The organism is Kiloniellales bacterium (assembly GCA_030066685.1).
Lineage (GTDB): Bacteria > Pseudomonadota > Alphaproteobacteria > Kiloniellales > JAKSBE01 > JAKSBE01.
The window spans coordinates 1-54,537 of record JASJBF010000028.1 but is presented as its reverse complement, the minus strand read 5'-3'; the positions used below and the strand labels follow the sequence as shown (position 1 = coordinate 54,537).

The 54,537-nt window shown below is 69.0% G+C and carries 57 protein-coding genes and 1 tRNA gene (1 of these 58 only partly in view); 25 read left to right on the top strand and 33 right to left on the bottom strand.

Features of this window, described 5'->3' with window-relative positions; genetic code table 11:
- Positions 1-311, top strand: partial view of a hypothetical protein gene (locus QNJ30_16285; protein ID MDJ0945027.1) — the end only. The gene continues 496 nt to the left of window position 1, outside the view; the window shows 311 of its 807 coding nt (coding positions 497-807); its start codon lies beyond the left edge, outside the window; the stop codon is at positions 309-311.
- Between the two features lie 112 nt (positions 312-423).
- Here the strand turns inward: QNJ30_16285 and QNJ30_16280 are convergent, their stop codons facing one another.
- A complete protein-coding gene (locus tag QNJ30_16280; protein ID MDJ0945026.1) occupies positions 424-1,893 on the bottom strand; it encodes a M48 family metalloprotease in 1,470 nt (489 codons plus the stop codon).
- Positions 1,894-2,007: 114 nt separating this feature from the next.
- Positions 2,008-2,802 carry a thermonuclease family protein gene (locus QNJ30_16275; protein MDJ0945025.1) on the bottom strand — a complete coding sequence of 265 codons (795 nt, stop codon included), beginning with the start codon at positions 2,800-2,802 and terminating at the stop codon, positions 2,008-2,010.
- Between the two features lie 94 nt (positions 2,803-2,896).
- On the opposite strand from QNJ30_16275, the gene pip reads away from it, so the two are divergent.
- The 4 genes from pip (at position 2,897) to clpS (ending at position 5,506) form a co-directional block, all read left to right on the top strand.
- A complete protein-coding gene (gene pip / locus QNJ30_16270; protein MDJ0945024.1) occupies positions 2,897-3,859 on the top strand; it encodes a prolyl aminopeptidase in 963 nt (320 codons plus the stop codon).
- A 16-nt stretch (positions 3,860-3,875) separates the two neighbouring features.
- Positions 3,876-4,427 carry a glutathione peroxidase gene (locus QNJ30_16265; protein ID MDJ0945023.1) on the top strand — a complete coding sequence of 184 codons (552 nt, stop codon included), beginning with the start codon at positions 3,876-3,878 and terminating at the stop codon, positions 4,425-4,427.
- A 158-nt stretch (positions 4,428-4,585) separates the two neighbouring features.
- On the top strand, positions 4,586-5,089 hold the full coding sequence (locus QNJ30_16260; protein ID MDJ0945022.1) for a hypothetical protein: 504 nt from the start codon (positions 4,586-4,588) through the stop codon (positions 5,087-5,089).
- A gap of 111 nt (positions 5,090-5,200) precedes the next feature.
- Positions 5,201-5,506 carry an ATP-dependent Clp protease adapter ClpS gene (gene clpS, locus QNJ30_16255; protein MDJ0945021.1) on the top strand — a complete coding sequence of 102 codons (306 nt, stop codon included), beginning with the start codon at positions 5,201-5,203 and terminating at the stop codon, positions 5,504-5,506.
- A 63-nt stretch (positions 5,507-5,569) separates the two neighbouring features.
- Here clpS and QNJ30_16250 read toward each other — a convergent pair whose 3' ends face one another.
- Positions 5,570-7,468, bottom strand: a complete 1,899-nt coding sequence (locus tag QNJ30_16250; GenBank protein ID MDJ0945020.1) for a lysyl oxidase family protein — start codon at positions 7,466-7,468, stop codon at positions 5,570-5,572.
- Positions 7,469-7,628: 160 nt separating this feature from the next.
- The gene (locus QNJ30_16245; protein ID MDJ0945019.1) at positions 7,629-8,672 is read right to left on the bottom strand and encodes an ATP-grasp fold amidoligase family protein; all 1,044 of its coding nucleotides are present in this window, start codon (positions 8,670-8,672) and stop codon (positions 7,629-7,631) included.
- 279 nt (positions 8,673-8,951) lie between these two features.
- On the opposite strand from QNJ30_16245, the gene QNJ30_16240 reads away from it, so the two are divergent.
- From QNJ30_16240 to QNJ30_16230, 3 genes are all read left to right on the top strand, one after another.
- Entirely contained in the window at positions 8,952-9,383 is a 432-nt protein-coding gene (locus QNJ30_16240) for a hypothetical protein (protein ID MDJ0945018.1), read from the top strand.
- A 79-nt stretch (positions 9,384-9,462) separates the two neighbouring features.
- A tRNA-Arg gene (locus QNJ30_16235) sits at positions 9,463-9,539 on the top strand.
- Positions 9,540-9,878: 339 nt separating this feature from the next.
- Positions 9,879-10,775, top strand: coding sequence for a DMT family transporter (locus QNJ30_16230; GenBank protein MDJ0945017.1), 897 nt, complete (start codon positions 9,879-9,881; stop codon positions 10,773-10,775).
- On the opposite strand, the gene QNJ30_16225 is transcribed toward QNJ30_16230, so the two are convergent.
- Positions 10,776-11,780 (bottom strand): arginase family protein, encoded by a 1,005-nt coding sequence (locus tag QNJ30_16225; protein MDJ0945016.1) that lies wholly within the window; start codon positions 11,778-11,780, stop codon positions 10,776-10,778.
- Between the two features lie 85 nt (positions 11,781-11,865).
- Positions 11,866-12,807: a fatty acid desaturase gene (locus QNJ30_16220; protein ID MDJ0945015.1), complete on the bottom strand. Its 942-nt coding sequence runs from the start codon at positions 12,805-12,807 to the stop codon at positions 11,866-11,868.
- Between the two features lie 253 nt (positions 12,808-13,060).
- Here QNJ30_16220 and QNJ30_16215 point away from each other — a divergent pair, with 253 nt between their 5' ends.
- The 4 genes from QNJ30_16215 (at position 13,061) to QNJ30_16200 (ending at position 15,535) form a co-directional block, all read left to right on the top strand.
- Entirely contained in the window at positions 13,061-13,837 is a 777-nt protein-coding gene (locus QNJ30_16215; protein ID MDJ0945014.1) for an SDR family oxidoreductase, read from the top strand.
- 15 nt (positions 13,838-13,852) lie between these two features.
- A complete protein-coding gene (locus QNJ30_16210) occupies positions 13,853-14,275 on the top strand; it encodes a CBS domain-containing protein (GenBank protein MDJ0945013.1) in 423 nt (140 codons plus the stop codon).
- 148 nt (positions 14,276-14,423) lie between these two features.
- Positions 14,424-14,549: a hypothetical protein gene (locus QNJ30_16205; GenBank protein MDJ0945012.1), complete on the top strand. Its 126-nt coding sequence runs from the start codon at positions 14,424-14,426 to the stop codon at positions 14,547-14,549.
- A 290-nt stretch (positions 14,550-14,839) separates the two neighbouring features.
- The gene (locus QNJ30_16200; protein MDJ0945011.1) at positions 14,840-15,535 is read left to right on the top strand and encodes a glutathione S-transferase family protein; all 696 of its coding nucleotides are present in this window, start codon (positions 14,840-14,842) and stop codon (positions 15,533-15,535) included.
- Positions 15,536-15,660: 125 nt separating this feature from the next.
- Here QNJ30_16200 and QNJ30_16195 read toward each other — a convergent pair whose 3' ends face one another.
- Entirely contained in the window at positions 15,661-15,984 is a 324-nt protein-coding gene (locus tag QNJ30_16195) for a hypothetical protein (protein MDJ0945010.1), read from the bottom strand.
- A gap of 257 nt (positions 15,985-16,241) precedes the next feature.
- On the opposite strand from QNJ30_16195, the gene QNJ30_16190 reads away from it, so the two are divergent.
- A complete protein-coding gene (locus QNJ30_16190; protein MDJ0945009.1) occupies positions 16,242-16,946 on the top strand; it encodes a glutathione S-transferase N-terminal domain-containing protein in 705 nt (234 codons plus the stop codon).
- 36 nt (positions 16,947-16,982) lie between these two features.
- Here QNJ30_16190 and QNJ30_16185 read toward each other — a convergent pair whose 3' ends face one another.
- The 9 genes from QNJ30_16185 to QNJ30_16145 all read right to left on the bottom strand — a co-directional run bounded on the left by QNJ30_16185 (position 16,983) and on the right by QNJ30_16145 (position 26,782).
- Complete coding sequence (locus tag QNJ30_16185) at positions 16,983-18,620, bottom strand: ABC transporter ATP-binding protein (GenBank protein ID MDJ0945008.1); 1,638 nt, start codon at positions 18,618-18,620, stop codon at positions 16,983-16,985.
- A 13-nt stretch (positions 18,621-18,633) separates the two neighbouring features.
- Positions 18,634-19,482 (bottom strand): ABC transporter permease, encoded by an 849-nt coding sequence (locus QNJ30_16180; protein ID MDJ0945007.1) that lies wholly within the window; start codon positions 19,480-19,482, stop codon positions 18,634-18,636.
- A gap of 3 nt (positions 19,483-19,485) precedes the next feature.
- A complete protein-coding gene (locus QNJ30_16175) occupies positions 19,486-20,472 on the bottom strand; it encodes an ABC transporter permease (GenBank protein MDJ0945006.1) in 987 nt (328 codons plus the stop codon).
- Between the two features lie 63 nt (positions 20,473-20,535).
- Complete coding sequence (locus QNJ30_16170; protein ID MDJ0945005.1) at positions 20,536-22,125, bottom strand: ABC transporter substrate-binding protein; 1,590 nt, start codon at positions 22,123-22,125, stop codon at positions 20,536-20,538.
- A 214-nt stretch (positions 22,126-22,339) separates the two neighbouring features.
- On the bottom strand, positions 22,340-23,875 hold the full coding sequence (locus QNJ30_16165) for a cryptochrome/photolyase family protein (GenBank protein ID MDJ0945004.1): 1,536 nt from the start codon (positions 23,873-23,875) through the stop codon (positions 22,340-22,342).
- Positions 23,872-24,330: a DUF3429 domain-containing protein gene (locus tag QNJ30_16160; GenBank protein ID MDJ0945003.1), complete on the bottom strand. Its 459-nt coding sequence runs from the start codon at positions 24,328-24,330 to the stop codon at positions 23,872-23,874. The genes QNJ30_16165 and QNJ30_16160 overlap by 4 nt, the downstream gene beginning before the upstream one ends.
- 118 nt (positions 24,331-24,448) lie before the next feature.
- Entirely contained in the window at positions 24,449-25,081 is a 633-nt protein-coding gene (locus QNJ30_16155; GenBank protein ID MDJ0945002.1) for a hypothetical protein, read from the bottom strand.
- Between the two features lie 3 nt (positions 25,082-25,084).
- Positions 25,085-25,252, bottom strand: coding sequence for a hypothetical protein (locus QNJ30_16150; protein ID MDJ0945001.1), 168 nt, complete (start codon positions 25,250-25,252; stop codon positions 25,085-25,087).
- 141 nt (positions 25,253-25,393) lie between these two features.
- Entirely contained in the window at positions 25,394-26,782 is a 1,389-nt protein-coding gene (locus tag QNJ30_16145; protein MDJ0945000.1) for a methyl-accepting chemotaxis protein, read from the bottom strand.
- A gap of 312 nt (positions 26,783-27,094) precedes the next feature.
- On the opposite strand from QNJ30_16145, the gene QNJ30_16140 reads away from it, so the two are divergent.
- The 4 genes from QNJ30_16140 to QNJ30_16125 all read left to right on the top strand — a co-directional run bounded on the left by QNJ30_16140 (position 27,095) and on the right by QNJ30_16125 (position 31,105).
- Positions 27,095-28,147 (top strand): cobalamin-independent methionine synthase II family protein, encoded by a 1,053-nt coding sequence (locus QNJ30_16140; GenBank protein ID MDJ0944999.1) that lies wholly within the window; start codon positions 27,095-27,097, stop codon positions 28,145-28,147.
- A gap of 28 nt (positions 28,148-28,175) precedes the next feature.
- Positions 28,176-29,381 carry a hypothetical protein gene (locus QNJ30_16135; GenBank protein ID MDJ0944998.1) on the top strand — a complete coding sequence of 402 codons (1,206 nt, stop codon included), beginning with the start codon at positions 28,176-28,178 and terminating at the stop codon, positions 29,379-29,381.
- Entirely contained in the window at positions 29,368-29,928 is a 561-nt protein-coding gene (locus QNJ30_16130; protein MDJ0944997.1) for a hypothetical protein, read from the top strand. The genes QNJ30_16135 and QNJ30_16130 overlap by 14 nt, the downstream gene beginning before the upstream one ends.
- Positions 29,929-30,142: 214 nt before the next feature.
- Entirely contained in the window at positions 30,143-31,105 is a 963-nt protein-coding gene (locus tag QNJ30_16125) for an endonuclease/exonuclease/phosphatase family protein (protein ID MDJ0944996.1), read from the top strand.
- Positions 31,106-31,240: 135 nt separating this feature from the next.
- Here the strand turns inward: QNJ30_16125 and QNJ30_16120 are convergent, their stop codons facing one another.
- The 3 genes from QNJ30_16120 to QNJ30_16110 form a co-directional block, all read right to left on the bottom strand.
- Complete coding sequence (locus tag QNJ30_16120; protein ID MDJ0944995.1) at positions 31,241-31,717, bottom strand: polymer-forming cytoskeletal protein; 477 nt, start codon at positions 31,715-31,717, stop codon at positions 31,241-31,243.
- Between the two features lies 1 nt (position 31,718).
- A complete protein-coding gene (locus tag QNJ30_16115) occupies positions 31,719-32,147 on the bottom strand; it encodes a polymer-forming cytoskeletal protein (GenBank protein ID MDJ0944994.1) in 429 nt (142 codons plus the stop codon).
- Positions 32,148-32,586: 439 nt separating this feature from the next.
- Positions 32,587-33,399 (bottom strand): hypothetical protein, encoded by an 813-nt coding sequence (locus tag QNJ30_16110; protein ID MDJ0944993.1) that lies wholly within the window; start codon positions 33,397-33,399, stop codon positions 32,587-32,589.
- A 196-nt stretch (positions 33,400-33,595) separates the two neighbouring features.
- Between QNJ30_16110 and QNJ30_16105 the strand changes: the two genes are divergently transcribed.
- The 4 genes from QNJ30_16105 (at position 33,596) to QNJ30_16090 (ending at position 35,591) form a co-directional block, all read left to right on the top strand.
- A complete protein-coding gene (locus QNJ30_16105; GenBank protein MDJ0944992.1) occupies positions 33,596-33,934 on the top strand; it encodes a nitrile hydratase subunit beta in 339 nt (112 codons plus the stop codon).
- Positions 33,935-33,939: 5 nt separating this feature from the next.
- Positions 33,940-34,242: a nitrile hydratase subunit beta gene (locus QNJ30_16100; protein MDJ0944991.1), complete on the top strand. Its 303-nt coding sequence runs from the start codon at positions 33,940-33,942 to the stop codon at positions 34,240-34,242.
- A complete protein-coding gene (gene nthA / locus QNJ30_16095; protein ID MDJ0944990.1) occupies positions 34,239-34,856 on the top strand; it encodes a nitrile hydratase subunit alpha in 618 nt (205 codons plus the stop codon). The genes QNJ30_16100 and nthA overlap by 4 nt, the downstream gene beginning before the upstream one ends.
- 120 nt (positions 34,857-34,976) lie before the next feature.
- Positions 34,977-35,591: a GYF domain-containing protein gene (locus QNJ30_16090; GenBank protein MDJ0944989.1), complete on the top strand. Its 615-nt coding sequence runs from the start codon at positions 34,977-34,979 to the stop codon at positions 35,589-35,591.
- A gap of 71 nt (positions 35,592-35,662) precedes the next feature.
- Here the strand turns inward: QNJ30_16090 and QNJ30_16085 are convergent, their stop codons facing one another.
- The 8 genes from QNJ30_16085 to QNJ30_16050 all read right to left on the bottom strand — a co-directional run bounded on the left by QNJ30_16085 (position 35,663) and on the right by QNJ30_16050 (position 42,677).
- Positions 35,663-36,382 (bottom strand): ABC-type transport auxiliary lipoprotein family protein, encoded by a 720-nt coding sequence (locus QNJ30_16085; GenBank protein ID MDJ0944988.1) that lies wholly within the window; start codon positions 36,380-36,382, stop codon positions 35,663-35,665.
- The gene (locus QNJ30_16080; GenBank protein ID MDJ0944987.1) at positions 36,354-37,379 is read right to left on the bottom strand and encodes an MlaD family protein; all 1,026 of its coding nucleotides are present in this window, start codon (positions 37,377-37,379) and stop codon (positions 36,354-36,356) included. Before QNJ30_16080 ends, QNJ30_16085 begins: the two co-directional genes overlap by 29 nt.
- Before the next feature lie 3 nt (positions 37,380-37,382).
- Positions 37,383-38,171 carry an ABC transporter ATP-binding protein gene (locus tag QNJ30_16075; GenBank protein ID MDJ0944986.1) on the bottom strand — a complete coding sequence of 263 codons (789 nt, stop codon included), beginning with the start codon at positions 38,169-38,171 and terminating at the stop codon, positions 37,383-37,385.
- A 2-nt stretch (positions 38,172-38,173) separates the two neighbouring features.
- Entirely contained in the window at positions 38,174-39,346 is a 1,173-nt protein-coding gene (locus tag QNJ30_16070; GenBank protein ID MDJ0944985.1) for an MlaE family lipid ABC transporter permease subunit, read from the bottom strand.
- A gap of 119 nt (positions 39,347-39,465) precedes the next feature.
- On the bottom strand, positions 39,466-40,278 hold the full coding sequence (locus QNJ30_16065; GenBank protein ID MDJ0944984.1) for a DUF4132 domain-containing protein: 813 nt from the start codon (positions 40,276-40,278) through the stop codon (positions 39,466-39,468).
- A 233-nt stretch (positions 40,279-40,511) separates the two neighbouring features.
- Positions 40,512-40,820: a cupin domain-containing protein gene (locus QNJ30_16060; protein MDJ0944983.1), complete on the bottom strand. Its 309-nt coding sequence runs from the start codon at positions 40,818-40,820 to the stop codon at positions 40,512-40,514.
- 6 nt (positions 40,821-40,826) lie between these two features.
- Positions 40,827-41,210: a cyclophilin-like fold protein gene (locus tag QNJ30_16055; GenBank protein MDJ0944982.1), complete on the bottom strand. Its 384-nt coding sequence runs from the start codon at positions 41,208-41,210 to the stop codon at positions 40,827-40,829.
- 30 nt (positions 41,211-41,240) lie between these two features.
- Positions 41,241-42,677: an MATE family efflux transporter gene (locus tag QNJ30_16050; protein MDJ0944981.1), complete on the bottom strand. Its 1,437-nt coding sequence runs from the start codon at positions 42,675-42,677 to the stop codon at positions 41,241-41,243.
- A 370-nt stretch (positions 42,678-43,047) separates the two neighbouring features.
- Between QNJ30_16050 and torT the strand changes: the two genes are divergently transcribed.
- From torT to QNJ30_16030, 4 genes are all read left to right on the top strand, one after another.
- Positions 43,048-44,250 carry a TMAO reductase system periplasmic protein TorT gene (gene torT, locus QNJ30_16045; protein ID MDJ0944980.1) on the top strand — a complete coding sequence of 401 codons (1,203 nt, stop codon included), beginning with the start codon at positions 43,048-43,050 and terminating at the stop codon, positions 44,248-44,250.
- Between the two features lie 106 nt (positions 44,251-44,356).
- Entirely contained in the window at positions 44,357-48,001 is a 3,645-nt protein-coding gene (locus QNJ30_16040; protein MDJ0944979.1) for a PAS domain S-box protein, read from the top strand.
- A complete protein-coding gene (locus QNJ30_16035; protein MDJ0944978.1) occupies positions 47,998-48,390 on the top strand; it encodes a response regulator in 393 nt (130 codons plus the stop codon). Before QNJ30_16040 ends, QNJ30_16035 begins: the two co-directional genes overlap by 4 nt.
- Before the next feature lie 3 nt (positions 48,391-48,393).
- On the top strand, positions 48,394-49,488 hold the full coding sequence (locus QNJ30_16030) for an adenylate/guanylate cyclase domain-containing protein (GenBank protein ID MDJ0944977.1): 1,095 nt from the start codon (positions 48,394-48,396) through the stop codon (positions 49,486-49,488).
- A 92-nt stretch (positions 49,489-49,580) separates the two neighbouring features.
- On the opposite strand, the gene QNJ30_16025 is transcribed toward QNJ30_16030, so the two are convergent.
- The 6 genes from QNJ30_16025 to QNJ30_16000 form a co-directional block, all read right to left on the bottom strand.
- Positions 49,581-50,582 (bottom strand): FAD:protein FMN transferase, encoded by a 1,002-nt coding sequence (locus tag QNJ30_16025; GenBank protein ID MDJ0944976.1) that lies wholly within the window; start codon positions 50,580-50,582, stop codon positions 49,581-49,583.
- The gene (locus QNJ30_16020; protein MDJ0944975.1) at positions 50,579-51,217 is read right to left on the bottom strand and encodes a nitrous oxide reductase accessory protein NosL; all 639 of its coding nucleotides are present in this window, start codon (positions 51,215-51,217) and stop codon (positions 50,579-50,581) included. The genes QNJ30_16025 and QNJ30_16020 overlap by 4 nt, the downstream gene beginning before the upstream one ends.
- A gap of 2 nt (positions 51,218-51,219) precedes the next feature.
- Positions 51,220-52,053, bottom strand: a complete 834-nt coding sequence (locus QNJ30_16015; protein MDJ0944974.1) for an ABC transporter permease subunit — start codon at positions 52,051-52,053, stop codon at positions 51,220-51,222.
- Complete coding sequence (locus QNJ30_16010; protein MDJ0944973.1) at positions 52,050-52,976, bottom strand: ABC transporter ATP-binding protein; 927 nt, start codon at positions 52,974-52,976, stop codon at positions 52,050-52,052. Before QNJ30_16010 ends, QNJ30_16015 begins: the two co-directional genes overlap by 4 nt.
- 5 nt (positions 52,977-52,981) lie before the next feature.
- Positions 52,982-54,280, bottom strand: a complete 1,299-nt coding sequence (locus tag QNJ30_16005) for a nitrous oxide reductase family maturation protein NosD (GenBank protein ID MDJ0944972.1) — start codon at positions 54,278-54,280, stop codon at positions 52,982-52,984.
- Positions 54,280-54,537: cupredoxin domain-containing protein (locus tag QNJ30_16000; protein ID MDJ0944971.1), on the bottom strand; the 258-nt coding region annotated here is incomplete at its 5' end. The genes QNJ30_16000 and QNJ30_16005, both read right to left, overlap by 1 nt.

Genomic DNA, 54,537 nt, shown 5'->3' with positions numbered 1-54,537 from the left:
TCCTGACCAGCCTGCGCCGCGCCGCCTTCACCGACGACCGCAGCCTGCTCTTCGTCAACGCCGGCCTCGATCCCAGCCGGCCGCTGGAGGCGCAGAAGGACAGCTTCTGGTGGAGCAACCAGGGCTTCGCCGAGATGAGCGAGCCCTACTATGGCTTCCGCCGGGTGGTGCGCGGGTTCGACCGCCAGCACCCCGGGCTTAAGCTGTCGGATCACAGCGCCACCCTGGACGGCGGCTCGGGCTTCGGCGGACCGCTGATGGCGGCCTGCCTGCGGCCGGACGGCGAGGTCGACGACTTGCTCGAGGCCTGACCGGAGGCGCCGGCCGAGCAGTCCTCGACCCTGCGCGTCGAGGTCGACCGCCTGCTGGAAGAGGTCCGCGCGGGCCGAGCGAGCTTCGCGGTCGCCCGGCGCCGAACCGGCGCTATTGAACGACCAGCTTGACCTTCTCTCCGGCCTTGAGTCCGGCCCCGGGCGCCAGGCCGTTCAGGGTCAGGAAGCGCTTCTCGGGCAGGTCGTCGAAGGGCGTCCGCGCGGCCAGGGCCGAGACCGAGTCGCCGCGCTTGACGGTATGGATGCGCAGGCGATTGGGCTTGATATCCGCCGCCTCTTCGGCGCTGAGCTTGCGGAAGCTGTAGGTCGTGCGCCGCAGGTCGACCGAGAGGCTCTGGGTCGCCCTGGGCGGCGTCGCGAAGAGGAAGCGGTAGATCGTGTCCCTGTTGTAGCCGATCGCGACCAGGCGGACGTCGAGCCGCCCGCTGCGGGAGTTCACCTGTGAGGTCGAGGTCGCGGCCGGCATGCCGTTGATCTCCAGCTCCTCGACCCTGGAGATCTTGGCGTTGGCCGCCCAGACCTCGCGCATATAGCGGGCCGGGGTCAGCAGTCTCTCGTTCGTATCCCCGTCGAAGATGATCCGGGAGTCCTGCGGCCCGAGGGCCAGCACCGCGGCCGCGCTGTTGATCATGCGGAAGCTCTCGGGCACCTCGAAGGCCAGGCGCAGGTCGGGATGGCTGAAGCTGTTGTTGCGGATGATCCCCTGCGACGGGTTGTCGCCGTAGAGGAGGCCGTCGATCTTCGAGAGATAGATGTCGCGCCCGACGATGGGATTGGCGACCGGCTTGGCGCCGGCCGCCTGGGCCGCCTTCTGGATCCGGTCCGCGGTGCGCGGGTGGGTCTGCATGATGTCGAACTTGTCGGCCTCCCCGGGCTTGCCGCGCAGCTCCGCCTCCAGCCGGCTGTGCGCCTGAAGCTTCTCGAGGAAGCTCGACATGCCACCGGGGTCGTAGCCGGCCCGCGAGAGGTAGCGGACCCCGAGCATGTCGGCCTCGAACTCCTGGTCCCGGGAGTAGCTCTGCAGGGCCAGCCCCGCGGCCCCGCCGGCGGCCTGCGCCGCCGGGCCGCCGACCAGCACGCTCAGCAGGGTGGTCGCGACCCCCGCGGCCACGGTGTTGCCGTAGCGCTCTGCGGAGTGGCGCGCGGTCACATGCCCGATCTCGTGCGCCAGAACGCCGGCGACCTCGGCCTCGTTCTCGGCCAGGGCCAGCAGGCCGCGGGTGATGTAGATGTAACCCCCGGGCAGCGCGAAGGCATTGACGATCGGGGTGTCCAGGACGGTGAAGGTAAACTGGAGGTTGGGCAGCTCCGAAGTCTTGGCCAGCAGGTTGCCGATGCTGGTGACGTAGGCCGTGAGCTCGGGGTCCTCCCGGTAGTCGCCGCCGAACTCCTGCAGGATCTTGGGGTGCTCCTGGAGTCCGAGCCGCTGCTCGTCCTCGGGCCCCATGCCGGCGGTGAAGATTTGCCGTCCGGTCGCCGGCGCCGTTTCGCAGGCGGCCAGCAGCGGCAGCACCAGGACCGCCGTGCCGAAAAGAAAAAGCTTCCCTATGCCTCGAAGCATCGTCTTCGCTGCCCCTCTTTCCCTTCTACGTGCCCAGGATATAGACGCCTCCCCGCCGCCGCGCCGCATTTTAACCGTGACATCCGCCCCTGGCGACCCGCGGATAGAGAGGGCCTACTCAGCGAGGACCTCGATCTGCTCGGGATGGGTGGCGGCGATCATCGGGCCGTTCAGCGCCTTGAGCCAGCCGCGCACCCTCAGGCGCCGTCCGCGGTAGTCTTCCGGCGCGATGCCCTCGGCCGCGAAGAGCTTCCAGGCCGCAGGCGCGATCGAGATCGTGAAGTCGGTCTTCCAGTCGGCCCCGAAGTTCAGGTAGACCCGGCCCCGGACCTTGGCCGCCTCGACCACCCGGCCCTCGACCAGCTGGAAGCTGCCGACGTCGGCGGCGGCCGACCCGGCCGACCGCAGGGCGTAGAAGGGATGGGCCCAGATCCCCAGGCCGGCGGCCCGCGCGGCGCGCTCCCGGGCCAGCATCTCGGCGACCAGGGCGCGGTTGTCGGCGAAGCTGTAGACCCGAGCCAGGCCGCGGTCCAGGAGCATGCCCTGGACCCAGAGCCCGTCCGCGCGCTCGAGGTGGGCGAGCCAGCGACCGTGACGGTCCTCGCGCCGGCCGGTGAAGGCGAGGCCCAGCCTTCGGCCGAGCGCGATCTCCTCCAGCGCCGCCTTGGCCTCATCGGCCAGGGGCCAGGCCCGGAAGCCGCGCCGGCCGAGCGGCAGCTTGGGCGCCTGCAGGCCGACCAGGCGCACCTCGCGGCCGCCCTCCAGGACCAGGGTGTCGCCGTCGACGACCGCGGTGACCTCATGCCAGGACTCGGGCCTGAGGGCCTCCGGCGCGGCCGCCGCGGACCCGGCCAGCAGGACCAGGAAACACAAGGAAATCAGGGCGAGAGGGCGCAGGGACGGGGACAAAGGGCCGGTTCCTTGAAGGGTTCTAAAGAAGGCGTGCACGGCCGCGCGCTTTGGTTATAGTGTCGCCGCGTTTTCCCGGGTCGCGAAAGTCGAAATGTTCGGAACCACCACCCTGCGCAGCGATCTCTACCCGCCGATCGAGCCGAGCGAGACCGGCCGGCTGGAGCTGACCAGCGGCCACGCCATGTACTGGGAGGTCCTGGGCAATCCGAGCGGGCCGGCCGTGGTCTTCCTGCACGGCGGGCCGGGCGCCGGCGCGGCCCCGGACCACCGCCGCTTCTTCGACCCGGCGCACTACCGCATCGTGGTATACGACCAGCGCGGCGCCGGGCGCTCGACCCCTCTGGGCGAGGTCCGGGACAACACCACCCCGGACCTGATCGCCGACCTGGAGCGGCTCCGCGAACGCCTGGGGATCGAGGGCTGGCTGGTCTTCGGCGGCTCCTGGGGCAGCACCCTGGCCCTGGCGTACGCCCAGGCCCATCCGGAGCGAATCAAGGCCCTGATCCTGCGCGGCATCTTCCTCTGCCGGCCGCAGGAAATCGACTGGTTCATCCGCGGCATGGGGACCTTCTTCCCCGAGCACTGGCGCCGCTTCGCCGAGTTCCTGCCCGAGGCCGAGCGCGGCGACCTCCTGGCCGCCTACCACCGCCGCCTGATGGACCCGGACCCGGCGGTCCACCTGCCGGCGGCCCGGGCCTGGAGCACCTACGAGGGCGCCTGCTCGACCCTGCTGCCCAGCCCCGAGACCGTCGCCGCCTTCGGCGAGGACCGCCTGGCCCTGGGCCTGGCGCGGATCGAGGCGCACTACTTCGTCAACCGGATCTTCCTGCCCGAGAACGCGCTGCTCGACAACATCGAGCGGATCCGCCGGATCCCCGCGGTGATCATCCAGGGTCGCTACGACGTGGTCTGCCCGATCGCCACCGCCGAGGACCTGCACCGGGCCTGGCCCGAGGCGGACTACGTCGTGGTCCCCGACGCCGGGCATTCGGCCATGGAGCCGGGAATCCGCAGGGCCCTTGTCGCGGCCACGGAAAAGTACAAGACTCTCTAGTCGGGAAAGCGGGATCATGGACACGCCGATCATCGCCGAGGAGGCGACGGAGGAGACGCAGGACGCGCAGTCGGAGGACGGCGGCGCGCATGCTTTCGGCTTCACCTCGATCGACGGCAAGCCCCTGCCGCTCGCCCGCTACGCCGGCAAGGCGGTGCTTGTGGTCAACACCGCGTCGCGCTGCGGCTTCACCGGGCAGTACCGCGGCCTGCAGGCACTCTGGGAGGCCTACCGCGACCGCGGCCTGGTCGTGCTCGGCGTGCCCTCCAACGACTTCGGCGGACAGGAGCCGGGCACGGAGGCCGAGATCCGGGCCTTCTGCAGCGAGGACTTCGGCGTCGACTTCCCCCTTACCGCCAAGACCGCGGTGCGCGGCCCCGAGGCCCATCCCTTCTACCGCTGGGCCCGCGCCGAGGCCGGCGGCCTGGCGGCGCCCAAGTGGAACTTCCACAAGTACCTCATTGCGCCGGACGGCCGCCTGGCCGCCTGGTTCTACTCCTGGACCACGCCGAGCGCCGAGCGGCTGCGCCGGGCCGTGGAAGCAGCCCTCGAGGAGGCCGAGGCTTGAAGGCCCCGGCCCAGGCGCTGCCCGCTTGACAGCGGCGGGCGCCCTCCGCGCATACTGACGGCTGGTAACCCTGGCGTGTCCGGCGGCAACACGCCGCCCGAAGCCCGCCGTCCCGAAACCCCGGGACGCCTGGGCCCCCAGCGACGACAGGGGACGAGATGAAGATCCAGATCGACGAAAGCGACTTCAAGCAGCTGTCACCGGCGGTCCAGCGCGAGCTCCTGGAGCGCTTCGCCGGCGACGGCGGCGTCTACGGCCGCAACCGGCGGCGCAGCAAGCCGGCCAAGCTGGACTGGCGGCGGCCCCTCGACCTTTCGGTCGAGCAGGCCCAGCGCCTGGTCCACGGGCTCTCCGAGGACCACCGCCGACGCTTGGCGCTCTTCGCCCGCAAGAACGGCCGGGTTCGGATGAAGGAGATCCTGGCCCTGACCGGCGAGACCGACCTGCGCGCGACCACCGCCTTCCAGCGCGTGGTGACCCGGCGGCTGCGCCGCCTGATCGAGGACCCGGAGCGCAAGGCCCAGCTCATCGCCTGGGACTTCGACGCCACCAAGTGGGACGACGACCGCATCACTATCGTCGACGGCGTCTACTACGTCAGCGAGCCCACCGCCGCGGCCCTGCGCGCCTGCCTGAAGCGCAAAGGCGGCAAGGCCAACTAGGGCCTGGCCGGGAAAGCGCCCGGCACCTCGGGCGACCGACCTCCGGCGGCGTCAGAGGTCTCGGGAGGATGCTTCGACGGTCGAGGGCGCGCCGGGGAGGCGCAGGCGCCGATGGAGGACACCGCTACCAAGCCCCGCGGAAAGGCCCGGCCGAAGGCCGAGCGGCCGCGCCTACACAAGGTCGTGCTGGTCAACGACGACTACACGCCGCGGGAGTTCGTGGTGAAGGTCCTGAAGGCGGTCTTCGGCATGGGCGAAGACAGGGCCTACGTGGTGATGATGACCGCCCACCAGCGCGGCGCCTGCGTGGTCGCCGTCTTCACCAGGGAGGTCGCGGAGACCAAGGCCGACCAGGGCACCCAGGCGGGGCGCGCCGCCGGCTATCCCCTCCTCTTCACCACCGAGCCGGAGCAGTAGGGCGCAGCGGCGCCGGACGTATTGGCCGGCCCGGTGATGCTCGGCGGGCGAGGCGAGGCGATCCTATTGGCAGGTGACACCCTGGTGGCCGTCGTCCGGGAACACGGCACCGGCATAGAGCGAATAGGCGCCGCCCGGCTCTTCGGTCCCGGCCCTGCGCGCGGCGGGGCAGGTGAAGCTGACCTCGGTCGGCGCGCTCGTGACCACGGCGGTCGCGAGCGTATAGGGCTGGTCGCTGACGCCCGGCGAGAGCGGGACCCAGGTGTCCTCGTAGCGGCAGGGTATGGCCGTGCCCAGGGCGTGGCTGTACTCGCAGACGCGCACCACCTGCGGCTCGGCCTGGGGGGCGACGCTGCAGAACAAGGTGACCGAAGCCCCCGGCTCGCAGGTATTGCGTGCCTGCTCCAGACGGAAGCCGCAGTTCCGGAGCCCGCCGATCTGGCCGCGGGAACAGTCAGTGGTGATCAGGCCCTGGCCGTGCGGCGGTATGGTCTCCTCCACCTCGAAGGTGTTGTTGGCGTTCCAGTCCGGGGCGAGCGCGCAGAGCGGGGCCTCCACGGCCTCGCCGTTCGCGGCGGTCCGTCCGGTGTCCGCCCAGACCACGGGTTCGCCGTCCGAGATCGGCTGCCCCTTCGCGTCCACGAAGGTGCCCTCGCAGAGATAGCCTTGGGGATTGGACTGGAAGCCGCGCAGGCCGGGTCCCGGCGCCAGATCCGTGATGTCGAGCCACTGGCAGGGGAGGCCGGCCTTGTACTGGTCGACCCAGCCGGCGGCGACGCCCTGCCGGTCGCAGCCCGCGAAGTCGTTGTGCAGCGGACTGGTCTCGCGGTTGGCGACCCGCGCCGTGCTCTGCAGGCAGAAGCCGTGCTTCCTCGTGAAGCTCTGGTCGCCCTCCCAGCGGAAGGTCCCGTAGTACTGGAAGTGGAAGTGGTTGTGGCAGGCGCTGTGCTCGAAGAGGTTGTGCTCGTCGAGTTCCGCACCCTCGCCGCTGACGAAGTAGTCGACGCTGCCGATCGAAAGCGGCTTCTCGCCGACGTTCTCGTCGGAGGTCGCGAACTGCAGGAGGCGCCGCCAGCCGGTGCCGCCGACACACTGCTCGTCGACCTCGCAGCCGTCGGCGTGGATGTAGCGGTAGGTGATCCGGCTCGGGCGGAAGTCGGGCTGGTAGACCTTGAGGTCCGGCTGCTCGCCGGTCACCGGCCCCACGCGCACCCTGTCGGCATGGGCCTTGTCCCAGGCCAGCCGCCGGTAGGTCATCTCGAGGTCGACCCGCCCGACCTGCGCCTCGATCGCCTTCACGCAGGATTGGGTGGCCTGTCGCGTGTAGTGGCACTGCCCCTCGTTGCCGAGCTCGTCCTCGACCTCGCAGTCGCGGTCGTAGAAGGAATCGACCTCTTCGCTGTCCAGGCTGTTGAAGGGGAAGCTGTCCTCGTCCATGCAGGCGACGCCGGTCCGCTGGAGCAGCATCTCGGGATCGAGCGGGAGGATGAAGGGCTCCACGTGGGACCCGCCGACTTCCTGCAGCCGTTTCTCCGAGACGCCCGGCGAATCGACGTCGGTCAGCAGCGTGCTGCTGAAGGCGTAGTCGACCTTGACCACGTCATGGCCGCCGTAGTCCTTGTCCCGTTGCGGCGCGCCGAGCGGCACGATCTGCCAGACCTGCTCGGGCGGCAAGGGGAGCTGTTTCTGGCCCTCGTCGTGGTAGAACTCCCGGTAGACGAGCCGGTAGGACGTCAGCCGCAGCTGCGCCGCCGCCCGTTGCGCCCAGAACGCCGGCGGCTTGGCCGCGATCCTCTTCGCCACGCGGTCGCGCATCGGCAGGGGAATCTCGTCGAGCAGGACGCCGACCGTCCCCCGGGTCGTCGTCTCGACGAGCGCGCCCTGGTCCGCCGACAGCGCCTCGACGCCGAGACAGCTGGTCAGCGCGAAGACCGCGGCGGTGAGTCCAAGCCTGTTCGTCATGACGCCACCTTCGGGTCGCCTGCGCACGCCGCCGCACCGGGGTTTCGCGGGCCTACGAGGCGAGACGACCTCCTCTTCCGGAAATGAAGCCCTTCCAGGCTACCCGAAGGCGGCGGCGCCCCGCAGTGGCGAATGCCACCCTGCCCGCGGGTCGTCCGCCCTATCCGGTGGGGCCGGCGCCGGCGGCCGCCAGCGCCTTCAGGACGTCGCGGCCGCGCGCCGCATAGACCGGCGCCCGGGCGAGGTCCATGTAGCCGCCGACCACCTCGTTCATGGCCTCGGGGACCAGCGGCACGAAGCCGCCGAGGTTGTAGAAGGTCAGCTCGGAGAAGTAGATATCGCCGTCGGCGACGATGAAGTCGACGCGGACGTGGAGGAAGTCCTCCGCGAGCTTTTCCGCCATGGCCTTCAGCCGGGCGAACTCCGGCGGCGCCGGCAGGGTCGCCGGATCCAGCTTCAGGCCCTCGGAACCGTAGTCCGCCTTGCGCCAGTCCATCTCGTAGATCCCGCGCACCGGTTCGCCCCTGATCCGCGAGGAGATGACCGAGACGAACTTCGGCGCCCCGTGGAAGCAGAAGAACTTGTATTCGATGAAGGACTCCAGGTGCTCGATCAAGGGCTCCACGACGATCCGCGGCGGGATGCCGCGGTAGTTGGTCTCGCCCCGGCGCAGGGAATAGTCCTCGGCCAGCCAGCGGGCGAAGCGGCGCCGGGCCGCCGCCACATCGAAGCTCTGCCGGTCGCGGCAGAAGAGGACCCAGCCCGACCCGTGGCTCGCCTTGGCCACGAAGCGCGCCGGCAGGTCGTCGGCCCGGAAGTCCGCCGCCCGCTCGTAGGCGGCGAGGAGCGGCACGAGGGTCTCGGCCAGGCCCTTCCAGGCGACGTAGCGGCGCACGGAGACCTTGTCGGTGCAGAAGGCCATCAGGGGGTTGTCGTGGAAGAGCTTGAGGTGGCTCATCTTGTCGCAGTAGGTCCGCGGCGCCTCGAGGTTGACCGGCGCGCCCGTGCGCAGCAGGTGGTTGATCTCCACCAGCCTGCGGTCGTTGCCGTAGCGCCAGCGGTAGCGCAGCGCACCGCGTTTCCTGGGGGGCAGGGCCAGGGCCAGCAGATCGGACGCCAGGGCCCGCAGGACGAAGGCCTGCAGCCGCGGCGACCGCAGGATCCGTGGAACGCGCCTCAGGCGCGCCCGGTTCAGGCCCGGCATCCGCGCTTCCGCCCCCCCGCGGAAAGCGCCCATTCTCGGCGACGGCGGCGGCCTCGGCAAGGTCGCCGGCTGATCGCCGAGCTTGCGGCGGGCGTAGACAGAGCCGTGGGGCATTTTTTTTCGCCCCACGTTCCCAAGCCGTTGAAGACTCGCGCCCAGGTAGGGCGCCTTTTGGCTGAGGGGCGCTCCGCCCGTCGCCGGTGGGCGGCCGGCCTTTCGCCGCTGCGGCCACCGTGCTACAGCCTCTGCCTCGCCGCGATGCTGCCGGCGGAGGCAGGCATGTTCGAGTTCTGGAAGGACCTGTTCCGGCCGATCCGGATCGAGGATCCCCGCTTCGGGCCCCTGTGCTATCTGCGCGACGCCCGGATGTGGGAGGGCAAGCTGCGCTTTGCGCCGCTCGACCGGGAGGTGGAGGTGGTCATCTTCGGCGAAGCGAGCGGCCCGACGGAGCGGCAGCGCGCCTTCTTCGACGAGGTCGAGGCGCGCTACGACGGCCTCTGGCCCGATATCCGCAAAAGGCTCGAATCGGCCGCTCGGGACTACGGCCTCGACGGGGAGCAGGAGTTCCGCCTCGACGGGCTGTCGATCCCTGAACGGCCCGAAGAGGCGGCGGACTGGGACCTTTCCTACGAGACCGAACCGCCGTCGCGCTACTACTTCAACGTCCTCTTCAAGGGCTGGACGCCGATGATGGTGGTCGTCGACACCTAGCGGAACCCCCGGCCGGGCGCGCCGGGCGGGGCCGGAGCTTGCGCCCGCGCGCCCTTCACAGTAGCTTCCCGCTCGACGCGGCCCCGTAGCTCAGCTGGATAGAGCGGCAGATTCCTAATCTGTAGGTCGCAGGTTCGAATCCTGCCGGGGTCGCCAATCCAGTCTCGGCGCCACAGCCTCAAGGCTCAGCCAAGTAAGAAGACGGGCGCAAGCTCTACGTCGCGCTCCGGCCGGCGCCGCGTCCTTGCGCCCCGAGGGCCTTCACAGTAGCCTCGCGGGCAGCCCCCGAAGCCCGGATACAGGGCGCCGAAGTGCGCCGGCGCGCGCACCGCGGTCGCGAAGCGTGCCCGGGGGCGCCCGATTTGGCAGCGACGCACTCGGCGTCGACGGCAAGGCGTCCGACCGAGGCCGGTTCCATGGGTCGCGGGCGGACGCGGCGGGCTTGCTGCCGGCTCGGGCGCCGGGCGGCGGGGAAGGCGAGAGGGACGAAGCGGCATGGCGACCGAAGCCACGGTCCAGGCGGCGACGGAGGAGCGGATCCCCCTGGGGATCGCCTACGCCTGCCTGGGCATGTTCTGCGTGTCCGGGCTCGACGCGCTCGCCAAGCTGCTGGGCGAGGGCTACAGCGTCATCCAGATCATGTTCTTCCGGAACTTCTTCGGCCTCTTTCTCATCGCCGCCCTGGTCTGGCGCGACGGCGGGATCGCGACCCTGCACACGGCCCGCTTCCGGCTGCACGGCATCCGGGCGGCCTGCGGCCTGGCCGCCGGATTCATGTTCTTCACCGGGCTGCAGTTCATGCCCCTCGCCGAGGCCTTCGCCATCACCTTCGCCGGGCCGGTCTTCATCGCCGCCCTCTCGGTGCCGCTGCTGGGCGAGACGGTCGGGCTGCGGCGCTGGGCCGCGATCCTGGTCGGCTTCGTCGCGGTGATGGCGATCCTGCGACCCGGCAGCGCGGCCTTCCAGCCGGCGGCCCTGCTGCCCCTGGGCGCCGCCTTCGCCTACGCCCTGGTGATGATCCTGTCGCGCCGGCTGTCGCGCGCGGAGACCTCGGCGGCGATCCTGTTCTGGACCGCGGTCATCGGCGCGCTCGCCACGGCGGCCCTGCTGCCCTTCGGCTGGACCTTGCCGACGCCGCGCGACTGGCTGCTCTTCGTCGGGCTGGGGGTGGCCGGCAGCCTGGGCATGCTGTTCATGGTCCAGGCCTATCGCCACGCGCCGGCGGCGGCGGTCGCGCCCTTCGACTACACCGTATTGATCTGGGGCCTGATCCTCGGCTGGCTGATCTGGCGGGAGCTGCCCGACGCCGGGATCTGGCCGGGTGTCGGCCTGCTGGTCGCCTGCGGCCTCTACATCATCCACCGCGAGGCGCGGCGCGGCCGCGCCGCCTGATCACGCCCCGGCCCGGAAGCGGTCGGCGATCAGGCTGACGATCTCGAAGAGCACCGCGGTCGCGACGTGCGCCGTGATCTTGTTCGGATGGTCCTTGGTCGGCATCAGGCAGGCCACGTCGCCGCCGATCACGTTCTTGCCGCGCACCGACTGCAGCAGCTCCATGACCTCGTCGATCCGGAAGCCCTCGACCCCGGCCTCCAGGTTGGCGACGCCGGGGGCGACCGTCGGGTCCAGGCAGTCGAGGTCGAAGGTGACGTAGAGCGGGGCGTCGCCGATCCGTTGGTCGATGATCTCCTTGCAGCGCGCTGGGCCCAGCGCGCGGTAGCGCTCCATGGTGATGACCTCGTAGCCCAGCTCGTGGCTGGGCTCGAGCCAGTCGAGGGTGCGGACGTTGCCGCGGATGCCGATCTGGACGCTGCGGGTGGCGTCGACGTGGCCGTCGCGCACCAGGTAGCTGGCCCAGTGCGCCGCCGACTTCACCGCGCCGAGGAAGTGGTCGAGGTTGTGATAGGCGTCGGTGTGGGCGTCGAAGTGCAGCAGCACCGCCTTCTCGCCCCCGGTCAGCCTGGCGCCCGGGCCAGCGATGGCCTGCAGGATGCCGCCGGTGATCGAATGGTCGCCGCCGATGGAGACCGGCCGCGCGCCGGCGGCGTCGATCCGCCGGTAGAACTCGACCATGCGTTCGACCGACTTCTCGTTGTCGTTGCCCTCGGGCAGGGGCACGTCGCCCAGGTCGTGGATCCGGCAGGCCGCCCAGGGGTCCAGCCGGTACTTCATGTGGACCCGCCGGCCCAGGGCCGAGACGTCGCGCACCGCCCGCGGCCCCAGGTGCTGGTCGCGCTCCGTGGTGCCGTTGCCGGTGCTGTGCGGCACGCCAACCAGGGCGATGTCGCAGGCCGCCGGGTCCTCGACATGAGGGCAGCGGAAGAGGGTCGGCACCCCCCACCAGTAGAGCCCCTCCACCATGACCTTCTGGGCGAGCAGATCGCGATCCTCGGACATCGTCACCTCCCTGACCGACTTGGAGACCGTCGCAGGAAGGCTAGGCGGGACTCCGCCCGGGAATCAATCGGGCACGGCCGGGCATTCAGCCGGCGCGGACGATGCGGCTGTAGGTCGAAAGCGCCGGGTCGAGGATGAAGCGCGCCACGACGCCGGTCCAGGAGCGGTAGGAGGCCAGGGAGTCATAGAACTCCGGCGCGGCGGCCTTGAGCCTGGGCAGGTTGTTCCAGGGCACGTTGGCGAAGTCGTGGTGCTCGTTGTGGTAGCCGACGTTGAAGGCGAGGCGGTTGAGCGGGCCGTAGTAGGAGTAGGTCTCCTGCCCGGCCTCGGTGACGAAGTGCTCCTGGATCCAGCGGCCGCCCAGGGGGTGCAGGCCGAGCCCGAAGAAGGTCGAGAGCAGCAGGTAGACCAGGGCCTTGGGGCCGAGGAAGACCAGGACCAGGACGTCGACTGCGATGACCGCGGCGGCGTTGGCCAGGACCCAGCGGTCCCAGAGGCTGATGCCGACGATCTTCATCGGCCGCAGGGCCTGGGACAGCGAGAAGAAGAGCATCCAGAGCGCCTTTTTGACCCGCCCCTTGCCGACCAGTCGGGCCTCGCCGCGGGTCGGCAGGTCGGCGTCCAGGTCCTCGATGCCCATGTGCTTGTGGTGCAGCAGATGATACTTGCGGAAGGCCATGGCGCCCGGGACCACCAGGGCGAAGTCGCAGACGATGCCCAGGACCTGGTTGGGCCAATGCCGCTTGAACACCAGGTTGTGCGTGCACTCGTGGATCAGGACGTAGAGCGCGTGGTTGGGAAAGGCGCCGACGACATAGGCCAGGGCGACCACCAGCAGCCAGTGCGCGTCGAGGATACCCAGGCCGGCGGCGATCGCGATCTGCAGCCCGACCAGTAGGAACACGAAGCCCGCCGTCGCGGGGTTGGCGCCCATCAGCGCCTTGACGGCGGGATGGCGCTTCAGGATGGCCCGCCTGCGCTCGAGGTGCGCGTCGGGCCAGTCGACCTCGGTGAAGTGATCCGCCATAGCGGCCCTCGTCCCCTGGATCTGCCGTTGAGAAGGAAAAGCGCGCAAGCCGCCGAGAAGGTGGCCGGGAGCAGGGCACGCCTGGAGCTATCCGATTCGCGCCGCCAGTGGATAGAAACTGACTAGCCCGGTCAAGGTTAATAACTTCTTAACCAAGGCCGCGAAAGCGCGCCGGCCCGCGATTCCGCCTACAAATCCCGAGCCGCAAGGACTACCCTTCGGCAGCCACGAGGTCGAAGTAAGAGGGAACGCGGTGGGCAAGCTTGCGGGACGGCGCGCGATCATCACCGGCGGGGCGGCGGGAATCGGCGCGGCGGCGGCGGGGATCTTCGCCGAGGCCGGGGCCAAGGTGGCGATCTTCGACGTCAACGCCGAGGGCGGCGAGAGGGTCGCGGCCGAGATCCGCGCGGCCGGCGGCGAGGCCCTCTTCCTCGAAGCCGACATCACCCGGCCGGAGGCGGTCGAGGCCGCGGTGGCGGAGGTGGTCGAGCGCTTCGGTGGGCTGGAGATCCTCTACAACAACGCCGGCGGGGCGACCGCGGTCGACGGCAGCCTCCTGGAGATCCCGCTTGACGAGTTCTGGCGCACCATCGGCGTCGACCTCTACGGCAGCTTCCTCTGCTGCCGCTTCGCGATCCCGCGGATCGCCGCCAGCGTCGCGGGCTCCGACGGGATCACCGGGACCGGCGCGGTGATCAACTCGACCTCGATCCGGGCGATGAAGGGCACCAGCGGCGCCGACGCCTATACCTCGGCCAAGGGCGGCGTGCTGACCCTGACCCGGGCCCTGGCCAAGCAATGCGCACCGCTCCGGATCCGGGTGAACGCCATCGCGCCTGGGGCGGTCCTGACCGAGCGGACCCGGGCCATGGGCATGACCGGCGACGACGACGGCACCGACCCGGCGCGGCCGATCCGCACCGGCCGGCCCTTCGAGGTCGCCCAGGTCGCCTGCTTCCTGGCCTCGGACGAGGCGAGCCTGGTCAACGGCGCGGTGATCCCGGTCGACAGCGGCGCCAGCGCCTATTGAGAAGGGAGACGAACCATGAAGCTGCCGACGCTGAAGTCCGCCATGACCCCCTTTCCGCATTCCGTCGAGGTGGATGCGCCCCTGGAGGAGGCGCAGGCGCTGATGCGCGCGCATGACTTCCGTCACCTGCCGGTGACCGAGGCGCACAACTTGGTCGGGGTGATCTCGGAGCGCGACATCATGAGCGCCCTGGGCCGGGGCGGCGACGCGGCCCGGCTGACGGTGCGCGACGCCTACGTCGCCGACGCCTACGTCGTCGACCTGGAGGATCCGATCGAGGACGTGCTGCTGACCATGGCCGAGCGCCACATCGGCTCGGCCATCGTGACCCGCAAGGGCCGCCTGGCCGGGGTCTTCACCTCCATGGACGTCTGCCGCAGCTTCGGCGAGTTCCTGGCGGCCTATTTCCCCCGGCCCGGCGGCGGCCAGGCCGCCTGAGAGCCCGGTAAGATCTGTCGAATACACGGGTAACTATTAATATATCGAAATTTTTATTTATGTTTACTTTCATTTTTTGTTGACCTTTAGATCTCCTATACTTAGATTACCCCTTCGTTAAAGCCAATCGCGACAGGGGTGAGGAAGGATGAAGACTTCGGCACAGGCGTTTCTTCGCGACGAGCAGGGTGCCGCGGGCATCCACATCGGCCTCGGCATCGCCCTGGTCCTGGAGTTGATCTTCGTGGCCGTCGACTGGCTTTCCAAGGTCTAGCGCACGTCCCGGCCAGACGCGTGCGCGTCTGGCCTGGAGCCGCGCGCCGACACTTTGAAGTCAGGAGGTTACGTCCGGCCAGATTGATCGCGAAGCGGTCCAATCGGATCGGACAACGCCCAAGGAAAGACCAAGCGCGTCTCGCCTCGCGCGGTGGCCGGTCGGCAAGGGGGAGCGTCGGCCACCGCGCGAGTTTTTCTTCACCAAGGTCCCGGCATCGGCTAGACAGACCTGGCCCTCGAAGAAGGTGCCGCCTGCCGCGGCTCCGACGCGGGCCGGGAGGTGTCGCCGTGACGATTCAACTCTACGACCTGGCCGGCCAGGACGACGACTGCCGCTTCAGCCCGCACTGCTGGCGGGTCCGGATGGCCCTGGCGCACAAGGGCCTGGAGGTCGAGACCCTGCCCTGGCGCTTCACCGAGAAGGACGCCATCGCGGAGACCGGCCAAGGCCAGGTTCCGGTGATCCGGGATGGCGACCGGGTGGTTCACGAATCCTGGCAGATCGCCACGTACCTGGACGAGGCCTACCCCGACAGGCCCCGGCTCTTCGAAGGGCCGCAAGCGCGCGCCCATGCCCTGATGATCCGGCACTGGGCGCAGCGGAGCCTGCATCCGGCGGTGGTCCAAGTCATCATGCCGGAGCTCTTCGAGGCCCTGCACGAGAAGGACCAGCCCTATTTCCGCGAAAGCCGCGAGGCGCTGTTCGGCCGCACTCTGGAGACCTTCGCCGACGGCCGCGAGGAGAAGCTCGCCAACTTGGGCAAGGCGCTGGCGCCCCTGCGCGACACGGTGAAGCTGCAACCCTATCTCGGCGGCACCACGCCGAGCTTCGCCGACTTCATCGTCTTCGGTGCCTTCCAATGGGCCCGGGCGGTCTGTCCGCTTGCCCTGGTCGCCGCGGACGACCCGATCTACGCCTGGCGCGGCCGGCTTCTGGAGGCCTACGACGGCCTTGCCGGCAAGGCGAAGGGCTTTCCGGTCTGATCCCACCGGGCCAGCGGCATCGCTGGAGCAGCCTGCGTTCATTCGAACGCAGATGAGCTGTTCTATCTATATGAAATAGATCAAATTATCTGCGCTCAATTGAGTCCAATTGAACGCCGTTTGATCTAGAACGAGAGCGAAAGCACGATGCGCCCACCCGACGTCGAGCTCAAGGAGCGGTTGCCTCCCGGACCTTCGGCAAGGACCCTGAGCGGACCTTCGGACCACAGCTCGCAGTGCACCCGGTCGGCCTGGAAGTGAAAGGATGCCGGCGCCCTGCCGCTGAAATCCTCGGTCGTCTGCGCCCCGCCACTGGAAACGCTGCAGACGGCGGAGAAGGTCGTGCCCGGCGCCGACGACGTGATGGTGAGCAGAATGCCCTCCCGATCGGCAGCGGCGTCATTGGCCGCCGCGGCACACAACACGGCCGCGAGGACGAAGCGAAGCATCTGATGCTCCTTCACCGGGCTTTTCGGGTCGCAGGACGCTGACGCCCGCCGGTCAAGTTTCGCGCCCCTGCCGCGGCCCTGCAACAGGCTCCGCGCCGCGACCGCGGCGGGCGGGCCGCGAAGTCTTGCAGATTGAGCCCGACGGCCGGGCTTCCCATATGCCGGAGAACCTCGCCGGGCCGGCGCCGAGCCCCTGTCCTTCGCAAAGCGGTTGCGAAGCCGGAGCGGGGATCACCAGACAACGGAAAGCAAACGCCATGATCGATCTCTACTACTGGCCCACGCCGAACGGCCACAAGATAACGATGTTCCTCGAGGAAGCCGGGCTCGCCTACGAGATCAAGCCCATAGACATCGGCCGCGGCGCCCAGTTCGATCCGGACTTCCTGAAGATCGCGCCCAACAACCGCATGCCGGCGATCGTCGACCACGAGCCCGCCGACGGCGGGGACCCGATCTCGGTCTTCGAGTCCGGCGCGATCCTGCAGTACCTGGCCGAGAAGACCGGCCTTTTCCTGCCGGCGGACCTGCGCGGCCGGACCGAGGTCATGCAGTGGCTGTTCTGGCAGATGGGCGGCCTGGGGCCGATGCTCGGCCAGAACCATCACTTCAAGGTCTACGCACCGGAGACGCTGACTTACGCCATCGAGCGCTACGTCAAGGAGACGACGCGGCTCTACAACGTGCTCAATCGCCGCCTTGCCAAGCGCGACTTCGTCGCCGGCGCCTACTCCATCGCCGACATGGCCTGCTATCCCTGGATCGTACCCCACGAGCGCCAGGGCCAGAACCTGGAGGACTTCCCGCATCTCAAGCGCTGGTTCGAGGCGATCCGCGCGCGCCCGGCAACCGTTCGGGCCTACGCGGCGGGCGAGCCCTACCGGACCCGGGAGACCGTCGACGAAGAAGCCAAGAAGATCCTCTTCGGCCAAACCGACACCGCGGCGCCGACCGGCACCTAACGGCCGACCGCGGTACGGCGCCGCGGCGTGGCGCGGTCAGGCGATCGCGTCCTGGCGGGCCGGCAGCCAGTGGCGGCCGGGCACGGCGGCGAGCAGGGCCTTGGTGTAGGCGTCCTGGGGATCGCGGAAGATCTCGCCGGTCGATCCGGTCTCGACCACCACGCCGTAGCGCATCACCGCGATCCGGTCGCAGACCTGGGCCGCGACCCGCAGGTCGTGGGTGATAAAGACCATCGACAGCGCCAGGCGCTCGCGGATCTCATCCAGCAGGCGCAGGATCTGGGCCTGGATCGAGACGTCCAGCGCCGAGACCGGCTCGTCGGCGACCAGCACCTCGGGGTCGAGGGCCAGCGCCCGGGCGATGCCGATGCGCTGCCGCTGGCCGCCCGAGAACTCGTGCGGATAGCGGTCGAAGGCGCGCGCGTCGAGACCGACGATCTCGAGCAGCTCCCGCGCCCGGGCCTGCGCCGCGTCGGACGACTGGCCCTGGGTCAGCGGGCCCTGGGCGATGATCCTGCCGACCTTTGTGCGCGGGTTAAGCGAGGCGAAGGGGTCCTGGAAGACCATCTGGATCTTGGCCCGAAAGGGCCGCATGGCCGCCCGGCCCAGGGGCCTGAGGTCGCTGCCTTGGAGGAGGATCTGGCCCGCGTCGGCGTCGTTGAGGCGGACGATGCAGCGGGCAACCGTCGACTTGCCGGAGCCGCTCTCGCCGACGATGCCCAGGGTCTCGCCGCGGCGCAGCTCCAGCGCGACCTCTTTCGCCGCCGTGACCTGGCGCTCCTTGCCGCCGAGCCCGAAGAGACCGCCGCCGCTGCGGTAGACCTTGGTCAGGCCTTTCACCTGCAGCACCGGCTCGGCCGATCGCTGGCGCGGTGGCCGCGGCACCAGGCTCGGCACCGCGGCGATCAGGTCGCGGGTGTAGGGATGCTCCGGCGCGTTCAGCACCTTCTCCGCGGTTCCCGTCTCCACCACGCGGCCCTGCTGCATGACCGCGACCCGATCGGCGATGTCGGCGACCACGCCGAAGTCGTGGGTGATGAACAGCACGCCGGTGTTGTGGGCCGCCTGCAGCTCCTTGATTAGCTTCAGGATCTGCGCCTGGGTGGTGACGTCCAGCGCCGTGGTTGGCTCGTCGGCGATCAGGATCTTGGGGTCCAGCGCCAGGGCCATGGCGATCATGGCCCGCTGGCGCTGGCCGCCGGAGAGTTCGTGCGGATAGGCGCCGATGATCTGTGCCGGGTCCGGCAGGTGCACGTCGTCCAGCAGGGCCGTCGCCCGCTGCCGCCGTTCCTTGCGCCCCATCCTGGCGTGGAAGCGGAAGACCTCGTCGATCTGATTGCCAATGGTCATGACCGGGTTGAGCGCGGTCATGGGCTCCTGGAAGATCATCGAGATCTCGCTGCCCCGGATCTGGCGCAGCCGCGCGTCGCCGACCCGGGTCAGATCCTCTCCGCCGAAGCGGATGCTGCCCGTCTCGACCTTGACATGGGGCGCCGGCAGCAAGCCCATCACCGCACGGGCGGTCAGCGACTTGCCGGAGCCGCTCTCGCCGACGACGCAGAGGATCTCGTTGGGCGCCAGCTCCAGGTCGACCTGCTCGACCGCGTAGCGCCGCTCCGATCCCTCGGGCAGGGCGACGTGCAGGTTCCGGATCTCGAGCAGCCGCTCCGTCATCGCCGCTCCCCCATCACCTTCGTTCCCGAAGACGCGGGTTGAGGGCGTCGTTGAAGCCTTCGCCGACCAGGTTGATCGCCAGCACCGTGATCAGGATCGCCAGGCCGGGGAAGGTGCAGACCCACCAGGCCGTGCGCAGCACCGTCCGGCCGGCACCGATCAGGAAGCCCCAGCTCATGATGTTGGGGTCGCCGAGGCCGAGGAAAGACAGGCCGCTCTCGATCAGGATCGCGGTCGCGACCATCAGCGAACCGGTGACGATGATCGGCGAGAGGCAGTTGGGCAGGATTTCGCCGAGCATGATCCTGAGGTCGCTCATGCCCAGGGTATGGCAGGCCTGGACGAACTCGCGGTTGCGCAGCGACAGGAACTCGCCGCGCACCAGGCGTGCCACCGCCGGCCAGGACACCACCGCAATGGCGATCACGATGCTCTCGATCGAGGGCTTCATGATCGCGACCAGCAGGATCGCGAAGACGAAGGACGGAATGGTCTGGAACATCTCGGTCGTGCGCATCAGCAGGTCGTCGATCCAGCCGCCGTAGTAGCCGGCGAGCCCGCCCATCAGGGCGCCGAAGCCGACCGCAACCAGGGTCGCCACCAGGCCGATCAAGAGCGAGGTCTTGGCGCCGTGGGCGATGCCCGCCGCCACGTCGCGGCCCAGGGAATCGCTGCCCAGGAGGAAGCCTTCCGTGGCCGGCGGCGACATCGGCTTCCCGGCCAGCTTGAAGGGGTCGTCCGGATAGAAGAGGTGCGCCGTGGCCGCCAGGGCGATCACCGTCGCCAGGACCGCCAGGCCGAAGACCGCGGCGTGGTTGCGCCGGTAGAGCCGCCAGAAGCTCGCCAGGTTCTCGCCGTTCATGTGCTAGCCGACCTCGATGCGCGGGTCCAGGAGGGAGTAGATGATGTCGACCACCAGGTTGACCGCCACGACCAGCAGGGCCGACAGCAGGAAGATGCCGAGCAGCAGGTTGAGGTCGCGAGCGAAGAGCGCCTCGAAGGCGAGCATGCCCAGGCCCGGCCAGGCGAAGACCGATTCGACGATCACCGAGCCGCCGATCAGGGCCCCGACCTGCACACCGGCCATGGTCACCACCGGCAGCAGGGCGTTGCGCAGCACGTGGACGAAGACGATCCGGCGCTCGGTGACCCCCTTGGCCCGGGCCGTGGTCACGTAGTCCATGCCGGCCTGCTCCAGCATCGAGGCGCGCATCAGGCGCGTGTAGAGCGCCAAATAGAAGAGCGACAGGGTGATGGTCGGCAGCACCAGGTGATGGGCGATGTCCCAGACCCGGTCCCAGCCGCTGTGAAAGGCGGCGATGTTCTCCATGCCGCTGGTCGGGAACCAGCCGAGGTTGAGGGAGAAGACCACGATCATCATCAGCCCGACCCAGAACAGCGGCGTCGCGTAGGTGACCAGGGCGAAGACCGAGATCAGGTTGTCCCGCCAGGTGTTGAGGCCCACGGCCGCGATCAGGCCGAGCACGATGCCGAGGCCGACCGCCAACAGGATGGTGCTGACCATCAGCAGCAGGGTCGGCACGAAGCGGTCGAGGACCAGCTGCGAGACCGGCATCTCGTGGCGGAAAGAATAGCCCAGGTCGAAGGTCAGGACGTTCTTCAGGTAGATCGCGAGCTGCACCGGCAGCGGCTTGTCCAGGCCGAACTTCTGGCGCAGCTCGGCCATGTACTCCGGCGTCGCCGAGCCCGCCTCGCCGGCCAGCACGTCCACCGCGTCGCCTTCGGCCATGTGCAGCAGGAAGAAGTTGACGACCACGATGGCGAGCACGATCGGCAGCGCCTGGAGCAGCCGCTTGAGCACGTAGCGCAGGCGTTTGACCGAATGGTTCATGCCGGGAAGGAGCCCCCGGGCGCCGACCGGGTCGTATTCCGGCCGGCGCCCGGGCGGCTCATGCTATTCGTCCAGCCAAGCGCGCTCGAAGGAGCCGTAGGCCCCCAGCGCCGAGGTGTCGTGGTCCTTCAGCTTCTTGTTGTAGACGGTGAGGAACTGCATCTCGAAGAGGTTCACCACCGGCAGGTCCTCGGCGAGGATCGACTGGATGTCCTTGTAGATCCCGCTGCGCTTGGTGGCGTCCGCCTCGGTCGCCCCCGCCGCCAGGAGCGAGTCCAGCTTCGGGTTGCTGTAGCGCGAGGAGTTCACGAAATGGGTACCCTGGCGGATCTGGTCGGTGCCGTAGTGACGGTGCACGCCCAGCACCGGGTCGGGCAGCTGATAGAAGTAGTTGACGTTCATGCGGAAGTCGTAGTCCGAGTAGATCCGCTTCAGCCAGGTCGGCACGTCCTCGTAGCGCAGCTCGACCTCGATCCCGATGTCGCCCAGCGCCTGCTTCATGTACTCGCCGGCCCGGCGCCAGTCCTCGCCGTAGGGAATCAGGTCCAGCACCGCGCGGGCTCGCACCCCGTCGGAATCGGCGGCGACCCCGGCGTCGTCCAGGATCTTCTTGGCGGCGGAAACGTCGGCCTTGGGCGGATAGTTGGGCATGCCCTCGGCGTAAAGCCCGGTGGCCGCGAAGTTGGTCGAGAGCGCGCTGGTCGCCGGCTTGCCATAGCCGAACCAGATGTTGTCGATCAGGAACTGCCGGTCCAGCGCCATGGAGATCGCCTGGCGGACCTCCGGCTTGTCGAAGGGCGGCCGGGTCGTGTCGAACTCGATCAGCGAGACCGGGTTGATCATGGCGTAGCCGTCGGTGGTCACGCCGATGTGGTCCATCTCGCGCAGCCGCACGACGTCGACGTTGGGGATCGCGCCATAGGCACCGTAGAGGACCTCGCCGTTCTCCATCGCGGCGGTCCGGGTCGAGGCGTCGGGAATGAAGCGGCCGACCACGCGGTCGAGATAGGGCAGCCCCTCTTTCCAGTAGTCCTCGTTCTTGTCCAGGCGGATGTACTGGCCCTTCTTCCATTCGACGAACTTGAAGGGGCCGGTGCCGACCGGGTTGTTGGCCAGGTCGGCGTTGCGCGGGTCCTGGCCCTCCAGCAGATGCTTGGGCACCATCGGCGATTCATAGGCCGAGAGCGCGCGCATCATGTAGGGCGCCGGGTTTGCCAGCTTGAAGATCGCCGTGTGGGCGTCCGGCGTCTGGATCTCGGTGACCTCGCGGAAGGAGTTCGGCCCGCGCGGGTGCACCTTGCTCAGCACCTCCATGACCGTGAACTGGACGTCGGCCGAAGTGAAGGGCTTGCCGTCGTGCCAGGTCACGCCCTTCTGCAGCTTGAAGGTGACGGTCTTGCCGTCCTCGCTGACCTCGAAGCTCTCGGCCAGCGCCGGCACGGCGTTGAGGTCCTTGTCGTAGTCCAGCAGTCCCTCATAGATCTTAGGCGCGACCAGTCCGATCGGACCGGAGGTCGAGAGGTAGGACGCCAGCGACGGCGGTTCCGGCTGGACGATGAAGACGAAGGTGCCGCCCGCTTTCTGCGCCTGGGCGGCAAAGCCGAGAGTCAAGGCGACGGCCGCAAAGACCGCGCCGCTGATCCAGTTTTTCATGTTCACTCTATCCCCCATGTGAAGGCCTCCCAAAGCCCATGCCCCGATTGGATCGGGTGTCACGCGCCCGGGTGTTGTCGAACCGTGGTCTCCACTCGCGCCTTCTCATTTTGTCGTCAGTCGCGGCGCTTGCCCTGAGCTTGCCCGGGATCGTGAAGCGACTCAAGCACTGTCCCGACCCTGGGCCGGGGGACCAGCCAGGACGCCCGCAGGATCAGGCGCAAAGCTGGTCGATGATCTGAAGAGCGCGATCCCGGATCGCCTGGCGTTTCGCGGGAGCCATGCGCGCCAGGTTGCGGTAGGGCATGGCCATGCGCGGGTTGCCGCCGATCCGCGCCTCCTGCTCGATCAGGAAGTTCCAATAGAGGGCGTTGAAGGGGCAGGAATTCGCCTCCGTCGTCGTCTTCACGTCGTAGGCGCAGTTGCGGCAGTAGTCCGACATGCGGTCGATGTACTTGCCGCTGGCGGCATAGGGCTTGGAGCCCAGGATCCCGCCGTCGGCGTGGATCGCCATGCCGTGGGTGTTGGGCAGCTCGACCCATTCGAAGGCGTCGGCGTAGACCGCCAGGTACCACTCGCAAACCTCCTTCGGCCGGACCCCCAGCAGCAGCGCGAAGTTGCCGGTCACCATCAGGCGCTGGATGTGGTGGGCGTAGGCCAGGTCCCGGGTCTGCCCGAGGCACTGCCGCAGGCAGTTCATCTCGGTCTCGGCGGTCCAGTAGAAGGCGGGCAGGGGACGCTCGGCGGCCAGGGCGTTGGTCTCGGCGTAGCCGGGCATCTTCAGCCAGTAGATCCCGCGGACGTATTCCCGCCAGCCCAGGATCTGCCGGATGAAGCCCTCCGCGGCGTTGATCGGCACCCGGCCGGCGTCGTAGGCGGCCTCGACCGCTTCGCAGACCTCGCGGGGATCGAGCAGGCCTATGTTCAGGTAGGGCGAGATCACCGCGTGGAACAGTACCGCCGCGTCCTGCTTCATGGCGTCCTGATAGTCGCCGAAGCGCGGCAGGGCCGTCTCGACGAAGTCGCGCAGCAGCGCCAGCGCGTCGCTTCGGGTCACCGCGAAGCCGAAGCCCTCGAGGCGGCCGAAATGATCGCCGAAGCGCCGGCCGACGAGGTCGAGGACCTCGGCCGTGATCGCATCCGGCGCGACGGCGGGCGGCGGGGGCGGCTCCAGGCCCGCCGGCAGGCGCTTGCGGTTCTCCTTGTCGAAGTTCCATTCGCCACCCTTGGGCCTTTCACCCTCCATGAGGAGGCCGCTGCGCCGCCGCATCCAGCGGTAGAAGTGCTCCATCCGCATCTGCTTGCGCTCGCCGGCCCAGTCCGCGAAGTCGCGGCGCGAGCAGAGGAAGCGGTCGTCGTCCCGGATCTCGACCGCCAGGCCCAGGTCCTCGGACCAGCCCTGCATGGCCTCCCAGACACGATACTCGCCCGGCTCGCAGACCACGACGCGGCGCGGCCGGTGCCGCGCGACCGCGCGCCGCAACTCGGCGCCGAAGCTGCCGGCGTTGTCCGAATCGTCGAGGCGGACGTAGTCGACCGTCACGCCCTCGGCTGCCAGCTCGGCGGCGAAGTGGCGCATGGCCGAGAGGATCAGGGCGATCTTCTTGGGATGATGGGGGACATAGGTGGTCTCTTCGGCGACCTCCGTCATCAGGATCACGTCCCGCGCCGGATCGAGATCCTGCAGGCTGGAGAGGTCCCGGCTCAACTGGTCGCCGAGCAGGAAGCGCAGGGTCTCGACGCCGCTCATGCCAGCACGCCGACGATCAGACAGGCGACGACGACCAGGGTCAGGGGCAGCCGCAGCCGGGGATACCAACCCGGCGCCAGACCGCGCCCGGCGGCAAGCAGGTCACCCGGCAGCAGGGTCGCGAAGGCCGCGGCCAGCAGCCAGAGCGCCGGCCCGAGAGCGTCGAAGGTCGCGACCAGCAGGGCCAGCCATCCGACCAGCGAGGGGAGCACGCTGAACCCGAGCTGCCCAGGGCGCCCCTCCGGCGCCGCCAGCCCCCAGTGGACACCGCCGAGGAAGGAGAGGATCACCGCACCGTAGCCGATCAGGGCGAGATCCGCTTGCGGCAGGCGCTGCGGGGGCAGCAGCCAGGGCGCAAGCGCCCCGGCGAGGAAAGGGATCAGACCGAGGGCGCCAAGCCAGACGGCGGCGTTCGGGATCCTGGCTTGGGCGGGCGGCGCGCTTCCGAAGGACATCTGACCTCGGGCCTCCAGGGCAAACGGGCGGTCGGGGCGGTGCCGGACGGCCGCCGGCTTGCCCCAACGAAAGAGTTACGACGGAGACGAGGCTTCGGATGATCGCTGCGGCGGCGGCTCAGGAGAAGAAGTCGTGGACCGTCAGGTGGTCGCGGAAGGCGCGCTGGTTGTGCTGGTCCTCGTCCGGGAAGCGCCGCATGAGGAAGGCGTAGGCAGCCGAGAGCCGCGCGTTGGCCAGATCGAGCAGGCCGTGGTCCCAGTCGTGGAAATCGGGCCGACCGGCCTCCTCCCAATCCCGCAGGTAACGGCGCTGGGCGTCGATGGCCTCGGCGACCATGGCCTCGAAGGGCAGCAGGTCGTCCGGCGTGTTCAGCGCCTTGAGGCGGTTTATGATGGTCCCGTAGTTCTCGTCCATCAGGAAGGGCTGGCGGCCCTCGGAGAGCGCCGAGACGGCGGCCCGCCACTCCACCGCCGCAGCATCGGTCAGGGCGAAGACCTGCTCAAGATAGCCGGCCAAGTCGCGCGACATCCGGCTGCGGAACACCTGGAAATCGGTCCGCCGCTCGCCCTGCACGTCGCCCGCGGGGATCGCGGCGCCCGATTGCTGCAGGATGCCCAAGGGCTCGGGGTCCAGGTGATCGACCTTTTGGGCCGCGTAGTCCTGGAAGCTGTCGGGCTCGTAGGGCTGGAAAACCGCAGCGCTAAAGGCCGCGGAGCCGAGCAGGACACCCAGCCAGATCGGCGCGCGCACGGCTCAGGCCCAGAAGGCGGCTGCGGCGCCCAGGCGGGGCCGCGGCGCTGACTCTTGGGACAGCGGCTCCAGGGCTTCCAGGACGCGCACCAGATCGGCGACGTCCTCCGGCCGCGGCGGCGCCTCGGAGCCGAGGCTGTCGGTTCTTTCTTCTGCTCGGAACGCGGCCATTTCTACCTGAAGCCCCCTCGCCGAAGCCACGGCCCTCGCCGCCCTCGTCCGGACGCTCTCCAGGCCATCGCCGAAGCCAGTATCGGTCGGAGGCCGTTAAGATGCTGTTAAGGTGCCCCTTTTGCGGGCTGTGCTGCGGTTTCAGATCTTGTAGCCGATCCGGAAACCGCCCCAGTGCCGGCCGTGAACCAGGATCGGCGCCGAGACGTCCTTCATCAGGGCGAAGCTGCCGCCGCCCATGTCCCGCCGGTAGGCCTGGAGCAGGAAGGGAGCCTTGTTCTGGCCGGCCTTGAGGCCGACCCGGTCGTCGAAGATCCGCCTGTTGCGGCAGTTAGCGGCGTTCCAGACCGGATCGCCGCCCTGCGGCTTGGAGAACTTGAGGTTGTGGGTCGGCAGGTAGCCCTTGAGGTCGACCGCGGCGCAGAAGACCACCTTGGGGTCGAGCTCCAGGATCGGCTCCTGGATTGCCGGCAGCAGCGCGTCGGTGAGCTCGGTATAGGGCGCCATGACCTGCGCCGGATCGGTCCCGGGAATCGGCGTGTAGCTGGTGCTGAACAGCGCCGCCTCGGTGATCCGTCCCTCGGCCAGGGCCCGCTCGAAGGCGGCGCCGATCCGGGCTGCGCGGTCCTTGGCGGCCTGGATGAAGGTCGTATCGCTGGTCTCGGCGCCGCTGCGGGCGGTCTGGCTGACCAGGGACTCGGTGGCGTCGATCAGAGTGTTGATTCGGTTGCGCGCCTCCTGGAGGGTCCCGCTGGATTGGGAGACGCTCGCCGCCATGCCCTGGAGGGTCGAGAGGAAGCCGCCGCAGCGGGATTTGATCAGCGTCGCGGCCTCCGAGATGTCGCCGGTTTGGCTCTGCATGCCGGCCATCGCCCGGCCGACGGTCTCGATCGCCTCGCCGATGGTCTGGGTGCCGGCGTGGACCGCCTCGGCCCGCTCGGTGCTGCTGGTCCCCTGGGCGATCAGCTTGGCGGCCTGATCCTCGAGGGACTTCAGGGTCCCATGGATCTCGGCCGTCGCCTGGCTGGTCTCGTTGGCCAGGGCCTTGACCTCGCCGGCGACCACGGCGAAGCCCTTTCCGGCCTCGCCGGCGCGGGCCGCCTCGATCGTCGCGTTGAGCGCCAGGAGGTTGGTCTGCTTGGCGATGGCGTCGATGCCGGAGGCGACCACGGCGACCTGGTTCAGCGCGTCCTGGAGACCGCCGAGCTGGGCCTGGATGCTGCCGACCGCCTCGACCAGGGCGTGGATCTCGCCGACCGCCCGGCTCACCGCCTCGCGGGAGGCCGCGACGTCCCGGGCCGCCGTTTCCGCGACGTCGCGGGTGTGGCTCACGGCCTCGCCGATCCGCGCGTTGCTTCGCGAGACCTCCTCGGCGTCGCAGAGCAGGCCCCGGAAATCTTCGGCCTGGCGGCTCACGGCCTCGCTGATCACATCGACATTGCCGGCGACGTCGACGATCTCGATCGCGAGCGCGCCGGCTTCGCCGGCGAGCCGGGTCATGATCTCCTTGTCGCGAGCGCTGTCTGACATCGAGGTCCTCGGGCCGGGGAAAGGCCGGGAAATACGGGCCAAATGCATATCTAATTTGGGTTAAATCGCGCTTAACTCTTTAGATAGGGTCAGACCCGGGCTCCGGCGCGACCGCGGCGGCTTGCTCCCGGGACGGCGGGCGCTGGCGCACCTCCCGATCAGACGCCTTGGCGTCTGGCCGGGAGTAGTGCACTAACACTCAGACGCTAGGGCATTATCCGGCCAGATGGATCGCGAAGCGATTCCATCTGGCCGGATAATGCCCTAGTCTGCCCCGTCGCTTCCGCGCGTCGGATGCAGACAGGGGAACGCATGCCGCTGCTGACCACGACGATCGGCGCCTATCCAAAGCCGGATTACCTGGACCTGCCGGACTGGTTCCGGGTCGGCGGGCCGAGCGGCAAGGACCCGACGGCCGCCTACACCGCCTATCTGAAGGTCGCCCCGGCCGACCTGGAGGCCGACCTGGACCGCGCCACCCGCGAGGCGGTGGCCGAACAGGTCGGGGCCGGCATCGACGTGCCCAGCGAGGGCGAGATCCGGCGTGACAACTACATCCACTACCACTGCCGCCACCTCCAGGGCTTCGACTTCGAGAACCTGGTCGAGAAGGCGATGCGCACCGGCGCCTGGACCGCCAGGGTGCCGGCGGTGACCGGGCCGATCGCGGCCGGCGCGCCCTTCCTGGTCGAGGACTGGCGGCGCGCCCAGGCGGCGAGCGATCGGCCGGTCAAGATCACCCTGCCCGGCCCGCTGACCGTCGCCGACACCGTGGCCGACCGGCACTACGGCGACGAGCGGCGCCTGGGCGCGGCCATGGCCGAGGCCCTGAACGTCGAGGTCCGGGCCCTGGCCGCCGCCGGCTGCCGCTGGATCCAGATCGACGAGCCGCTTTTTGCCCGCTATCCAGAGAAGGCGCTCGCGTTCGGGATTGCGAACCTGGAGCGCGCTTTCCAGGGCACCCCGGCCGGGGTCCGGCGGGTCCTGCACATGTGCTGCGGCTACCCGGACAAACTGGACGAGACCGACTATCTCAAGGCCGATCGAAGCGCCTATTTCGACCTGGCCGAAGCCCTGGACGAGAGCGGCGTCGACGCGGTCTCGATCGAGGACGCCCATCGCCACAACGACCTGACCCTGCTGGAGCGCTTCGGCGGCACCACCGTCATCCTGGGGGCCGTCGCCATCTCCCAGACCCGGGTCGAGACGCGCGACGAGATCCGGGCGCGGCTGGCCGACGCCCTGGGGCATATCGCGGCCGAGCGCCTGATGGTCGCCCCGGACTGCGGCCTCGGCATGCTCGACCGGGGAACCGTCCAGGCCAAGCTGCGCAACATGACGGCCGCTGCGGCCGCGGTCGCCTGAGCCAGCCAAGCGGAGGAGTCCGGCGCCCATGACCACGCCCTCGACGGCAGAGCCCGCGCACGACTTTCGCTTCTTCGACAACCGCGAGAAATACCTGCAGTTCGTCACCACGACCTCGGAGAAGTGGGCCATCGCCGAGCGGATCGGCCGGGAGCTCGGAAGCCTGGAGCCGCAGCCGCCCGCCCTCAGGGTCTTCGACGCCGGCACCGGCGACGGCACGGTGATGGCGCGGGTGATGCGCCGCCTGCACCACCACTTCCCGACCGTGCCCTTTCTGGTGGTCGGCAAGGAGGTCAGCCTGGAGGACGTCCGCCTGACCCTGGCCCGCCTGCCCGACCGCTTCACCGAGCACCCGCAGAGCGTGGTCGTGCTGACCAATCTCTACTATTCCCAGGCGCCCTGGCTGCGGCCCGCGGCCAAGCGCATAGACGAGTTGAACTGGGTCGAGGTGCCGCTGGAGGGCCGGACCGCCTACGACTACGACCGCCAGATCGAAGCCCTGCATCCGGTGCTCAACGAGGGCTGGCAGGTCACCACCTCGGAGACCACCGGCAACCCGCTCTACGTCCGGCCCTCGGTCCTGGTGCTCTACCCGCGCGAGCAGCGCTACATCCTGGATGGGATCATCCCCCGCAAGGCCGAGGTCCTGGCCGGACGGGAGGCGGACTACGACCTGATCCTGGCGGCTCAGCCCTACCGCTCGCGCCTGCCGGCCGAGACCAAGGTGCGCTTCGTCCTGGAGCCGCTGAGCCGGGCGCTGGCGCCGGGCGGGCGCCTGATCGGCATCCAGTCCACCGAGGGCGGACCCAGCATGGAGATCGTCAAGGCCCTCTGGCCCGAGGACGATCCCTTCCCGACCCCGCGCCACGCCCTGCTGGCAGCCCTGAAGCAGCGACTCGGAGAGGCCGGCGCGGACCTGGTCTTCGATCCGCTCGACGACGGCGATTCCCTGTTTCAGTTCAACCTGCGGGTCATGGCCTCCGAGGTCGGCCGGTCGATCGGCACCTCGACCCTGCTGGCGGCCTGGAACGCGGCGATCTACGTCGCGCAGATCCCCGACGACCGCCTGCGCGCGGTCCTGGCAGAGGGCCGCTACGTCGAAGTCACCGCCGAGGTCCTGCGCCGCCACGGCGGCCTGTGGTTCGTCGACGAGAGCTTCGTCGTCCGCCGACGGCCCCGGAGCCGGTCCGAGGGCGCGGCCATCCAGCAGAGCGATCGCCATGGCGTCACGTGACGGCAAATCGGGCAACCTGCCCGTCATCGCGACCTTGATCATCGCGCCTCTGGCCCTGGGGCTGCTGTGGTGCTTCTACGACGCCTACTGGCCCCGGCCGGTGACCCTGGAGGCGATCTACCAGGTCGGCGGCAAGGTCGAGGTGCTGGACGGGCAGGACAGCCGGGTCGGCCTGCACCTGCCGCACCCGACGCCGCAGCAGGCGCTGCTGATCGACCTCGACAACCGCAGCCGCTTCTTTCTCCGGCACGCCCGCGTGGTCTTCGTCACCAAGGATGCCGAGGACAGCGTCCTGACGATCGAGGAGACGCCCTGCCTGCACCTGGGCAGCGAGCGCCTCCGCGTGCCGCCGCGGCTGGCCGAGGCGACGGCGGCCTACCACTGCGCCGCTGCGCTCAGCGACAAGGCCTCGCGAACGATGCGCGGTGCGGCCTTCGCCCGCTACGAATGGTACTTCTCCGAGCTGCACGGCCATCGCGCGCCGGTCCGGCTGATCCGCCGGCCTCTGGAGATCTTCAGCCTGATGTTCGAGCGGATCTACGACTGACCAGCCCGCATCGCGCCCCCGGCGTTGCCAGGCCGGCGTCCGCCAGACCGAAGTCGGATGTGCGAAGTTTGATCCGTCTCATAGCGATAGAGATGCCTATCCGGTTTCAATTGAACGGCGGCCGATCTTTCATCCGATCGGAGAGCGCGAGGGTGCGTCGACGATGACCCGGGCGGCCATGATCTGGCCAAGATCCTGAGGCAGAAGACGAAGGATGAGACACCTGGGCATGCTGTCGCTGCGCACGATCCTCCTGCTCGGCCTGCTGGGCGGGCTGGGGGCCACCCTCGCCGGCCTGGTCGGAGGCCTGCACTGGGGGCTAGCGCTGTTCAGCCATTTCAAGGTCCAGCTCGCCGCCGGCTCGGCGATCCTGCTGGTCATCGCCATGGCCCTGCGCTCGGCCTCGGGCGCCGCCCTGGCCGGCGCCCTTCTCCTGGTCAACCTCTACCCGGTTTGGCCCTACCTTTCGGATCCCTTCGAGCGCGCCGAAGCCGCCGAACCGTCGCGCCTCAAGGCTCTGACCTTCAACCTGCACAACCGGCACGCCGACCTGGCGGCCATTGAGGCCTACCTGGCCGACGAGAAGCCGAACTTCGCGCTGCTGACCGAGCTGCCGCCCGACGTCCGGCCCTGGCTGGAGCGGCTGCGCAAGGACTATCCGCACCAAGCCGTGGATCGCCTGGGCTCGACCTTCGACGTCGTGCTGATCAGCCGCCTGCCGCTGCAGGCGGTCCGCTTCGACCGCCGGATCTCCCCCAACCTGCCGGTTCTCAGCGCGCGGGTCTGTCCCGATCCGCCGGCGGGCCGCAAGGGCTGCGTGACGATCATCGGCCTGCACGCCGCCAATCCCCTCGGCTCCAGCCCGCTGCGCGACAAGCAGATCCGGCTCGCCGCGGGCAAGGCCCAACGCGCCCCGGGAGGCGCCGTGGTCCTGCTGGGCGATCTCAACACCTCGCCCTGGGCGCCGATCTTCGCCGAGGCGCTCGAGCGCGGCCGGCTTCGGGACAGCGCCCGGGGGTTTCCGCTGACCGCGACTTGGGTCAGCCGCATCCCGCTGTTCGGCCTGCCCATCGATCATATTCTGCTGGGCCGGGGCATGGAGGCGGTGGCGCGGCGCGTCGGCCCGGACCTGGGATCGGATCACCTGCCGGTGGTCGCCGAGCTGCGTCGCCGCTGAGACCGGATCGGCGCGGCCTGGAGTATGATGATCTGAGGTGGATCCGACCTCATATCTGAATCGCGGTCTCGATCGCTTGAGGAAAGCGGGATATGTGGACGGGGTGCGCCCGCGGGCACACCCCGGCTCCGAGCTTCAGCCGGCGGCCGGCTGGGCGTTGCCCGTCGGCGAAGGCTTCAGCGCCTGGACCTTGTCGCTGCCCGCGGCCTTGCCGGAACCCGCCTCCATGCGCCGGCAGTTGCCCTCGAAGGACGAGCCGGCCTCAATCGAAAGGCTCTTGTGGACGATGTCGCCGGTAACCTGGGCGGTTTTCATTAGCACCACCTTGTCGGCCCGGACCTCGCCGTCGACCCGGCCGCAGACCCGCACTGTGTCCGCCGCGATCGAGCCCTTGATGTTCGCGGTCTCGCCGATGATCACGTTCTTGCTGCGCACGTCGCCCTCGACCGTGCCGTCGATCTGCAGGTCGCCGTCGCTTTCCAGGTCGCCGATCACCTTGAGGTCCGACGAGATGATCGAGGGCACGCCCGCCGCCTTGGGTGCCGCCGCCGGGGTCGGCGCGGGTGTGTTCGTGGTTTCCGTCGAGGTCGGCTTATCGCTCTTGCTGAACATGTCAATCCGTCTCCGCAAATGTGAACTGTTCCTTTTCGTCACCCAAGGGACGCGGCCGCCAGGGCCGCCGACCCTCGAGGTAGGCGCCTGCTTCGACGGATAAGTTGAGGTGGGTGATGTTGCCCACGACCCTAGCCGTCTTTGTTATCTCGACCGTCGTGGCCCGGACCGGGCCCTCGACGGCACCACCGATCTGCACCCGCTCGGCCATCACCGAGCCCTCGATGCGTCCGCCCTCGGCGACGTTGACCTCACGGCATCTGACCTGGCCCTCGACCTTGCCCTGGACCTCGATCTGGCCGCCGCCTTCGACCACGCCCCGGATCACAAGGTCCGGGCCGACCCTGGTCACACCCGACGCGCCGCTCCGGGCGGGACGCCGGGCCTCCGTGCGCTGCTCGACGGCGCGCAGGAGCCGCTGCGCCCTCATCAGCGAAGCGCCTTCGCTTCTGCCGAAACGATGAATCCTCCGCATGGCCGTCGAATGCTCTCGAAACCCCCGCGTCAAGGCCCCGGCAAGGCCGGTCGACTGCGGTTGAGCTTGCGCGAGGATTGTGGCGGCATTTTGGGAAGGCACTGCGCCGTCCGCCACTTCGCTGTTCCTCGCACCCCTGCCGTTCCGCCAGAGAACCGGCATCCGTCGCTGCGGCCTGCGGCAACGGAATTCTTGCGGGTTATTGTTAGCAAGAGATTAACAGCCCTGCCGCCGCAAACCAAACTCTTCTCTGGAGTTCCGTCGCCGCGCCGGGCCGTGTTCGGACCACCGCCAAGGCGATCGAAACCAGGCGTCCCGGACGGAAGAAGGGCGGCCGAGCCCGAGCCCGACCGCCCCCGCTTCCCCTGCAGAAATCTCTATCGAGGTCTGGCGATCACTCGACCCCGAGCTTCGCCAGCAGCGGATCGAGGTCGCTGTGAATGTACTCCGCCTCGCGTTTCAGATAGGCCAGGAGCTCCTTCTCCGCCGCGTCGTGCTGGCCGTCCGCCTCGATATGGGCGATCAGCCAGGCCGCCTCGTCCTGGTCGATCCGGTTGGGCGAGTCGCCCTTGAAGAGGACATACATGGTGATCGCCTTGACGAAGAGGGTCGTCCAGGAGGGGTCGTTGGCCGCCTTGGCGCTGCGGTTGTTGAGGTCGAAGAGCAGCTCCGCCTCCTCCTTGTCGACCGCGATGCCGCCGTCGGAGCCCATGCCGTAGATGATCCGCTGGATCATCTGCACGTCTTCGGAGTCGATCACCCCGGGCTGGCGGCCCGCGCCGATCACCTTCGGATTGTCCGAGAGCACGCTGTCGCGCACCGCCTTGAGGGCGAAGACGCAAAGGCTCTGGGGCACGCTCTGCGCCCGATAGAGGATATTGCTGAGCAGCTTCAGCTCGGTCGGATGCTCGATCATGTCGTCGCCGCCGATGCGGTCGATCAGCTGCCGGGCATCGTCGTCGTTCAGGGCGCCGTTCGGCCCGCGCTTCCAGACGAAGTAGTCGGTCAGGGCCTCGACGTAGAACTCGTCCCAGGCGGGATCGTTACCGTCGCTCTTCTGGTTCAGGTGAAACAGGAAGTCGGCTTCGTCCTGCTTGATCTCACCGTCGCCGTAGATCTTCCGGCGCAGCTTCAAGACGCCTTCGGCGCTGATCGATCCGCTGGAAAGCACCTCGGTCTCGAGCTCGCCGAGCGCTCCCGTCCACATGCTGCCCATCTTTGATCACCCAATCTGTGTCGCGGGATTGCCTGGCCGCCGGCGGCCGCCTGACCGCGGCGCCCGCGGATCCAAGAGTTTCGGCAATTGCGGTTAAGGCCGGGTAAACCCCCGGAACAGCCGCGACGCCCGCTTGTACGGTCACGATCGCTGGGGCAATCTGAAGGCACAACACAGGAGGCAGGCGATGAGCGAGCCGGGGCGCGGGGTCCACGACATGGGCGGCCTGCCGGCCGGGCAGGTGGAACGCAGCGAGCACGACTACGCGCTCTGGGAGAAGCGGGTCGACGCCCTGCTGGTGTTGTTGTCGGACAAGCGGCGGCGCCTGCTGCGGGTCGACGAGCTGCGCCGCGGGATCGAGCAGCTCGGCGAGACCGCCTACGAGGAGATGACCTACTACGAGCGCTGGATCGCCTCGGTGACCGGTAACCTGCTGGAGAAGGGCGTCCTGACCAGCGAGGAACTCGGCCGCAAGATGGCCGAGGTCGAGGGCCGCGAGGCGGCCGATCCGGACAGCCGGTCTTGACCGCCATGGCCCGCTTCGCCCCCGGGGACCGCGTCCGCGTCCACTTCGCCCATCCGCCGGGCCACCTGCGCACCCCGACCTACGTGCGCGGCAAGGCGGGCGTCATCGAGCGGATCTGCGGCAGCTTTCCCAACCCGGAGGAGCTGGCCTACGGCCGCGACGGCCTCCCGGCCCGCCCGCTCTATCGCGTCCGCTTCGCCCAGGGCGAGATCTGGCCGGACTACCGGGGGCGGGACGGCGACTGCGTCGAGGTCGAGATCTACGAGCATTGGCTGGAACCCCTGTCGGGAGGTAAGAGCGCGCCATGAGCCACGATCACACGCCGCCGCCCGACCAGGGCGGACCGCTCAGCTACTACCAGGTCATGGAGACCGCGGTCCGGGAGCTGCTGATCGAGAAGGGCGTCCTGACCGCCGACGAGGTCCGCGCCACGGTCGAGGCCATGGATGCGCGCAGCCCGGCCCAGGGCGCCCGAGTGGTCGCGCGCGCCTGGTGCGACCCCGCGTTCAAGGCCCGCCTTCTGGCCGACGGCTCGGCCGCCTGCGCCGAGCTGGGCATCGACATGGGGCCGACGCACCTGGTCGTGGTCGAGAACGGCCCGGAAGTCCATAATGTCATCGTCTGCACGCTCTGTTCCTGCTACCCCCGCTTCCTGCTGGGCCTGCCGCCGGACTGGTACAAGGCCCGCCCCTACCGCTCCCGGGTGGTCCGCGAACCGCGCGCCGTGCTGCGGGAGTTCGGCACCGAAATCCCGTCGGAGGTCGAGGTCCGGGTCCACGACTCCACCGCCGACATGCGCTACATGGTGCTGCCGCAGCGCCCGGCGGGCACCGAGGGCTGGGACGAGGACAGGCTCGCCGCGCTGGTGACCCGGGACGCCATGATCGGCGTGACGCTGCCGAAGGCAAGCGCAAGTCACTGAATCATAAGGAAACCACTGTCTCGGACCTGGATTCCCGGGCGACCCGACCCCAAATCTTCGGGGAACGGCGCGAAGACGGCCGACGGTGACGCGGTAGGGCGCGCCGGGAAAGAGGGGATCATGAGCACAGCGGAACAGGCTTTCGAAGAAGGCGAAACCCGGTGGTTCCTCAAGGTCGGCGACGGGAGCCACGGCCCCTACGGCCGTGACGAGATCGCCCGCTACCTCGGAGAAGGCCGGATCAGCCCGCATTCCCTGCTGTCCCGGGCGGGCAGCGACGACTGGCGGATCGCCCGCGACGACCCCGAGCTGGCGCCGCTCTTCGATCGCCAGCCCGGCAGCGCGGCGCCGCCGCCACAGACCGCCCCGGCCGAGCGGGACGCCGCCATGGTGGCGTCCGGGGCGCCCGACTCCCTCTGGGCACACGTTGCTTACGGCCTCTACGCCTCGCTGCTCCTCGGGGTCTCGGCGCCGCTGGTGGTGATCGGCGCCATACTGGCCCACGTGAACCGCGCGGGCGCCCGCGGCACCTGGCTGGAATCGCACTACGTCTGGCAGATCCGGACCTTCTGGATCGCCCTGCCGGTGGCGCTGGTCGGCAGCTTCACGGCCATCTTCTTCATCGGCTGGCTGTTCCTGCTCGCCGCGTGGCTGTGGGTGGTCTACCGCGCCATCAGAGGCTGGCTGCTGCTCGCCAGGGAAGAACCCATCGAAGACCCCAAAGCCTTCCTCTAAGGCATTGTGCGATCAGATGGAATCGCCTCGGATAGTGCCCTAGGAGGAGTCCCCAAGGCCGGTCATCAGGCTCAGGCCGTCTGCTGTGAATTGTCCTCGCCGGTCAGGATGGTCCATTCGACCAGGCGGCGCAGGACCTTGCCGAGGGCTTCATCGAAGGCGGCGATGATATCGGGCATGTTGTCGGCCTCGGCCGGGCTGAGGTGCTCGAAGTTGGTCGAGCCGACGATGGCCCGCTTCGGCATCTTCACCAGCTTGACGTTGATGGCGACCCGGACCTGGGGATTGCCGCCCTGGAAGTACTCGGCCTGGAACTCCCGCAGCTCCGACTTGAGGACGAAGTCCGCGCGCAGGCCGATGGCCTCGCGGCCGATCGAGACGATCCGGCCCGAGTTCTCGAAGGATTCGACCATCAGGGTCTGGACCATCTGCGGCGCCAGGTCGGTCCAGCTGGAGCGGGCGTAGTACTCCAGCTGCGTCGGATCCCGCTGCAGGGCGACGCGGGTCGTGTTCAGGCTGGCGTCGGCGATCGGCGGCTCGAGGATCAGCTGCCAGTCGACCACGGGCAGGTCGTCGCGGAAGCGGCTCTTCGGCGTCAGGCGATAGAGGTTGGGCGGCGGGCCCTGGCCCGGCACCGAAAGCTCGCAGGCCGCCGCCAGCGCGGCCAGGGGCCCGGCCGCCGCCAGACTCAGGATCCGCCGCCGCGGGACCCCCGTCTTCGATCCTCGGCGGCGTCCCCCGGCGGGACCGGCCCCCCGCCGGCTACTGGGCGGTGTCCAAGCCTGCTTCATAGCCCTGCTGCTGATCGCCAAAGAGGAAGCGCGCCGGATCGCGCTCGACCTCGGTCGCCACGCGCTTGAAGGAGACGACGAGCTCGCGCGCCTCGGTCAGAAGCGTCGAGAGCTCGTAGAGGCCGGTCTCGGTGAAGTCGCGGATCGGCCCGCGGTTCTCGGCGACCAGGGCCTTGGCTTCCTCGGACAGCTTGCGCAGGCCGTCGGCCATGTCCCGAAGGTCGTCGATCGTGTCTTCGATGTTGGCCGCGTTCTCCTCGATGACCCCGTCCATGTTGCGCGCGACCTCCTCGAAGGCGCCGAGCACCGCCTCCGCCTGCTCGAGAACCCCGCCGACGGTGCGGTCCAGCCGTTTCGTCAGGGTCTCGACGCTTTCCGCCGCGCCGCGCAGGCTCGCGGTCATCGCCGAAGCGTCGGCGATCAGCTGGTCGATCTCCTCGCGCCGCTCCGCGAGGGCGGCGGTGATCGTCGCAACGTTCTGCAGGGTCTGCGAGATGGCTTGGCGGTTCTCCGCGTTCAGGATGTCGGCCACCTGAATCAGGATGTCGTCGATGCTGCCGATCAGCTTGTCGAAGGCCAGGGGCTCGGACCTGATCACCGGCAGCCGCTGGCCCGGCTTGGCGATCAGCGGCGGGGAGACGTGGGATCCGCCCGTCAGCTGGATGAACAGCGCGCCGCTGGTCAGGCTCAGCAGGTTCAGGGTCGCGACCGTGTCCTCGCGGACCGGGGTGTCGGCCTCGACCTCGATGGTGACCAGCACCCGCGTGACGTCGCTCGGGTCGATCGTGATCGAGGTCACCTCGCCGACGGTGATGCCGCGGTACTTGACCTGGCCGCCGACCTGCAGACCCGTGATCGAGCTCTCGAAGTAGATGTCGTAGCGGGAGAACTGGGTGTCGAACTGCACCTTGGCCAGCCAGATCACGAAGCCGATCAGGCCGAGGGCCAGCGCCAGGACGAAGCTGCCGACTAGAAGGTAATTGGCGCGGGTCTCCATACGTCACACCCCCATGTGCTCGGCCGCAGACTCTCCCAGGGCCGCCCGTCCGCGCGGCCCGCGGAAATAGGCCTGGATCCAGGGGTGGGGGTCCTCCATCAGCTCGGCCATGGTGCCGACCTTGATTTTCTTGTCAACCAGCACCGCGATCCGGTCGCAGATGGTCTGCAGGCTGTCCAGGTCGTGGGTCACCATGACCACGGTCAGGCCCAAGGCGCCCCGCAGGTCGAGGATCAGCTGGTCGAAGTTGGCCGCGCCGATCGGGTCCAGGCCCGCGGTCGGCTCGTCGAGGAACAGGATATCGGGATCCAGCGACAGCGCCCGCGCCAGGCCGGCGCGCTTGCGCATGCCGCCGGACAGCTCCGAGGGATACTTGCCGCAGGCCTCGGGCGGCAGGCCGACCATGTGGATCTTGAGCGCCGCCAGATCGGCGCTGAGCGCCGGCGGCAGCGCGAGGTGCTCCTTCATCGGGACCGCGATGTTCTGGCCGACCGTAAGCGAGGAGAAGAGCGCGCCGTCCTGGAACAGCACGCCCCAACGGCGCTGGATCTCCAGGCGCTCCCGGTCGGTCAGCGCGCCCAGGTCGCGGCCGAGGACCTCGATCCGGCCGGCGGCCGGCGTGATCAGCCCGATGATGGTCCGCAGCAGCACCGACTTGCCGGTGCCCGAGCCGCCGACGATGCCCATGATCTCGCCGCGCCGGACCTCGAAGTCGAGGCCGTCGTGGATCACCTGCCGGCCGAACTGGGTGCGCAGGCCGCTCACCCGGATGACGAGGCCGTCCTGCCGCACGCTCATATCCCGACCACCGAGGCGAAGACCGACAGCACGGCGTCGATCACGATCACGAGGAAGATGGCCTCGACCACCGAGCGGGTCGTCTGCTCGCCCACCGAGGCCGCGTCTCCCTTGACCTTGAGGCCCTCGAAGCAGCCGACCATGGCGATGACGAAGGCGAAGGGCAGGGCCTTGAGGACGCCGAACCAGAAGGAGCCGAGGGTGACCGCGGCGTTCAGCTGCCGGAGATACTGAACGAAGCTGATGTCCAGGGCGGCGTTGGCCATGACCGCGCCGCCGAGCAGGCCCATGAGGATGGCGTAGAAGGTCAGCAGCGGCAGGATGATCGACAGCGCGATCACCCGGGGCACGACCAGCACCTCGATCGGATCGAGGCCGATGGTGGTCATGGCGTCGACTTCCTGGTTCACCTTCATGGTGCCGATCTGCGCGGTGAAGGCGCTGCCGGAACGGCCGGCGACGATGATCGCCGTCAGGATGACACCCATCTCGCGCAGCATGGCGATGCCGACGATGTTCACGGTAAAGATCTGGGCCCCGAACTTGGCGAGCTGGTCCGCGCTCTGGTAGGCGAGGACGATCCCGATCAGGAAGCTGAGCAGCCCGACGATCGGCAGGGCGTCGAGCCCGGTCGATTCCACGTGGCTGACGATGGACACCACCCGGAGCCGTCGCGGCTGGACCAGGCAGCGGGCCAGGGTCACCACCAGCAGCCCTAGGAAGTTGACCAGCTCGGTCGCGGCCCGCAGCACCGAGAAGGTCCCGGCGCCCAGGCGCTCGATCATCGCGACGACCGGGTTGACGTAGGGCGGCTCGATCGGCGGGTGCTCGACGTCATGGCTGGTGACCGTGGCCAGCAGGGTGGCCACGGCCTCGGTCGCGCCGGTCACCTCGACCGCGGTCCCGGCGTCTTCCCATGCCTTGACCTCGCGCTGGATCAGCCAGGCGCCGGCCGTGTCGATGCGGGCCAGGTTCGCGAGATCGAAGCGAAGCCGCTCAGCCCCGCCCTTCGGCTGCGCCGAGAGTGCCTGCTCGCAGGCGACGAGGGTCGGCGCGGTCCAGTCGCCCTGCAGAATCAGCACCCGGCCGCCCGCCTGCTCCCGCACCTCGACCGGTCCGGCCGGCCGAAGGGCCGCGTCTCTCCCCGCCTCCTCGCTCAAGCTTGCCAAGGCTTCCCTTCCTGCACGCCGGCATGCCGCTCGGGCAGCATAGCGGAACTTTGATGCAATGGAAGTTCAAGCGGTTACAGGCAAGGCGCCCCGGCGCCGAAATCCCGGCGACCGCCGGCTCAGAGAGTCCCGTCGTTGCCGACGCTCGCCCCGGTGACGAAGAAGTCGACGTCGCGCAGGACCTCCGAGAAAACGACCTCGGGAACCGAAGCGAGCGGCAGGCGTTCGCCGTCTAGGTCGCGGAAGCAGACCTGATCGGTGGTCAGATTGGGAAGGCGGGCGGGAAGGGCCGGCCCCGCCGTTGCCAGGGGCTCGATCCAGAACTCGGCGGTCAGGCCCCAGGCCTCGAGGACCAGGGTCGGCACGTTGAAGCCGCCGATCACGCCCTGAAGGTCGTAGGCCCAGCCGCGTTGCCGGCAGAGCGCGGCGAACTTCTCCTGGTCGAGGATGTGGGCGGCGAAGCGCTTGGAATAGCTGCCCGTGCGCCGGTCGGCCTCGGTCAGGGCATAGCTCTCCCGGTGGGCCTGGCGGAAGGGCTGGCTGATCTCCAGGGCCTGCAGGCGGTGCCGCCAGGCCAGCACCTCCTCGGCGGAGACCATGACTGGATGCCAGAGGGCGACTCCGGCCTTCGGCGAAGGCGTCTCTATCTTGCGATCCTGAAGACCCTCGAGGCTTTCGCCGGCCAGCATGCCGCTGCAGGGCGCACCGCGGCACTCGAAGCTCCAGATCAGGCTGGCGGTGACCGGCGCCATCGAGGCGTCCTCGGCATAGTCCGCCCGCCAGGCGGCGTAGGTCAGCGGCTGCCGGGCGAGAAAGAGGGACTCCAGCTTGCGAGACAGACGATCTCTGTCGGACACCACCGAGTCGAGGGTCGAAGGCGAGCAGCTGCCGCGCCCCGAGCGTCGCCGTGAGGACGCCGAATCTGCCGTCATTTCGCCTCCCTCGACCCAGACCAAGGGACCGCGGCGAAAAGCCCCGGTCTCTGGCCGGAAACCCGGTTGTCACGAATCGCTAACCACGGCGCCCCGGCTGGCTCTCCCGGATCCGAGGCGGCGCTGCCTCAGTCCACCAAGCTAGCATCCTTGGGTTAACAGGATGTCAAGTATCGCAGCCGAGGGTTGTGACAAATCTCACAGACCGGACCCGGTGGAGTCGTCGGCGCGGATCAGTCGTAGCCGAAGAGCCAGGTCGTGGTGCCGGCGTCGACGTTGAAGACCGAGTGCCGGGCGCCGCGGGGAATGAAGACTTCGTCCCCCGGCCCCGCCTCGACGCTGTGCCCGGCGACCTCCAGCTTCAGGCGGCCCTCGACCACGGTCACCAGTTCGTTGCAGTCGTGCACGAAGTCCAGCCACTGCCGCCCGGGCGGATCGACGAAGCTGTGGCAGGAGAAGCCCCGCGTCCGCCAGGCCGCCGCCACCGCGTCGCGGTCCGGGGGCGCCGGAAAGCGCGCGAGGGTCAGGATCTCCTCCGACATGGCCGCTCAGGCCCCCGACAGGGCTTCGACCAGCACCTCGTCCCCGGCCTCGACCGCGTCGAAGGCCCGGACGTCGCCCAGGGCGGCCGCCCAGACGTTGGCCGGCGAGGCCAGCCGGATCTCGTCGCCGCGCGAGACCGGGGTCGGGCCATAGCCGATCGCGATGGCGTCGCCGTCGGTCCAGAAGGCGATCTCGCCCGCCTCGACCACGCTGCGCGCCTGCGGCTCCCGCGGCACCGAGACCGGGGTCGAGAAATAGACCTCGTCGCCCCAGGTCAGGGCCTCGGACTCGAAAGGCAGGGCAGACCAGATCGCCGCCGCGGTCGGCGTCTCCAGCAGCTCCACCTCCAGCGCGACCTCGCCGATGGTGATGCGGGCCCGTCGCGGCATGTGTCCTTCCTCCCGAGTGAGGGCACCAGTCTACACCCCCGTTTGCGGATTCGACAGCGCGAGTCGCGCCGGCCGCAGCGCCCGCAGCCGGTCGAGGAAGCGCCAGGTCAGGGCCAAGGCCGCGGTCGCCAGCCCGAAGGCCAGGCCGACCCAGACCCCGACCCCGCCCCAGCCGAGCTGGAAGCCGAAGACCAGGGCCGCGCCGTAGCCCACCAGCCAGTAGCTGACGCAGGCCAGCAGCATGGGGATCCGGGTGTCCTTGAGGCCGCGCAGGGCGCCGTTGGCGATGCACTGGGCGCCGTCGACCAGCTGGAACACGGCCGCGATCCCCAGGAAGGCGACCGCGAAGTCGAGCGCCGCCCGACTCGCCGGGTCCGCGAGGTCGAGGAAGAGGCCGACCAGGGGCCGGGCCCAGAGCCAGAACACCAGGGCCGGCAGCACCATGAAACCGCAGCCCCAGGCGAGCGCGGTCCAGCCGGCCCGGGCCGCGCCGGCGGCGTCGCCCGCGCCGGCGGTCAGGCCGACCCGCACGGTCGCCGCCTGGCCCAGGCCGTAGGGCACCATGTAGGCGATGGCGGCGCACTGGATCGCCACCGCATGGCCGGCGAGCTGGGCCTCGCCGAGCCAGCCGAGCAGCAGGCTGGAGCCGAGGAAGAGGCCGATCTCGGCGAGCACGGTCCCGGCGATCGGCAGGCCGATCCGGAAGATCTCGCGGTAGCGGGCCCAGTCGGCCCGCCAGATCCGCCCCAGGACACGGTAGCGGCGGAAGCGCCGGTCGGTCAGAACGAAGGCCAGCAGGGCCATGGCCGCGAAGCCGTCGACCAGGGCGCTGGAGATCCCGGCCCCGACCAGCTCCAGGCGCGGCAGGCCGAAGTTGCCGAACATCAGGCCGTAGTTGCCCAGGGCGTTGACCGCGATCGCGACCAGGGTGACGCAGAGGATCGCCCGGGGCCGGGAGTGCGCGGCGCAGAAATGCGCGAGCACAAGGAACCAGAGCCCGGGCAGATAGCCCCAGACCCGGGCGTCCAGGTAGGATTCGGTCAGCGGGGTCAGCGCCGTCGACTGGCCCAGGACCTCGAGGATCGGCCGGGCGTTGAGGATCACGACGACCCCGGGCAGGGCCAGGGTCAGGGCGACCCAGAGTCCCTGGCGGACCGAGCGCCGGACCATCCGGAACTGCCGGGCGCCCAGGGCCTGGGCGATCATCGGCGCGACCGCGGCCAGGGTCCCGAGCGCGAAGAAGTGCAGGAAGGCATAGAAGTGGCCGCCCAGGATCCCGGCCGCCAGCGCCTGCGGGCCGAGCCAGCCCATCATCACGATGTCGGTGGCGTTGATCGCCATGTCGGCCAGGCCGGTCAGGATGATCGGCAGCGCCAGGCGAAGCAACGCGGCGCTTTCGCGGCGCCAGGGTCCGGCCGGCACCGGCGGGGCGTCTCTCAGCTTTGCTGTGTCTTGAAGCGAGTCCATCGCTTGAAAATCCCCGGAGAAATCCGAGGCGCCGGCGAAGGAACATCGAGCGGCGCCCCCGAAAGGCGCGCTCCGATCTAAAGGCTGTCAGTCCGAAAAGGGAGGGAGGAGGAGCGCGCGTCAGAGCCCGGCCGGGAGGACCGGGCTGCCGATCGACTCCGATCGGCACATCAGGTGAAAGCGCGTGCTCATGATGCGCTGCTTATAGCGGTGCGCGACGACGGGGGTCAAGCGGCACGAATTGGTGATTTCAGCTGTCGCGTTGTGGCATGGATTCGGGCCCGCGGCTTCGATAGACTCCCGCTCGGGAGGAGAGAGGCTTGGCCCCACAGAAGCAGGCTGAGCGCTTGGCGGCCGGCCGGGCGCCGCCGTGGACGGTCATCGGCGGGCGCCGGCGATCCGTAGAACGCATCGTCGTGGTCTCGAGCCATGGCATGAAACGGCATTCCGGGAGGCTGCCATGAGGACGCCGGATCGGGACCGCGATCCCCGGCCCCGAGGCTTCGCGCGGCGGGTCGCCACGACCGGGCTGATCGCCCTTTTGCTTGCATTGCCGCTGCCGGCGGCCGCGGCCGATTGGTCGCCGATCCCGGTCTGGGTCTGGGATCCGCCCTTCGACACGGCGAGCCCCCGGAGCAAGCAAAGCTACGAGCCGCTCTCGGCCGCGAGCCGCGAATGGAAGATCTGCGTCTCGATCCCCCACCTCAAGGACGCCTACTGGCTGGGGGTCAACTACGGCCTTGTGGACGAGGCCAAGCGCCTGGACGTCACCCTGAACCTCTTCGAGGCTGGCGGCTACGACAACCTTGAAGGACAGATCAAGCAGATCGAGGCCTGCCTGGCGGACCGGCCCGACGCCCTCATCGTCAGCGCGATCGACTTCGACAAGCTGAATCCGACGCTCGAGCAGGCCCACGCCACGGGCATTCCCGTCATCGACCTGATCAACGGCGTCTCTTTCCCGAAAGTGGCTGCGAAATCCCTAGGTGATTTCTACGACAACGGCTTTGCCGTGGGCCGCTACCTGTTCGAGCGGCACAAGGATTCAGCCGATCCGGTGAGGGTTCTTTGGTTCCCAGGTCCCAAGGGCGCGGGATGGGTGAGCCGCGGCGACCAAGGCTTCAAGGCTGCGCTCAGAGGAGGAAACATCGAGATCCTGGCAACAACTTACGGCGATACTGGCAAGAAGACCCAAGGCGCACTGGTGGAAACCGCCTTGGAGGCACATCCCAACGTGGACTACATCGTCGGCACCGCAGTGACGGCTGAAGCTGCCGTTGGCATCGTCCGGCGCAAGCGCCTGAAAGGTAAAACCGAAATCCTGTCGTACTATTTCGGGCCAGGGGTTTATCGCGGCCTCAAGCGCGGCACCATCGTCGCCGCGCCGAGCGACTTGCCTGCGATTCAGGCGCGCATCGGCCTGGATCAGGCCGTGCGCATCCTGGAGGGCGAGCCCTACCTGAAGCACGTCGGGCCCGTAGTCGTGGTCACCGACCGGGAAAGCCTGAACGACTTCGACCTCTCCACGTCGCTGGCGCCCAAGGGCTTCAAAGCGACCTTCGACGTCAATTGATCCGAAGCCGCTTCGCGTGTCCGGGACCTCTTCCAAAGGCGCCACTGCAAAGCCGAGAAACGGCAAGATTGCCCGGGCCGGGCTGTCCCCGCTTACGGGCGCGCTCTTGGCCTTGGTCTTCGTGGCCGGCCTCGGTGGGACCTATTTCATCAGCCGCGACATCCGAACGGCGGCGGTCGAAGTCTGGGACGACAGGGCTGATACAGAGGCCGGCCGGCTGACCGCGACCTTGCTGCAGTGGATTGAGACCGCGGTCACGCCCGTTCACGCGATGGCGACCCTTTACCAGAGTTCGACCGAGGTCTCCGACGACGAGTTCTGGGACGCGGTCAGCCTGCTGGAGGACAACCAGCAGGACTTCTTCCCCTCCGCGCTGGTCGCCGTCCTGCCTGCGGACATCATCGGCGGCGAGACTTGGCAGGTCATCCACTCCATCGCGGAGGAAGGCCGACTTTCGGTCGGCAGCGACTTGGCGGAGGACCCGGCGCTCGCCCGGGCAGTGTCGGCCGCCCTAGAAAGCCCCGGCCAGGCGGTGATCGGCAGCCTCTACCGCGACGAGATCGGGACCGCTTGGCTGGTGCCGGCCATCGCTGTGGTGCGGCCAGAGGACCGTTATGTCGTCCTGGGAATCGTCGACCTGACCCAGATGGTCGACGGCCTGTTCAAGACCCAGGTGCTCGAGGGTATAGAGCTCCGGTTGTTCGCCAGCACCGCCGCCGAGGCGCCGGAGGCGGCAGCCCTACTCTTCGGTTCCGGCGAAGCGGCGGAAGGCACCTTGGTGACCGACACCATCCGCGGGGTCGTCGGTGGCGCCAGGTTCAACTTCCTCTGGGACATCACCGCCGGGTTCCAGGGCGGCAAGGGCTCGACACGCGCCGACATGGTGCTGTTCGGCGGCGCGCTGGCGACGGTCCTGCTGACCCTCTTCATCACCTTCCTTCTGCGCCAGAACCAACAGATCGCTCGAGTGGTGCAAGCGCGCACGGCGGAACTCAGGCTCGCGCTCGACAACATGCCGGGCGGCATGTTCATGACCGACAAGAATCTCAATTTCCGAGTCTACAACGACCGCTATTCAGAGATCTACGGACTGGCGCAAGGGACGATACGCAGTGGCGGATCGCTCCGCGATCCGGTGCGAGCCAGGGCCGAGCGCGGCGACTACGGACCGGGCGATATCGACGAGCTCGTCGAGCAGCGGATCGAGAGCTACGGCAACCCTCAGGACGTACGGGTGGAGGAACGGCTTCCCAACGGCCGGATCGTCGAGTTCCAGCGCCAACCCACTGAAGACGGCGGAACCGTCGCGGTCGTGACCGACATCACCGAGCGCAAGCAGGCCGAAGAGATCCTGGCGGAAAAGGAAACCCAGCTTCGCCTGGCCATGGACTACATGCCCGGAGCCATCTTCGTGGTCGACGAGGACCTGAGGTTGGTCCTGGTGAACGAGCGCTACGGGGCACTTTACGGGCATCCGGATGGCATGGTCGTTGCCGGCGCTTCGATGGAAGATGTACTACGCCAGGAATTGAAGCAGGGCATCCTGATTGGCGACGGAAGCCCGGAGGAAGTCCTGCAGCGCAGATTAGACTCCTTCAAGTCACGGGACTCCAGCACATTCGAAGATGTCACCCCGGCGGGCCGCTACCTGCAACTAAGGCGTCAACCCGCGCCGGGGAACAAGATGGTGACCGTCATCACCGACATCACCGAGATCAAGCAGATCCAGGAGGCGCTGAGGACGAGCGAGGAACGCCTCATTTCCATTCTGGCCGAGAGCCCGATGGGCGCCTTCGTCGTCCATGAGGCCGACGGACGAATCATCTTCACCAATCCCCGGCTGGGTGAGATGTTCGGCTACGCAGAGGAAGATCTGCTCGGCAAGACCGGGGAAGTCCTCCATTTCGACCCGGCGATTCGCCAGCGCCACATCGCACAGCTCGAGCGCGACGGTTTCCTGCACGATGCGGAAATCCAGATGCGGCGCGCGGACGGCAGCGGCCTTTGGGTCCTGGTCTCCCTGTTCCGGATCAACTTCGAGGGCAAGCCCGCAAGGCTCTGCTGGCTCTACGACATCACGGCGCGCAAGAAGGCCGAGGACCGCTTCAGGTCCCTGCTCGAGTCCGCGCCCGACGCCACCGTGATCGTCAATGCCGAGGGCAGCATCGTCCAGACCAATCAGCAGACCGAGAAGCTCTTCGGCTATGCGACCGAGGAGCTGCTCGGCCAGAAGGTCGAGCTCCTGGTTCCGGAGCGCTTTCGCGAGCGCCATCCGCAGCACCGCCAGGCCTTCTTCGCCGATGCCCGGGTCCGGCCCATGGGCTCGGGCCTGGAGCTCCACGGCGTGACCAAGGACGGCCGCGAGTTCCCCATTGAGATCAGCCTCAGCCCGATCGAGACCGAGGAGGGCCTCCTGGTCTCCGGGGCCATCCGGGACATCACCGCGCGCAAGGAGGCGGAGCTCGAGATCCAGCAGACCAAGGAGCGCCTGGACCTGGCGCTGGAAGGCTCCGGTGACGGGCTCTGGGACCTGAACGTTGCGACCGGCGAGGTGTACTGGGACGAGCGCTGGGCGCGCATGCTGGACTACGAGCTGGAGGAACTGGACTGGAACCTCGGCACCTTCGAGCGACTGCTGCATCCGGACGACGCGCCCAGGGTCATGGCGAACGTCGAACAGGCCCTCAAGCCCGATGCGGCCGCCTACGTCCAGGAGTTCCGGCTCAAGTCGAAGACCGGCGACTGGGTCTGGATCCTGTCGCGCGGCAAGGTGACCGAGCGCGACGAGGACGGCAAGCCGGTCCGCATGATCGGCACCCATACCGACATCACCGGGCGCAAGAAGGCCGAGGAGGAGCTGCGCCGCGCCAAGGAGCAGGCCGAGGCGGCCCTGGCCGATCTGAAGAAGGCCCAGGAGCGGCTGGTGACGACCGAGAAGATGGCCTCCCTCGGCCAGCTCACCGCCGGCATCGCCCACGAGATCAAGAACCCGCTCAACTTCGTCAACAACTTCTCGGAGACCTCGGTCGAGCTGCTCGACGAGCTCGGCGAGGTCATCGAGCCGATCCAGGACAAGCTCGACGACGAGGCCCGCGACGACCTGGACGACATCGTCGGGACCCTCAAGGGCGATCTCAAGAAGATCAACCACCACGGCAAGCGCGCCGACAACATCGTCAAGTCGATGCTGCTGCACGCCCGCGGCGACGGCGCCGAGCGGGTGGCGACCACGGTCAACGACCTGGTCGACGAGGCGCTCAATCTCGCCTATCACGGCGAGCGGGCGCGCGATAAGAGCTTCCAGGTGACCATGGAGGAACACCTGGACGAGGCGGCCGGGACCGCCGACCTGGTGCCGCAGGAGATCACCCGGGTTTTGGTCAACCTCTTCAGCAACGCCTTCTACGCCGTCAAGGCGCGCGGCAAGGCGGCGGGACCCGACGGCTACACACCGACGGTCGAAGTGCGGACCGAGAACCGGGGCCGTGAGGTCGAGATCCGGATCCGCGACAACGGCACCGGGATGCCCGAGGAGGTGCGCGAGAAGCTCTTCGATCCCTTCTTCACCACCAAGCCGACCGGGGAGGGGACGGGGCTGGGGCTCTCGATGAGCTTCGACATCGTGGTCCAGCAGCACGGCGGGCGGATCGACGTGGAGAGCGAGCCGGGCGCCTTCACCGAGTTCGCCATCACCCTGCCGCGGCAGCCGACCAACGGGGGCGCGCAAGCGAGCAAGATGGAGGGCAGATGACGGTTTCGATCCTGGTGGTCGACGACGAGCCCGACGTGGTCGACCTCTTCAAGCGACGCTTCCGGCGCGAGCTGCGACGCGGCGACTACGTCATGCACTTCGCCGAGTCCGGGGAGGATGCCCTGGGTCAACTGACGGCGGGCGTCCGGCCCGAGATGATGCTGATCCTCTCCGACATCAACATGCCGGGCATGAACGGCCTGGAGTTGCTGACGGAAGTCAAGACGCTCTGGCCGGACCTGCCGGTCGCCATGATCACCGCCTATGGCGACGACGAAAGCCGCCGCCGCGCCCTGGAGGCGGGCGCCAGCGACTTCTTGACCAAGCCCCTCGACTTCGACGAGCTGAAGTCCAAAATCTCCGAGATGATCGCGCAGAGGAGCAGCTGAGTCATGTCTGCCAAGATCCTGGTCGTCGACGACGAGGCGGACCTGCAGGAGCTGATGAAGCGGAAGTTCCGCCGGGAGATCCGCCACGGCGAGTTCGAGTTCCACTTCGCCAACGACGGCGTCGAGGCCCTCGAGCGGGTCAAGAACGATCCGGATATCGACCTGGTGGTCAGCGACATCAACATGCCGCGCATGGACGGCCTGACCCTGCTCGAGCACCTCGGCGAGTTCGAGGACAATCTCCGGACCATCATCATCTCGGCCTACGGCGACATGGACAACATCCGCACCGCGATGAACCGTGGCGCCTTCGACTTCGTCACCAAGCCGATCGACTTCCACGACCTGCTGATCACCATGAAGAAGACCCTCGACCAGCTCGACGTCTTCAAGGAGGCGATCGAGCACCGGATGGCGGCCGAGCGCGCCCGGGGCAACCTGGCCCGCTACTTCTCGCCGAAGATGGTCGAGACCCTGGCGGCGCGCGACCAGCCCTTCGGCGTGCCGCGGCAGCAGGACATCGGCGTGCTCTTCACGGATATCCGCGACTTCACCGCCATCTCCGAATCCCTCTCGCCGGCCGACGTGATGGAGATGCTGCGCGGCTTCCACGGCCGGATGGAGGCGGTGATCTTCGAGCACGGCGGCACCGTGGACAAGTTCATCGGCGACGCCGCGCTCGCGACCTTCGGGACCCCCGACACGGGGCCCCGGGACGCCAGCGACGCGCTGGCCTGCGCCCGGGCCATGATCGGCACCCTCGAGCAGTGGAACCAGCAGCGCGCGGCCGCAGGAGAGCGGCCGATCGGCATGGGCATCGGCGTGCACTACGGTCCGGCGGTGCTCGGCGACATCGGCAGCGAGCGCTCCATGGCCTTCACCGTCATCGGCGACACGGTGAACAGCGCGAGCCGCCTCGAAGGCCTGACCCGCAAGCTCGACACCGACCTCGTGGTCAGCCAGGCGCTGATCGAGCGGATCCGCCAGGAGGCCGGCGAGGAAAATCCGGCGGTGCTCGAGGGTCTGGAGCCGGCCGGCGATCAGGAGGTCAAGGGCCGCAGCAGTAAGATCCAGATCTTCGCCCTGCGCCGACCTTAGGGAGCCCAACTCCCCACCGACCATACTGCCGGCGATCCGCGATCGTGGGTCGGGGACCGGACCTTGGGACGATCCTGCGATGTCGCCCTGTCTCAGCCCGGCAAGTGGCGCTCTTCGCCGTCGGGAAGCAGGGCGAAAGCCTCGATCCCGAGGGACCGGCGGACGACGGCAGCGAGCCGGTCCCAATCGAGATGGAACAGACCCGTCGAGAGCGCATCGGCCTGGGTGGCGGTGGGTGCCCTGACCGAAAGGCCCAGGTAGCGGTTGGAGCTCCGCCCCAGCCGGGGATCGAAGAGGTGGTGGAAGCGCCCTTCGCCGTCGAAGCGCGTGCCGGCGCCCGCAGAGCTGGCCAGGGCCGCGTCGTCGAGGGCGAGCCGGCGGAGCAGTCGCCGTCTCTGGCGCGGGTCGCTCAACCCGACCTCCCAGGGCCGGCCGTCCGGGTGCCGGCCGAGGGCGCGCAGTTCGCCGAGGTCGATCAGGACGTCCTCGAGGCCCGCGGAGCGCAGGAGCTCCGCGATCCGATCGGTGATGTAGCCCTGGGCGATGCCATTGAGCGTGATCGCCATGCCCGGCTTCTCGAAGGCGATGAACGCCGGGTCGACCGCGACGGCGCGATGGTCGACGCGTTCCAGCGCGGCGGCGATCGCGGCCGGGTCGGGGCCTTCGGCCGTTCCATTCCCTTGCCAAAAGTACGCGGCGTAGACCCGCCACAACGGCTGCACGGTGACGTCGAAGGCGCCCTCCGTGAGCGCGCTGTAGCGCCGCGCCTCGGCCAGGATGCGCACCAAGTCGAGCGGCGGCGCCTCGATGCGGCCCTGGCGGTTCAGGACGGAGACGGCCGAGTCCGCCCGGTAGAGGCTGAAGATCTGCTCCAGCCGCTCGATCTCCGCCCGCGCCCTTTCGATCAAGGCCCGGGCCACCTTCGGGTCCGAATGGTAAAGGCGGATCGAGGCCTGGGCGCCGAGCGCCGTGCCCCTCCAGGTCTGGAACTCGACCTGGCTGGCCCGCGCGCTCGGCCCGAGCAGCCCGAGCCCGGCGGCCGCCGCCGCGATGCGCAGAAAGCGCCGGCGACTAGGGGGTCCCTTTGTTCTCATTCCCGAACCTGCTCCCCGCTGTGATGCCGGTGGCCGGCCTGCGATCCGGCCTCTTCGACGTGATGCCGGCCTGGACCGGGCATGTCCGGCGTCGCGGCTCCGGCTTGCTCGTGGCCCGCCCCGTGCTGGACTTCCGGCACCTCCCCCAGGATGGCGTCGCTCGGGATCTCCGAGAAGGCGACGACCCGGCCGTCGTGAGCGGCGGCGAAGCCCTCGGCATCGGCCCGCTGCGAGAAGGGCACGGCCTCGGGCGCGCCCATGCCGCCCTGTCGCGTGCTGCCGATCACGTACCAGGCGCCCTTGGCCTCGATCCAGGTTCCGGCCTCGGGCTCGTCCCAGCTCGCCCGGCCCATGTCGTTGACGTAGATGGCCGCGATGTCCTTGGGCTCCTCCGGCAGCAGGGTGAAGGCCAGGGTGTCGCGGACCGAGCTGAACCAGATCGGCTCGGGCTGGCCGGACAGGAAGATCTGGCCCTTCGGCCCGGCGTGGTCCTGCACGATCATGTTGCAGTAGTGCCCGATCGCGTCGCGCGTCAGCTCGGCCGGCGGCGGCGCTTCGGCTATCTGCTCTTCGCCGCAGGCCGCGACCAGGAGGAGCAGGGCCGGGAGAACAAGTCCCCTGTTTGCGCGCCGCATCGCTAGATCTCCTTCTTGCGGAAGACGAGGACCGTCGCGGCCAGGGGCAAGGCCACCCAGGCGAGGATCGCCAGGAGCAGCGTCGCGGGGGCGAAACCGCCCGCCGAAGCCAGCCCCGCCATGCCGGAGACCTGGCCGACGCCGTCCGAGCCGGCGAGGTTGAAGAGCCGATAGGCATCGGTGGGATTGACGACCAGCAAGGTCGATATCAGCGCCTGCCCGATCCTCTGGCCTTCGTCCGCGATCAGCAGGCCGAGCAGCGTCAGGTCGTAGAGCACCACGAAGATCAGCCAGAGGCCGATCGCGGCCCCCGCGGCCGTGGCGCGCTCCCGGACCAGGGCGCTGGGCAGATAGCCGAGGGCGAGGAAGGCCGCGCCCAGGAGGAGCGAGCTGGCCATCATGGCGCCGAAGGCTTGCCACTCGCCGGCCGCAGCCGTTCCTTTTCCGGTCAGGGCCAGGCCCAGTAGCACCGCGCCATAGCCGACGAGGATCGCCACCGCCAGGATCGCCAGGTGGCCGAGAAACTTGCCCAGCACCACCTGCCAGCGCGCCACCGGATAGGCCAGGAGCAGCAGCAGGGTGCCGCGCTCCGCCTCGCCGACCAGCGCGTCGTAGGCGAGCAGCAGGGCGATCAGGGGCAGGAGATAGACCGTCAGGCTGGAGAGGCTCGCGATGGTCACGCTCAGCGCGCCGGCCTTGACCGTCCCGACCGGCGCCGAGCCGAGGGTGGCCAGCGACAGGGCGAGGGTCGCCAGCAGCAGGATGGCGGCCGCGACCCAGCGATTGCGCAGGCCGTCGCGCAGCTCCTTGGCGGCGAGGATCAGCAGCGCCTTCACCGCCCCTCTCCCGTGGCGAAGGTCTGGTAGATCTCCTCCAGGCTCGGGGGCCGGATGTCGATGTCCTCGACCGCCGGACCGAGCTCGGTGATCCGCCGAAGCAATTCCATCTTGTCATTTGTCGGGCAGGTGAGCTCCAAGGTCCGTTCGTTGATCTGCTCGATCTCGGCGAAGGCGCCGAGCCCTTCGGCCAGGCGGCCGGTCTCGCCCGGCGCAACGGTGACCCGCAGGCGGGTCCGCAGCCTGGCGCCGTCGCGCAGCGCCTCGAGGCTGCCGCAGGCGACCAGCCGCCCGTGGTTCATGATCGCGACCCGGTCGGCCCTGGCCTCGATCTCGGTGAGCGCGTGGGAGGAGATGATCGCCGTGGTGCCGAGGTCGCGCTGGCGCGACAGCAAGTCGTAGAAGCTTTGCCGAAAGACGGGATCCAGGCCCGAGGTGGGCTCGTCGAAGAGCAGCAAGCGGGGCGCCCCCATAACCGCCTGCGCCAGCCCGAGCCTCTGGCGCATGCCCTTGGAATAGGTGCCGACCCGTTGCTTCGCGGCCTCGCCGAGGCCGAAGCGCGCCAGCAGCCCGTCGCAGAGGCTCGGGCTCTGCCCCTTCAAGCGGGCGTAGAAGGCCAGGACTTCCCGCCCGGTCATGGCGTTGTGGAAGGCCACGCTCTCCGGCAAGACACCGATGGCGGCGCGGCGCGCGACCGCGGCCCTGCCGGCGGGGTCCTCGCCTTCGACCAGGACCCGGCCGGCGCTCGGCCGGGTCAGCCCGAGCATCAGCTTGAAGAGGGTCGTCTTGCCGGCGCCGTTGTGGCCGACCAGGGCCAGGCACTCCCCCCGTTCGACCGAGAGGCTCACCTCGTGAAGCACCGCCTTGCCGCCGTAGCGCTTGGAGACGGCGTCGAGGGCGATCATGGCGTCCGGGGCTCGCATGGCGCTCAACCCTCCCCGGCCGGCGCGATCGCGGGCGGGTGCATCAGCGGCGCCGAGTCCCGGACCCCGCCCGGGTGCAGCGCCGGGAACTCCGACTGGGCCCAGCGCAGCACCTGCACCGCCGGGCTGTTTAGCAGCAGCTTGGCGAGGGGATCGCGCCAGAGGATCTGATCGACCAGGCCGTTCGGGCGGTAGGGGCGGTCCGCGATGCCGTCGGCGTCGAGGTCGAAGGCGGGATTGTCGCTCCAGTAATTGCCCCTTTGCCCCGCCGACCATTCGATGTCGCGCGTTCCGACGTACTTCACCTGGGTCCGGTTGTCGACGAAAGCGTTGCCCGCGATCTCGTTGCGTTCCGATCCGGCGGTGAAGTGGATGCCGATGCCGCAGCCCTCGAATCGGTTGCCGCGAAAGGCGTTCTTGTTCGCGTTGTAGATGAAGACGCACTTCTCGGCGCCGCCGCGCACCAGGTTGCCTTCGATCCGCGAGGAATTGGCGTAGTTGAACAGCAGGCCGTGGTCCCGGTCGCCCTCCGAGAGGTTGCCGCGGATCTCCAGGCGATGGGAGAACATGATGGCGTAGCCGGCGTGATTGCCCCGGGAGACGTTGCCGGTCACCGCGCTGTCGTTCGTGTACATGTAGTGGACGGCGAAGCGCAGGTCGCGGAAGCGGTTGTTCCGGAAGGCGTTGCCGCGGCTGGTCGTGACGAAGATGCCGTCCCGGCCGAAGCGGACGTCGTTGCCTTCGACCACCGAGCCCGGCGTGTTCCAGAGCTGCACGCCGTTGCCCCGCTCGTTCATGCGCAGGTCGCTGCGGCCCCGGATGCTGTTGTTGCGCACCCGGGCGTCCTCCGGCCCCTTGAGGAAGACCCCGATCAGGTTGCCGCTCAGCCGGTTGTCCTCGATCAGGACCCGGTCGCCTTCTGTGTCGACGAAGACCCCGCTGTCCTCCCGTTGGAGGCTCTCGCCGGAGTTGACCAGGGTGAGCCCGCGCAGCACGACGTCGGGGGCCGAGACCGTGATCACGCTGCCCGCGCCACCCCCGTCCACTGTCGCGCCGGGATCGCCGAGCAGGGTCAGCGGCCGGTCGATCACCACACCGCCCCGGTAGAGCCCAGGCCGCAGCATCAGAACATCGCCGGGGGCGGCCCGCGCGACCGCCCGCCGCAAGGTCTCGGGACCGGGCCGGACCTCGCGCTCGGCGCCGATCGCCGTGCAGGGCGACAGCAGCCCGAGGGCCAGCCCGCCGGCGGCCAGGAAGGTCCTGACCGCCGGCCGGCCCGCGTATTCTGGGCCGCGCGGGGACATCACACCGCGCGCGGCTCGACCAGCATGCGGCCGCGCATCTCCATGTGGAGCGCGTGGCAGAACCACTGGCAGTAGAACCAGTGCACGCCCGGCCGGTCCGCCGTGAAGGTGACCGAGGCCGTCGCCTGCGGGCCGATCTCGAAGGCGACGCCGTAGTTGGCCAGGGTGAAGCCGTGGGTCAGGTCGTCGACGTCGTCGATGTTGGTGATGACGATCGTGACCTCGTCGCCCTGCTTGACCGTGAACTTCTCCAGGCT

Excerpts from the sequence above, each read along its gene's own strand:
- QNJ30_16245 (MDJ0945019.1), bottom strand. The coding sequence starts at position 8,672 with ATGCCGGGCCTGAACCGGGCGCGCCTGAGGCGCGTTCCACGGATCCTG.
- QNJ30_16110 (MDJ0944993.1), bottom strand. The coding sequence starts at position 33,399 with ATGTGGACGGGAGCGCTCGGCGAGCTCGAGACCGAGGTGCTTTCCAGC.
- QNJ30_16280 (MDJ0945026.1), bottom strand. The coding sequence starts at position 1,893 with ATGCTTCGAGGCATAGGGAAGCTTTTTCTTTTCGGCACGGCGGTCCTG.
- QNJ30_16225 (MDJ0945016.1), bottom strand. The coding sequence starts at position 11,780 with ATGTCCGAGGATCGCGATCTGCTCGCCCAGAAGGTCATGGTGGAGGGG.
- QNJ30_16030 (MDJ0944977.1), top strand. The coding sequence starts at position 48,394 with ATGTCTGCCAAGATCCTGGTCGTCGACGACGAGGCGGACCTGCAGGAG.
- QNJ30_16230 (MDJ0945017.1), top strand. The coding sequence starts at position 9,879 with ATGGCGACCGAAGCCACGGTCCAGGCGGCGACGGAGGAGCGGATCCCC.
- nthA (MDJ0944990.1), top strand. The coding sequence starts at position 34,239 with ATGAGCCACGATCACACGCCGCCGCCCGACCAGGGCGGACCGCTCAGC.
- QNJ30_16065 (MDJ0944984.1), bottom strand. The coding sequence starts at position 40,278 with ATGACGGCAGATTCGGCGTCCTCACGGCGACGCTCGGGGCGCGGCAGC.
- QNJ30_16130 (MDJ0944997.1), top strand. The coding sequence starts at position 29,368 with ATGGCGTCACGTGACGGCAAATCGGGCAACCTGCCCGTCATCGCGACC.
- QNJ30_16050 (MDJ0944981.1), bottom strand. The coding sequence starts at position 42,677 with ATGGACTCGCTTCAAGACACAGCAAAGCTGAGAGACGCCCCGCCGGTG.
- QNJ30_16100 (MDJ0944991.1), top strand. The coding sequence starts at position 33,940 with ATGGCCCGCTTCGCCCCCGGGGACCGCGTCCGCGTCCACTTCGCCCAT.
- QNJ30_16080 (MDJ0944987.1), bottom strand. The coding sequence starts at position 37,379 with ATGGAGACCCGCGCCAATTACCTTCTAGTCGGCAGCTTCGTCCTGGCG.
- QNJ30_16165 (MDJ0945004.1), bottom strand. The coding sequence starts at position 23,875 with ATGAGCGGCGTCGAGACCCTGCGCTTCCTGCTCGGCGACCAGTTGAGC.
- QNJ30_16035 (MDJ0944978.1), top strand. The coding sequence starts at position 47,998 with ATGACGGTTTCGATCCTGGTGGTCGACGACGAGCCCGACGTGGTCGAC.
- QNJ30_16160 (MDJ0945003.1), bottom strand. The coding sequence starts at position 24,330 with ATGTCCTTCGGAAGCGCGCCGCCCGCCCAAGCCAGGATCCCGAACGCC.
- QNJ30_16180 (MDJ0945007.1), bottom strand. The coding sequence starts at position 19,482 with ATGAACGGCGAGAACCTGGCGAGCTTCTGGCGGCTCTACCGGCGCAAC.
- QNJ30_16115 (MDJ0944994.1), bottom strand. The coding sequence starts at position 32,147 with ATGAGGGCGCAGCGGCTCCTGCGCGCCGTCGAGCAGCGCACGGAGGCC.
- QNJ30_16220 (MDJ0945015.1), bottom strand. The coding sequence starts at position 12,807 with ATGGCGGATCACTTCACCGAGGTCGACTGGCCCGACGCGCACCTCGAG.
- QNJ30_16190 (MDJ0945009.1), top strand. The coding sequence starts at position 16,242 with ATGATCGATCTCTACTACTGGCCCACGCCGAACGGCCACAAGATAACG.
- QNJ30_16195 (MDJ0945010.1), bottom strand. The coding sequence starts at position 15,984 with ATGCTTCGCTTCGTCCTCGCGGCCGTGTTGTGTGCCGCGGCGGCCAAT.
- QNJ30_16150 (MDJ0945001.1), bottom strand. The coding sequence starts at position 25,252 with ATGGCCGCGTTCCGAGCAGAAGAAAGAACCGACAGCCTCGGCTCCGAG.
- clpS (MDJ0945021.1), top strand. The coding sequence starts at position 5,201 with ATGGAGGACACCGCTACCAAGCCCCGCGGAAAGGCCCGGCCGAAGGCC.
- QNJ30_16205 (MDJ0945012.1), top strand. The coding sequence starts at position 14,424 with ATGAAGACTTCGGCACAGGCGTTTCTTCGCGACGAGCAGGGTGCCGCG.
- QNJ30_16145 (MDJ0945000.1), bottom strand. The coding sequence starts at position 26,782 with ATGTCAGACAGCGCTCGCGACAAGGAGATCATGACCCGGCTCGCCGGC.
- QNJ30_16085 (MDJ0944988.1), bottom strand. The coding sequence starts at position 36,382 with ATGAAGCAGGCTTGGACACCGCCCAGTAGCCGGCGGGGGGCCGGTCCC.
- QNJ30_16020 (MDJ0944975.1), bottom strand. The coding sequence starts at position 51,217 with ATGCGGCGCGCAAACAGGGGACTTGTTCTCCCGGCCCTGCTCCTCCTG.
- QNJ30_16125 (MDJ0944996.1), top strand. The coding sequence starts at position 30,143 with ATGAGACACCTGGGCATGCTGTCGCTGCGCACGATCCTCCTGCTCGGC.
- QNJ30_16090 (MDJ0944989.1), top strand. The coding sequence starts at position 34,977 with ATGAGCACAGCGGAACAGGCTTTCGAAGAAGGCGAAACCCGGTGGTTC.
- QNJ30_16170 (MDJ0945005.1), bottom strand. The coding sequence starts at position 22,125 with ATGAAAAACTGGATCAGCGGCGCGGTCTTTGCGGCCGTCGCCTTGACT.
- QNJ30_16055 (MDJ0944982.1), bottom strand. The coding sequence starts at position 41,210 with ATGCCGCGACGGGCCCGCATCACCATCGGCGAGGTCGCGCTGGAGGTG.
- QNJ30_16010 (MDJ0944973.1), bottom strand. The coding sequence starts at position 52,976 with ATGCGAGCCCCGGACGCCATGATCGCCCTCGACGCCGTCTCCAAGCGC.
- QNJ30_16210 (MDJ0945013.1), top strand. The coding sequence starts at position 13,853 with ATGAAGCTGCCGACGCTGAAGTCCGCCATGACCCCCTTTCCGCATTCC.
- QNJ30_16140 (MDJ0944999.1), top strand. The coding sequence starts at position 27,095 with ATGCCGCTGCTGACCACGACGATCGGCGCCTATCCAAAGCCGGATTAC.
- QNJ30_16060 (MDJ0944983.1), bottom strand. The coding sequence starts at position 40,820 with ATGTCGGAGGAGATCCTGACCCTCGCGCGCTTTCCGGCGCCCCCGGAC.
- QNJ30_16250 (MDJ0945020.1), bottom strand. The coding sequence starts at position 7,468 with ATGACGAACAGGCTTGGACTCACCGCCGCGGTCTTCGCGCTGACCAGC.
- QNJ30_16105 (MDJ0944992.1), top strand. The coding sequence starts at position 33,596 with ATGAGCGAGCCGGGGCGCGGGGTCCACGACATGGGCGGCCTGCCGGCC.
- QNJ30_16260 (MDJ0945022.1), top strand. The coding sequence starts at position 4,586 with ATGAAGATCCAGATCGACGAAAGCGACTTCAAGCAGCTGTCACCGGCG.
- QNJ30_16025 (MDJ0944976.1), bottom strand. The coding sequence starts at position 50,582 with ATGAGAACAAAGGGACCCCCTAGTCGCCGGCGCTTTCTGCGCATCGCG.
- QNJ30_16240 (MDJ0945018.1), top strand. The coding sequence starts at position 8,952 with ATGTTCGAGTTCTGGAAGGACCTGTTCCGGCCGATCCGGATCGAGGAT.
- QNJ30_16265 (MDJ0945023.1), top strand. The coding sequence starts at position 3,876 with ATGGACACGCCGATCATCGCCGAGGAGGCGACGGAGGAGACGCAGGAC.
- QNJ30_16135 (MDJ0944998.1), top strand. The coding sequence starts at position 28,176 with ATGACCACGCCCTCGACGGCAGAGCCCGCGCACGACTTTCGCTTCTTC.
- QNJ30_16120 (MDJ0944995.1), bottom strand. The coding sequence starts at position 31,717 with ATGTTCAGCAAGAGCGATAAGCCGACCTCGACGGAAACCACGAACACA.
- QNJ30_16175 (MDJ0945006.1), bottom strand. The coding sequence starts at position 20,472 with ATGAACCATTCGGTCAAACGCCTGCGCTACGTGCTCAAGCGGCTGCTC.
- pip (MDJ0945024.1), top strand. The coding sequence starts at position 2,897 with ATGTTCGGAACCACCACCCTGCGCAGCGATCTCTACCCGCCGATCGAG.
- QNJ30_16005 (MDJ0944972.1), bottom strand. The coding sequence starts at position 54,280 with ATGTCCCCGCGCGGCCCAGAATACGCGGGCCGGCCGGCGGTCAGGACC.
- QNJ30_16185 (MDJ0945008.1), bottom strand. The coding sequence starts at position 18,620 with ATGACGGAGCGGCTGCTCGAGATCCGGAACCTGCACGTCGCCCTGCCC.